A 57671-nucleotide genomic window follows, 5' to 3' on the forward strand; every position below is an offset into this window, starting at 1 on the left:
GCGGCGGGGCCCCCCCCCCCCCCGGCCCCCGGCCCCCCGGGGGCCGCCCCCGGGGGGGGCCCGCCCCCGTCCGCTCGTAGGTCGACCCTATGCGGTCAGGACGGGCCGGACCTGCACAAAGATCCGGACTCTGGGCTCAGGCGTCCCGCGAGGGGGTGCCGTCGATGTCCTGGGGTGCACCGGGGATGCGGTCCCCGGCCGTGGCCGTCGCCGTGGCAGCGCCACCGGCGACATGCGAACCGCCCTCCTCCGCGCCGACCGGGAACTGGCCGGTCTCCGGGATCGGCTCGGCCGGCGCCCCCATCGGGGAGGTCAGGTCCTCGCCGTGATGATCGGCGCGCACCGGGAACTCCGGATCGTCGGAGAGGGTGCGGCGCACCTCGGTGATGCGCTGCTGCTCCTCACGCTCGGCGAGCTCGGCCTGGGCGACCTGCTCCTCGGTGGGCTCGTGGTCGCGCATACCCACCTGCAGGTCCTCGTCCACCTCGCCCAGGGCGCCGGTGGTGACACGGTACTTGTGGCGCAGGATCTCCAGGCGCAGCACCTTGGACAGGAAGTAGATGCCCAGCAGGTTGGGGATCGCCATCAGGAAGAACATGGCATCGGAGAACGCGATCACCGAGTCCAGGGAGATGGCGGCACCGACCACGACGGCAACGACCCAGACCACGCGGAAGACGGTCTGCACGGACTTCTTGGAGCCGAACAGGTACATGGCGTTCAGCTCACCGTAGTAGGCGTAGGCCAGCACGGTGGAGAAGCCGAACAGGGCCACCGCCACCAGCAGCAGCATCGGGAACCACGGGGCCACGGTGCCGAAGGCCTGCGCGGTCAGCTGCACGCCGTCCGCACCACCGGTGGTGTACACGCCGGTCACCACGATCGCGATCGCGGTGAGCATGCAGACCACCACGGAGTCGATCAGCGGCTCCCACATGGCGGTGAAGCCCTCGGTGGCGGGCTCCTTGGTCTTGGAGGCGCTGTGCGCCATGGCGGCCGAGCCCACGCCGGCGGCGTTGGAGAACAGGGCACGCTGGATGCCGATGACGGCCACGCCGATGACGCCGCCGGTGACGCCCTCGGCCGTGAACGCGCCGGCGATGATCAAACCGATGGCCTGCGGGACGGCGCTGACGTTCGAGACCACGATCAGCAGCACGCACAGCACATAGACCACGGCCATCGCGGGGGTCAGGGCGGAGGTCCAGCGGGCGATGGACTTCACGCCGCCCAGGACCACCACGGCCACCATGATTGCCATGACCAGGCCGATCAGCCACTGGTTGGACTGCAGGAACTCGCTGCCGGTGCCGGAGGAGATGATGGCGGCGACCTGGTTGGCCTGGAAGAGGTTGCCGGCGCCGAACACGCCCACCAGTGCGAAGATCGCGTACATGGTGGCGAGGACCCCGCCCAGCTTGCGCTTCCCGATGGAGGCCAGGCCGTCGCGCAGGAAGTACATGGGACCGCCCTCGGTGGTGCCGTCGGCGTTCACCTTGCGGAACATGACGCCCAGGGTGGCCTCGGCCATCTTCACGCTCATGCCGAAGATGCCGAAGATCGCGATCCACAGGGCCGCGCCGGGGCCGCCGGCCACGATGGCCACGGCCACGCCGGCGATGTTGCCCAGGCCCACGGTTCCGGAGAGCTCGGTGGCCAGGGCCTGGAAGCTGGAGACCTCACCGGGGTCCGTCTTGGCGGTGTACTTGCCGCGGATCACCTGGATGGAGTGCTTCAGACCGGTGATGGGCTGGAAACGCAGCCACACGGTGAGGAACACCGCGGCGGCCATCAGCCACACCACGATGATGGGGATGCCCCCGGCGACCGGTATCGCGTAGAACACGATGGCGCTCAGCGCCTCGGCGAAAGGCCCGAAGATCCTCTCGATCAGGGCATCGATTCCGTTCATGGGCAGGCTGCTCCTCTGGCGGGTTCTCCGCCGCTTGGTCTCGTCTGCACGCCGGGTTCGGGATCGCTCCCCGACCCGCTGCGGCCGGGCCCGGCTCGGGCTCGGCCCGGGCCGTCGGCACGGGGCCGAGGACGCGCCGCAGCGACCGCCGACCCACTGATCGACGGCTGCTGCGTTCTGGGCTCCTTCACTGTAGGGAGGCCCTGTGTCCGCTGGGCAACCGCTGTGCGGGGACCCTCGCGCTCCCGTCCTACCAGGTCAGATACTGTTCCCGGTCGTTTCGCCCCGTCCCTGCTGTGATGTGGTCGTGACCCCTTCTTCACAGGTCGTTCACAATGGGGGTGACCGAGGGCACACGAATGGCCCGGCCCCCGAGGGGACCGGGCCGTTCACGAGGGCCGATCCGGCCCGCGCCTGGTCACATCAGCTCACGCCGAGGCGCTCCATGATGATCTCCCGCACGCGGCCGGCATCGGCCTGGCCGCGGGTGGCCTTCATGATGGGGCCGATCAGGGCGCCGATGGCCTGCACCTTGCCGCCCTTGATCTTCTCGACCACGTCGGGGTTCTCGGCGATGGCCTGGTCCACCGCGCCGGTGAGGACCGAGTCGTCCGAGACCACGGCCAGGCCCTCCTGCTCGACGATCGCGGCCGGATCGCCCTTGCCCTCGAGCACCTTGCCGAGGACCTGCTTGGCGATCTTGTCGTTGATTTTCCTGCCGTCCACCAGGCCCTGCAGCTCGGCGATCTGGGCCGGGGTGACGGCCAGCTGCTCGAGCTCGGTCTCCTGCTCCTTGGCGGTGCGGGCCAGCTCGCCCATCCACCACTTGCGGGCGGCCTGGGGGCTGGCACCGGCCGCCACGGTGGACTCGATGAGGTCCAGCGCACCGGCGTTGATGACGTCGCGCATCTCCAGATCGGAGTAGCCCCACTCCCCCAGCAGCCGGCGGCGGCGGGCAGCGGGCAGCTCAGGGAGGGCAGCGCGGAGCTCCTCGACCCATGCGCGGCTGGGAGCCACGGGGACCAGGTCCGGCTCGGGGAAGTAGCGGTAGTCCTCCGCATCGGACTTCACCCGCCCGGAGGAGGTCTCGCCGGTGTCCTCGTGGAAGTGGCGGGTCTCCTGGACCACGGTGCCGCCGGCGTCGAGGATCCCCGCCTGGCGGGAGATCTCGAAGCGCACGGAGCGCTCGATCGAGCGGAAGGAGTTGACGTTCTTGGTCTCGGTGCGGGTGCCCAGCGGCGACTCGGGAGAAGGCCGCAGCGAGACGTTGACGTCGGCGCGCACGTTGCCGCGCTCCATGCGGGCCTCGGAGACCTGCAGGGTGCGGAAGATGTCCCGCAGGGTGCGCACGTACGCGGCGGCGACCTCGGGGGCGCGCTCGCCCACGCCCTCGATGGGACGGGTGACGATCTCCACCAGCGGCACGCCCGCGCGGTTGTAGTCCACCAGGGAGCGGGTGGCGCCCTGGATGCGCCCGGTGGCGCCGCCGAGGTGGGTGTTCTTCCCGGCGTCCTCTTCCATGTGGGCGCGCTCGATCTCCACCCGCACCGTCTCGCCGTCCTCCAGCTCCACGTCGATCCAGCCGTCGAAGGCGATCGGCTCGTCGTACTGGGAGGTCTGGAAGTTCTTGGTGAGGTCCGGGTAGAAGTACTGCTTGCGAGCGAAGCGGCAGTGCTCGGCGATCTGGCAGTTCAGGGCCAGACCGATCTTGATCGCGTACTCGATGGCCTTCCCGTTGACCACCGGCAGCGTGCCGGGCAGGCCCAGGGAGACCGGGGTGATCGCGGTGTTGGGATCGGCGGCGAACACGTTGGGGGCGCCATCGAACATCTTGGTGTCGGTGCCCAGCTCGACGTGCACCTCGATGCCGAGCACGGGGTCGTAGCGGTCCACCGCCTCGTCGTAGTCCACCAGGGGATCGGTACGCATCAGTTCACTCCTCCAGCGAGCTCGGGGGCCTTGTCCAGCAGCGGGCCGCCCCAGGCGTCCTCGAGCAGGGCCTCGAGGGCCCCGCCCACGCGGTACAGGCGCTCGTCGGCCCGCGCGGGTGCCAGGAACTGAATGCCCGCGGGCAGGCCGTCCTCGGCCAGGCCGCTGGGCACGGAGATGCCCGGGGTGCCGGCGAGGTTGGCGGGGATGGTGGCGATGTCGTTGAGGTACATGGCCATCGGGTCGTCGAGCTTCTCGCCCAGGCGGAAGGCGACCGTGGGTGCCGTGGGCGAGGCCAGCACGTCGACCTTCTCGAAGGCGGCGGAGAAGTCGCGCTGCACCAGGGTGCGGACCTTCTGGGCGCTGCCGTAGTAGGCGTCGTAGTAGCCGGCCGAGAGCGCGTAGGTGCCCAGCAGGATGCGGCGCTTGACCTCGGCGCCGAAGCCGGCACCGCGGGTGGCTGCCATGACCTGCTCGGCGGTGGCGCCGCCCTCAGGGACGACCCGCAGCCCGAAGCGCATTCCGTCGAACTTGGCGAGGTTCGAGGATGCCTCAGACGGCATGATCAGGTAGTACGCGCCGAGCGCGTAGCGGAAGTTGGGGCAGGAGACCCGCACGATCTCGGCGCCGGCCTGCTCCAGCTGCTCCAGGGACTCCTGGAATCGGGCCCGCACCTCGGCAGCGAAGCCCTCGCCCTCGAGCTCCTCGATCACGCCGATGCGCAGTCCCTTCACATCCCGCCGGCGGGCGGCCTCGACGTAGGGGCCGACGGGGTCCGGCAGTGAGGTGGAGTCGCGCGGGTCGTGCCCGGCGATCAGCTCGTGCAGCAGGGCGGAGTCCTCGACGGTGCGGGTCACGGGGCCGGCCTGGTCCAGGGAACTGGCCATGGCGATCAGGCCGTAGCGGGAGACGGAGCCGTAGGTGGGCTTGACGCCCACGGTGCCGGTGACGGCACCGGGCTGGCGGATGGAGCCACCGGTGTCGGTGCCGATCGCCAGCGGCGCCTCGTATGCGGCGACCGCGGCGGAGCTGCCGCCGCCGGAGCCGCCGGGGATGCGGTCGCGGTCCCAGGGGTTGCGGGTGGGGCCGTAGGCGCTGGTCTCGGTGGAGGAGCCCATCGCGAACTCGTCCATGTTGGTCTTGCCGAGGATCGGCAGGCCCGCGGCGCGCAGGCGCTCCACCAGGGTGGCGTCGTACGGCGGCACCCAGCCCTCGAGGATCTTGGAGCCCGCGGTGGTGGGCATGCCCTCGGTGACCACGATGTCCTTGACGGCGATCGGCACGCCGGCCAGCTCGTGCAGTTCCTCACCGGCGGCGCGGCGGGAGTCGATGTCACGGGCGGTGGCCAGGGCGTCGTCCTGGTTCAGGTGCAGGAAGGCGTTCAGGTCGCCGTCCACGGCGGCGATGCGGTCCAGGTGGGCGCGGGTGAGCTCCTCGGAGGAGACCTCCCCGGCCTTCAGCGCAGCGGCCTGGGCGGCGGCGCTGCGGCGGATGATGTCAGTGTTCATGGGTGTGCTCACGCTCCTCACTCCTCGCCCAGGATCTGCGGGACGGCGAAGCGTCCGTCCTCGGCCTCGGGAGCACCGGCGAGCGCCTGCTCCTGGGTGAGGGTGCCGGTGACGACATCCTTGCGGAACACGTTCGTCATGGGGATGGGATGGGAGGTTGCGGGGACGTCGGCCGTGGCGACCTCGGAGACGGAGGCGACAGCGTCCATGATGGCGTCGAACTCGCCGGGAAGGCGGTCGATCTCCTCATCGGTGAGCTGGATCCGTGCGAGGTCGGCGAGGCGTGCGACGTCGTCTCGTCCGATAGAAGGCATGGGAACAGTCTAGGTCGCCTCGCCGGGAGCGGCTCGCACCCGGTAGTGGTACCCGGTGATCCGCTGGAATCCCAGGCCGGTGTACAGGGCGTGGGCGGCGGGGTTGGTGATCTCCACCTCCAGCAGGGCGCGCGTGGCACCCTGCTGGGCAGCGGAATCGAGCAGGGTGCGTGAGAGCGCCTTGGCGATGCCCTGTCTGCGGTGCTCGGGGTGCACGGCGATCATGTTCAGCACGGCGATCCGCTCGCGGCCCGCCTCGACCAGCGCGGCGCGGCCCACCCCGATGGGCTCCTGCTCCTTCGCTGCTGCCGGGGCGGGCACCATCACCTGAACGGCGGGGGTGCCGGCGAGGATGTCGTGCAGGGTGCTGCGGGCGTGATCGCCGTCGCGCGGCGCCAGGTGCCAGGCGGCGTCGAACCAGGTCTCGTCCAGCGCGCCGACGACGGTTTCGTGCGGGGGTGCCTGGCCGGCTCCTGCACGTGGTGCGGGGGCCAGGGCCAGTTCGAGCACATGACTGGCGCCTGCGGTGCCATAGCCGCGGGTGGCCAGCAGATCGTCGAGGGCGGTGGGTTCGTGCCCCTCGAACACCCGGAACGTCGGGGGTTCCTGCACTGCTTCCCACATTCCTTCGAGGCGTGTGACCGCGTCCTCCAGGGCGTCGGTGTGGGCGCGCGGATCGATGGGCACCGCACTGTTGGCACGCCGGGTGATGCCCCGTGAGCGCAGCAGGGCGAACCCGTCGATGTCCAGGCGCGCGAGTGGCCGCCACCCACCGATGAGTGTCTCCAGCAGATATCCACGCGAGAGTGGATCGGTCTTTGCTGGGTCACGGTGACGGGGGGCAGATCGTCTGGGGCGTCGGGGGGACATCTGGATGAGAGTAGGCAGTTCTGCCCCCGGTAGGCTGTGCGCGACGCCCTGCGAGACACCGCCAGAGAAGAGGATCGCCGCCATGTCCGTCGACCCGAACATCGACTACTCCTCCCACGATCCCGAGGACAAGGAGGAGCTCTCCGACGATCCCCGGATCCGCGAGGCCCAGGAGTACGAGGCGAAGATGCGCCGCGCCCTGGCCACCAAGGAGGATCCGCTGCGGGACTCGGAGACCACCTCGGAGCGGTTGAAGCGCCTGGCTCGCGAGGACCAGGAGAAGAAGGCTGCCGGGGGCCCCGACCAGGCCTGATCCGCACACCCGCGATCGACCGGTGACGCCGACACTCCCCGCCGGGGGTGTCGGCGTCATCGTGCATCCAGCTGACTCCCCGGGCGCGCCCTTGGACGATCCTCCCCAGCGATCGATCGTCCACAGGCAGGCATGGACCGAACCGTCTGTCAGGCCCCCTTGTCACACTGGGTCCATGTCACAGACCTCAGACCCGTCCGGCCCCAATCCGCCTGCCGATCCAGGCGCGCCGGAATCAGCCCTGCACGAGGAGGCGCTCGAGGCCCTCCGCGCGCTCACGGGTCGTGAGGATGCGCAGTTCCACGACGGCCAGTTCGAGGCGATCCAGGCGCTGGTGGAGCAGCGGCGACGGGTGCTGGTGGTGCAGCGCACCGGTTGGGGGAAGTCGGCCGTGTACTTCCTGGCGGCGCTGCTGCAGCGCCGTCGCGGCATGGGCCCGGCGCTCATCATCTCCCCGCTGATCGCCCTGATGCGTGACCAGGTGGCGGCGGCGCAGCGGGCCGGGGTACGGGCTGCGGCGATCAGCTCCGCGAACCCCACCGAGTGGGGGGACATCGAACAGGGCCTCGCAGCAGATTCCCTCGACGTGCTGCTGGTCTCCCCGGAACGCCTGGTGAACCCGCGGTTCCGTGAGGAGCAGCTGCCGCGTCTGGTGGAGCGGTGCGGCCTGCTGGTGATCGACGAGGCGCACTGCATCTCCGACTGGGGCCATGACTTCCGTCCGGACTACCGGCGGCTGCGTGATCTGGTGGCCGAACTGGACCCGGCCGTGCCCGTGCTGGCCACCACTGCGACCGCGAACTCGCGGGTGGTGGCGGATGTGGAGGAGCAGCTCGGTGTCACCGCGACCACCGATGCCACCCTCGAGGGTGATCCCGCCCAGAGCAACGGTCCCCAGGGCTCGCCTGCTCCGGACTCGGCGGTGCTGACCCTGCGCGGGCCTCTCACGCGGGAGTCCCTGCGTCTGGGCTGCCTGACCCTGCCCGATGATCGGGCACGCCTGGAGTACCTGGTGGAGCACCTCGATCAGCTGCCGGGGTCAGGCATCATCTACACCCTCACCGTCTCGGCCGCGGAAGATCTGGCCGACCTGCTGGACCGGCCGGGCCGCCGGGTGCGGGCCTACACCGGCCGCACCGACGCGGAGGAGAGGGCCGCGCTCGAGCAGGCGCTGAAGGACAACCAGGTCAAGGCGCTCGCAGCCACCAGTGCCCTGGGCATGGGGTTCGACAAGCCGGACCTGGGGTTCGTGGTGCACCTGGGCGCCCCCAGCTCCCCTGTGGCGTACTACCAGCAGGTGGGCCGCGCCGGTCGCGCCACCGACTCTGCTGACGTGCTGCTGCTGCCGGGCCGGGAGGACCGCGCGATCTGGGAGTACTTCGCCACCGCCTCGATGCCCTCCCAGGAATCCGCCGACGCCGTCCTCGCCGAGCTGGCGCGCGCCGGTACACCGCTGTCCACGCCGGCGCTGGAGGCCCGCGTGGACATCAAGCGCAGCCCGCTGGAGCTGCTGCTGAAGGTTCTCGCCGTGGAAGGCGCGGTCCAGAACGTCAAGGGCGGATGGGTGACCACCGGCCTGCCGTGGACCTACGACGCGCCCCGCTACGAGAACGTGGCCCGCGCCCGCCGTGCCGAGCAGCAGGCGATGCTCGACTACGAGCGCCTCCAGCCCGGTGAGCCGCAGCAGTGCCGGATGGTGTTCCTGGCCCATCAGCTGGACGATGCGACCGCACAGCCCTGCGGCCGCTGCGACGTGTGCGCCGGGCCCTGGTACCCGGCGCCCGGCAGCAGCGGCGTGACCGCTGCCGACGCCCGATCCGGTTCCGCCGAGCAGGCGCCCGGCGCCGGGCAGTCCCCCGCCGACGACTCACGTCAGGCCGTCTCCCGCCTGCTGGATCGCGTGGGCGTCCCCGTCGATCCGCGCAAGCAGTGGCCACAGGGCCTGGACCGCCTGGATGTTCGCACCGAGTCCGGGACGGCCCCGCGGGGGAACATCCCGCCCGCAGAACGGGTGGAGGAGGGCCGCGTGCTGGCCCGGATGTCGGACCTGGGATGGGCGGTGCCCCTGCGGGAGCTGCTGACGGTGGACGAGCAGGGCCACGCGATCGATGCGGAGGTCACCCCGCGCATCGCCCAGAGGGTGGTGGAGGTGCTCACCGACTGGGACTGGGAGCAACGGCCGGCCGCCGTGCTCGCCGTCCCCTCACTCTCCCGGCCCCGCCTGGTGCGTTCCTTGGCCGACGGCATCTCCCGGGTGGGCCGCCTGCAGGATCTGGGGGACCTGGGACTGTCCCCCACCGCGCAGCCCCTCCACGGGGCACGCAACAGTGCGTTCCGAGTGGCCGCACTATGGGACCGCTTCGCGGTGCCGCCGGCCCTGGCCCAGGCGATCAGCGAGCTTGACGGTGCCCCGATCCTGCTGGTGGACGACGCGATCGACACTCGCTGGACCATGACCATCGCCGGGCGTCTGCTGCGTCGCGCTGGTTCCGGCCCGGTCCTGCCCCTGGCTCTCGCCCAACAGGCCTGAATCCGCCGTTGGCCCTCGCCGGCACTCCTCAGTCCTCGTCCGTGGAAGAAGCCTCCTCCTCCGTCACCGTGTCGCCGACGCCGGCAGGACCGTCCGCCAGCAGGGCCACGAACCCGGCCTCGTCGAGGATCCGCAGGCCCAGCTCCTCGGCCTTGGTGGCCTTGGAGCCGGCGTTCTCCCCGACCACCACGTAGTCGGTCTTCTTGGAGACCGAGCCGGAGGCCTTCCCGCCGCGCGAGATGATCGCCTCTTTGGCACCGTCGCGCGTGAAGCCCTCCAAGCCACCGGTGACCACCACCGTGAGCCCCTCCAAGGTCTTCACGAAACCCTCCTCGACGTCGTCGGCCATGCGCACGCCGCTTGCCTCCCATGCCTTCACCAGGGCCTCGTGCCAGTCCACCGCGAACCAGTCCCGCACGGACTCGGCGATCACCGGGCCCACGCCGTCGGTGCCGGAGAGGTCCTCCAGGCTCGCCTCGCGGATCGCCTGCATCGAGCCGTAGGCGGTGGCCAGGGAACGGGCGGCCGTCGGCCCCACGTGGCGGATCGACAGCGCCACCAGCACCCGCCACAGTGGCTGGGCCTTCGCCTTCTCCAGCTCTTCTATCAGCTTCAGGGTGTTCGCGGCAGGACGCTCCTGGCCCACCTGGCGCCACTCGGCATCGCGCTTGTAGTACCGCCAGGTGGGGCGGGACCAGAAGGCCGGGGCGATGCGCCAGTCCCCGGTAGGCTCCCCGTCGCGTCGCTCCGGCTGCCACACCACCACCTCGTGGAGGTCCTCGGCGGTGAGGTCGAAGAGGTTCTCGCCGATGCGCACCACGGGCTGCTGGGGGGCGGGCAGGGCCGGATCGTCCTCGCGGGTGATGCGCAGCAGCGGCACCCCGTCGGTGCCATCGGTGACCTCTCCGTTGCGGATCACCGCGAAGGGCTCCGAGTCCAGGGCCTCGGCGGTGCGGATCGGCACGTGGACCGCGTGGCCCGCCCGCAGGGCAGCGAGGGCCTGCTCACGGCGCTTGTCCGGGTCGGTCAGGGCGATCGCGGACTCCTCGCCCAGGGACTCGATGTCGAAGGCTCCGCGGGAGGCGGCATGCTCGATGCGTCCGGTGACTTGGGCGGGGCAGTCCTTGGCGTTGGGGCAGCGCCAGTCCTTGTCGCCCTCCTTCTCCGGCTTGATGGGGGTGCCGCAGGAGGGGCAGTCCGTGGGCATCACGAAGGGGCGTTCGGTGCCGTCGCGCAGTGCCTCGACCGCGCCGATGATCTCCGGGATCACGTCCCCGGCCTTGCGCAGCACGATGGTATCGCCGATCAGCACGCCCTTGCGCTCCACGTCGTACTGGTTGTGCAGGGTGGCCATCTCCACGGTGGAGCCGGCCACCTTCACCGGCTCCATCACGCCGTAGGGGGTGACCCGGCCCGTGCGGCCCACGTTGACCTGGATATCCAGGAGCTTGGTGGTGACCTCCTCGGGCGGGTACTTGAAGGCGATCGCCCATCGTGGAGCGCGGGAGGTGGAGCCCAGCGCGCGCTGCTGGGCGAAGGAGTCGATCTTGATGACCACGCCGTCGATCTCGTGCTCCACGTCATGGCGGTGCTCGCCGGTCTCGGCGATGAACTCGCGCACCTCCTCCAGTGTCGCCAGCACGCGGGTATGGGGCGAGGTGGGCAGGCCCCAGGAGGCCAGCAGCTCGTACACCTCGGACTGCGAGCTCAGGGTGACGCCCTCGTGGGCGCCGATGCCGTGCACATAGACGGCGAGCGCCCTGGAAGCGGTGACCGCGGTGTCCTTCTGCCGCAGGGAGCCGGCGGCGGTGTTGCGGGGATTGGCGAACTCGGCGAGCCCGGCCTCGCGACGCTGCTCGTTGAGCTTCTCGAACTCGGCGGTCGGGTAGAACACCTCGCCGCGCACCTCCAGCAGGGCGGGCGGGTCCTCGACGTCCAGCCGGTCAGGGACGGTGTCGATGGTGCGCACGTTGGCGGTGACGTCCTCGCCCTCGCGCCCGTCGCCGCGGGTCACGCCGCGCACCAGTTCGCCGTTCTCGTAGACCAGGGAGATGGCCAGGCCGTCGATCTTCAGCTCGGTCAGGTAACGCACGTCCGCGGCACCGGCGCCGAGCCCCTCCGCGGCGCGGTGCGCCCAGGCGTCGATCTCCTCGAGGTCGAAGGCGTTGTCCAGGCTCATCATGCGTTCGATGTGCTTCACCGCCGCGAAGCCCGCGGCGACCGCGCCGCCCACGCTCTGGGTGGGGGAATCAGCCGCGGCGAGCTGAGGGTTGGCCTGCTCGAGCTTCCGGAGCTCGCGTTCGAGCCGGTCGTACTCGGCGTCCGACAGGGTGGGCGCGTCGTTCTCGAAGTACTCCACGCGCGCCTGCTCGATCCGGGCGGTGAGCTCGGCGATGCGCTCCTGCACCGGACGGGCGTCGCTGTGCTCGGCAGGGTTCTCTGTCTGGTCCTTCTGGGTTCCGCTCACGGGGCACATTCTCGCCCATGACGGGCCGGAGGTGTCAGCGCTGCTGGTCGACGAGGGCCTGGAGTGCGCCGTCGAGCCGCGCGGGCCAGGGCCCGTCCCACACCACCCGCAGGGAGCGACGCAGGTCCACCCCTCGTACGGGGACGTGCACCAGCCGGCCCTCGCGGATGTCGGCGGTGACCACCAGCTCGCTCAGCAGAGCGCAGCCCGCTCCCCCGGCCACGGCGGTGCGCACCGCGGCGTTGGAGTGCAGCACCAGGGCCGGTGGGGCGATGGCTCGCGGTGCCAGTGCTCTGGCCAGCACATCGCGGGTGCCGGAGCCCTCCTCCCGCACGATCAGTGCGGTGGCGGCCAGCTCCTCGGCCTCGATACCCTCCCTGTGGGCCCATGGGTGGGTAGGAGCAACCACCGCGATCAGGCGGTCGTGGCCGATCACACGGCTGTGCAGCCCACTGGGGTCATCGGCCCCTTCCACGAATCCGAGGTCTGCTCGGCCGCGCCGCACGGCCGAGAGCACCCCGGCGGTGTTCTCCACCTCGAAGGTGGCGGGTACACCGGGCAGGTCGGCCGCCAGTGCGGCGAGGAAGCTGGGCATCAGGTGCTCGGCGATGGTCTGGGAGGCGACGATCCGCACCCGACCGCTGCCGGCCGCGCCCCGCACCTGCTCGACCAGACCATCGGCCGCATCGAGCACCCGCCGTGCATGCTCGACGGCGACCTGTCCCGCCGCCGTCGGGTCGGTGCCGCGGGCGCCGCGGTCGAACAGGCGCACGCCCAGGCGGCGTTCGAGGCGCGAGAGCTGACGGGAGGCGTTGGGCTGGGCGATGTCCAGGGCGGCAGCGGCGGCGGAGAGGCTGCCTCGCTCGGCGATCGTCACCAGCAGTTCGAGAGAGGCGATGTCGGGCCGGGCAGGGGTGCGGCCCGAACGAGGCGTGCCCCCGCTGCTCGAGCGTCCGGAGGGAACTGCAGAGCCTGTCATATCCCTGATGATATGGGGCCCAGCGGATTCAGGGGTTCTGCGACGGGCGGGTTCGGCGGAGGCTGTGCGGGTGTCCCGAAGCATCACCACTGCCCCCACCCACCCTGTGACTCCCGAGAAGGACGGGACTCCCCATCACCGGGGCGTGGCTCCCGGCCGGCGACCGAGCGCACTGCCGCGCTGGCTGACCGACCTGCTGCCCGGCCTGCTGCTGAGCCTTGTGATCGGCGTGGTCACCGTGGCCCTGGGCCGGATGATCCCGGAGGCGTCCCCGGCGCTGGTGGCGATCCTGCTCGGTGCGGTCCTCGCGAACTCGGGCCGGGTGCACCCCGCGCTGAATCCGGGCCTGCAGTTCACCGCACGCACCGTGCTGCGCGCCGGCATCGTGCTGCTGGGGCTCCAGCTCGCCCTCGGGGACGTCCTGGCACTGGGACCGGTGGTCATCGCCGCGATCGTGGCCGTGGTGGGGATCGGTATCGGCAGCGGGCTGCTGCTGGGGCGGATGCTGCGGCTGCCCTCGGATCTGACCGTGCTGATCGCCTGCGGCTTCTCGATCTGCGGTGCCGCGGCGGTAGCAGGTGTCAGCGGGGTGCTCTCCTCCGCGGACCGTCCGCAGGATCCCGAGCGGACAGCGCAGAGGGAGACCCGCACCGCGACAGCGGTGGCCCTGGTGGTCGTGTTCGGCACGCTGATGATCCCCCTGCTGCCGCTGCTCGCCCGGCTCCTGGAGCTCCCCGCGTCGACTTCAGGGATCTGGACCGGGCTGTCCGTGCTGGAGGTGGCGCAGGTCGTCGCGGCGGGCAGTCTGATCGGGGACCCTGCGCTCAGCGCGGCTGTGGTGGTCAAGCTCGGCCGCGTACTGATGCTCGCCCCTGTGGTGGCACTGCTCTCCATCGCCCTGCGTCGCACCGCCGCTCACGCGGGGCAGGGGGCAGATGCGCAGGCGCGCGGGCGCGGCGCGAGGGTGCCACTGGTGCCGGGCTTCGTGGCCGGGTTCCTGGTCGCCGTGGCGATCCGCTCCACGGGCCTGGTTCCGGCCACCGGCCTGGACGTGGCGCAGCTGGTGCAGGCAGTGCTGCTGGCGGCCGCCATGTTCGCCCTGGGCACCGGCGTGCGCGTGGCGCTGCTGCGCACCGTGGGCGCGCGGCCGGTGGTCCTGGCCTCGCTGCTGCTGATCGTGGTGACCGCCGTGGGCCTGGCCGGGTCGATGCTGGCCGGCTGATCCCCGCGTACCCGGGGCACGCGTACGGCGAGGGGCAGTCGCTGCCCCCGGGTGGCGGACCGGTAGCGGGAGGGCTGGTCGTGGGTGGGCGTCAGCGCTCGACGCGCTCGGCCCACGCGGGAGCGGCGCGCAGCAGGGCCTCGATGGTGGCCTCGTCCAGCAGTGTCGACGCGGCGGGCTGCTGGGACGGGTCGGGCTTCCCGCTGCGCACCGCATGCGAGGCGCCGGTATGGGCGATCAGGGTGAATCCGGCCGCATCCCTGACCGCGTATCCCAGCTTCTGCCAGGACTCCAGAACCCCGTCCAGGACCGCGGTCATACCTCCGCCGGGCCGAGGGTCCACCGCCAGCTCCAGGTGGCAGCCACTGTCATGGGCGGCGGCCAGCTCCTCCCACAGCACGCGTCCGGCAGGGGTCTCCAGCGACGGCAGGCGCGCCGGCGAGACCGCCAGGCGCCGCACCCCGATCTCCCGGGCAGTGCGCAGCACCGTCACGTCGGTGCCGATCCCCAGGGTGATCGACTCCGGATCGAGCACGCTGACCGTGCGCAGCCCGGCCATGAGGCACTGCCACAGGGTGCCGGCCTCCGGTGCGGGGAACGCGGGGTAGGTGCGCCTCCCGGACGGGGTGGGGATTCGACCCTCGACCACGGCGTTGACCGCGTCCTCGCGCAGCAGCAGGTGAGGCCGGGCACCGGGCACCCGCTCGCGCAGCAGTGCCAGGTGCTCGCCTAGCCCTTCAGCCAGCAGCATCGGCAGGTCCCGCACCGCACCGCGGTCCGCAAGGGTGCGCTCCCCCGACGGCAGGAAGGTCGCGGCCGCGAGGGTCACCGGGCCCATGGCAGTGACAGCCAGGGGGCCCTCATAGCCCAGCAGTGCGATGCGGGCGGCATCGAGGGTGCGGTCGCGCACGTCCTGCGCCCGCTGCCATGCCCGCCCGATGCCGGGGCCCAGGCGCCAGCCGTAGCTGGCCAGATCCCCGCTGGTGCCGGCCAGCAGGGCCAAGGTGGCGGGGAGCAGGTGGTCGGTGTCGTCCAGGCCGAGGGCCGAGGGGAGGTACAGGCGGGTGGCGATCTGCTCCTCGGGCGGGTCGCCCAGCAGGGACCGCAGCCGCATCAGGGCCAGCAGGAACGGGTCCTCGGCCACATCGTTGCCGATCGCCCCGGTGCCGAGCCGGAAGGTGCCGTCACCGGTGATCGTGACCAGGGGGCTCATGCGCGTCGCTCCAGGGTGGCGGCGGCGAGCACCCGGTCGCCGTCGTACAGGACCAGGGTCTGGCCGGGTGCCACTCCCCGCACCGGGGTGTCCAGGCGCACCTGCAGCAGCGAGCCAGGTGCATCGGGAGCGGGCACCTGCTGGATCACTGCGGGCACGGCCTCGCCGTGGGCCCGGATCTGGGCATGCACCGGACGACCTTCGGTGAGCTCCTCGAAGGAGATCACGTCGGTGGCGTGCAGCTCCCTGGTGGAGAGCAGTTCGGAGGCGCCCACGACCACCTGTCGCCGGGCAGGGTCGATGTCCACCACGTACCGGGGGCGACCGTTGGGCGCGGGGTGCTGGATGCCCAGGCCCTTGCGCTGCCCGATGGTGTAGCCGTGGGTGCCGGTGTGGGTGGCGAGCACGGTGCCGTCGGGGTCCACGACCTCCCCGGGGGCCTCCCCCAGGCTGCGCTCGAGGAAGCCGCGGGTGTCGCCGTCGGCGATGAAGCAGATGTCGTAGCTGTCAGGTTTGGTGGAGACTCCCAGGCCACGGGCCCGGGCCTCCGCGCGCACAGCCTGCTTGTCCTCGAAGTCGCCGAGGGGGAACAGGGAGCGCCCCACTGCCTCCGGTCCCATCACCGCCAGGACGTAGCTCTGGTCCTTCGCATCGTTGCGGGAGCGGTGCAGGGAGGGGGCCCCGCCCGGCCCCTCGGATCGGATACTGGCGTAGTGGCCGGTGCACACGGCGTCGAAGCCCAGCAGGGTGGCGCGCTCCAGCAGGGAGGCGAACTTGATCCGCTCGTTGCAGCGCACGCAGGGATTCGGGGTCCGGCCGGCCGCGTACTCGGTGAGGAAGTCCTCGACCACCAGGTCGTGGAAGTCGTCGGAGAGGTCCCACACGTAGTACGGGATGCCGATCCGGTCCGCTGCGCGGCGAGCATCGGAGGCGTCCTCCACGGTGCAGCAGCCACGGGATCCGGTGCGCCGCTGATCGCGGTTCTTCGACAGTGCCATGTGCACCCCCACCACCTCGTGACCGGCCTCGGCGGCGCGGGCGGCGGCCACGGCGGAATCGACGCCGCCACTCATCGCCGCCAGTACCTTCACGTGCTCGTCTCCTTCGATCAGCTCGGTCGTATCCGGGCCCCGGTCTCGGCCGGTCCCGGTTGCCGAGTCTACGGAGAGGCAGCCCCGCAGGACGGTGGCGCGCACGTGAGATGCATCAGACTCAGGTGCGACACGACACGTGCCGCCCTCAGCCGAACAGCGATCCCACGGCCCGGGCCTTCTGCAGCGCCTCGGGGAGGGCGGCAAGGAACAGGTCCACGTCGCGCTCCGTACTGCTCCAGCCGAACGACAGCCGCAGCGCTCCGCGCGCTTCAGCGTCACTGATCCCCATCGCCGCCAGCACCGGACTGGCCTGGGTGACCCCCGCGGAGCACGCGGATCCGGCCGAGCAGTCCACTCCCCGCTCGTCCAGCAGGAACAGCAGGGAGTCGGTGTCGGCCCCGGGGAACCGGACGTGGACGACGTGCCCGGCCTGCGGGGAGGACTCCGGGAGGGTGAACCGCGCTTCGGGGTCCACCGCGGCGATGCCTGCGCGGAGGCGGCCGGCGAGCGCACGGTAGCGGGCGTTCTCCTCCTCGCGGTGATCCATCAGCTCCGCGAAGGCGGCGGCGAAGGCGGCCGCGTGAGCGGCGTCCAGCGTGCCGGAGCGCACCCCGCGCTGCTGCCCGCCGCCGGTGCTAGTCACCGCCAGCGGCACCTCGGGCTTCGCCACCAGGACACCCACCCCCACCGGGGCTCCGAGCTTGTGCCCCGACAGCGACATCAGGTCCACGTCGTCCCACGACGGGGTGGGGACATGACCGATGCCCTGGACGGCATCGGTGTGCACCCAGGTGCCGTGCTGACGAGCCACGGAGGCCAGAGCGCCGATGTCCTGCACCGCGCCGGTCTCGTTGTTGGCCAGGGCCGCGCTGAGGACGCCCACGGCGCCGTCGGCGAGTGCCGCGGCCACCGCATCGAGCTCCAGGATCCCTGCGCCGTCCACCGGGAGGATCCGCGCCTCGATACCGGGGGGCGTCTCACCGCGGGCCGCCTGGGGGGACTCCAGGGAGCGGGCGGTGGCCAGGACGGCGGGATGGTCCGTCGCCGCGACAGCGACAGCGCGGCGCCGGGCATCAGCGGCCTGCGCCCCCAGGGCCACCGCCCGGATCGCGAGGTTGTCGGCCTCGGTGCCACCGGAGGTGAGGATCAGCCAACTGCGCGGTACGCCCAGCCGTTCGGCGATCGAGGCGAGGGCCTCGTCGAGCACGGCTCGTGCCCGCCTGCCGGAGGTGTGCACGGAGGAGGGGTTGCCCTGCACCAGCGATGCCTCCAGATAGGCGTCCCGTGCCGCAGGCCGTATCACCGTGGTGGCGGCATGATCGAGGTAGGCCCGTTCGGGGCGGGCATCTGACGTGGTCACCATGGCTTGGGCTGCTCCTCGCTGCCACCGTTGGGGTCGTCCTCGCCCTCGCCGCCCTGGGCGCCGCGGTTGCGCTCCTCCAGCTCGTCCTGCTTCTTCTGCTCCTCGCTGCCGCCGTCGGTGGGGGCCTCCTCCTCGGGGCCGTCCCCCTCAGGGTCCTCGCGCTTGGGGTCGCCGACCGGGGGCGGGGAGTCCCCGCCGGGCTGGTCGCCTTGCCCGCCCTGCTTGGTGTCGCGGTCGTCGGGGTCGTTGCCGGCCTCCTCATCGGCCTCGCGGCGCTTCTCGCGGATGCGCTCGCCGTTCTCCTCGGTGGTCTCGGAGTCCTCGTTGCCGGAGCCTTCCTGGCCCTCGCCCTCGCCGCCGGCGCCCTGCCCCTCACCTTCGCCACCGCCGCCTCCGCCGCCGCACACGGCCATCAGCTCCTCGGCCTCGTACAGCCGGTCGGCGCGCTGGGCGGGGTCCTCGATCTGCTCGGCCTGGCGCTCGATCGCGATGGCGAGGTTGTTGATGATCTTGCACTGGGCGTGCAGCGGCTGGTTGAGGTCCTTGCCGTTGTTCCACTTCTCCAGGGCCTGGCGCAGCTCCTCCTCGGCGGCGGCGTTCTCGCCCTGCTGCAGCAGGTCCGTGCCGCGGGTCAGGTGCGGGAGGTACGGCTCGAACCAGTTGGCCACCCACACCGGCTGCAGGCGCTCGATCGCCGTGGGGTAGGCACCGTCCTCGTAGGCCGACTGATGCCATGCCTGGGTGATCGGCATCGACACGAACTTCACCATCAGCAGTCCCAGTGCCAGGATCGGCAGGGCCAGGATCGCGAACACGATGGCCCGGGTGCGCCGCAGGCGCGTGACGTCCAGGCCGAAGTTCTCCGGGCGCCCCTTGGGGCGGGAGGCCCGCTCCAGCGGGGCATCCCCCTGCTCTGCATGCTGCTCGGCGCGCGGGGCATCGGTCGAGGTGCTCATCGCTGGGCTCCTGAGATGTCGTAGCGGTCCAGCCGTCGCGGCAGCCGGTAGGTCATCTCCCCCAGCTCCCAGATGAACAGGGCCGCCAGGGGGATCGCGGCGATCCAGTACCAGTCCTCGAAGCTGGCGACGCTGCGCGAGGACTCCATCGGCACCGGCCGCAGGGTGATCCCCTCCATGGTGCCCTCGATGGGTGCCTCCGGATCGGTGCGGTGCAGGTAGGGCACACCCAGGTCCGCGGCGATCTTCTCCAGCTGGGCCTGGTCGATCGAGGAGATGCCCTGGCCGCCGTCGCCATCGGGGATGTACTCCCCGTCGTTCTCCCCGCCGCGCGCCTTCATCGGCCCGCCCTCGGCCGTGCCGTAGCCGAGCACCGCTCCGCCGTCGACCATGGGGTTGGCCTGCCCGAAGGACTCCGACTCCCGCTCATCGGTGTTCTCCCCGTCGGAGAGGAAGTACACCAGGATGTGCGAGTCAGGGTCCTGCTGCCGGGTCTCCGAGAGGGCCGTGAGCAGCGAGTTCAGTGGACGATCGACATTGGAGCCCTGGGAGTAGGCGGTGGGCTCGGTGGTCAGGGTGTCGATCCACGCCCGCGCCGCGCCGGCGTCGGTGGTCAGCGGCAGCTGCTCGGTGGCGGTGGAGTCGAAGGCGATGATCCCGTAGCGGGCCCCTTCGGTCATGCCCATGATGCGGTCCATGTCGGCCTTGACGCCCTCCATGCGGGGCCGGCCCTCCGCATAGTCCTCGGCGTTCATCGAGCCGGTGCGGTCCACCACGAAGAACACGTTGGCGTTCATGCGCTGGGTCTGCTCGCCCTCCAGGGGGGTGACCGGTCGCAGCGCCACCACCAGCAGCAGCATCACCATCAGGGCGCGGCGCAGCCACGCCACCCGCTGGCGGGGCCGCAGCACCAGCAGTGTCACGCACGCGATCAGCAGCAGACCGAACAGCGGGATCGAGGCCCACAGCGGCATCAGCGGCTCGAGGCGGATCATCGGGCCCTCCATCCGATGGCGATGACCCCGATCAGGGACAGGAACGTCAGCACGAAGCCCAGCCCCGGATGGTCGGTGCGCACCACCGTGGGAGTGGCCCCCATGGCAGCGGCCTGGGTGCGCTGGATGTCCTGGATGATCGACGGGATCGCGTCCGGGTCCGTGGACTGGTACAGCACGCCGTCGTTGTCCTCGGTGGCCGTCCTCAGCTCCGCGAGGCACTCCTCACCGCACTCGTAGGCACCGGGGTAGAAGGTGTACAGGGTGATGTCACGGCGTGCGACCGAGTCGGCGGCCTCCTCGAGCGTGAAGATCGGGGAGCCGTTGACCTCGTTGTCGGTGGCGAAGATGATCGAGCGGGAGCGGTCCTCCTCGGCCCGGTCGAAGAGCATCCCGCAGGAGGCCAGGCCGTCCGGGACGATCGAGGCTTCATCGGCGATGCCCCGCGTGCCCTCCACGAAGTCGACGTACTTGCGCACCTTCTCGTCGTCATAGTCGCGGGTGCCCAGTCGGTATCCGAACTCGTCGAAGTCGATCGCCTCCGCACCTTCGGTGAGCTCGCGGTGGATCAGGTCGTAGTCGTTGGTCAGCGGGAACACCGTGCGGCTGGTGGAGTTGAAGATCGACAGTGCGACCCGCTCTCCTTCGAAGCCGTCCACCATCTCGGCGAAGGTCTGCAGGATCTCGGTGTCGTACTCGTACATCGATCCGGACACGTCCAGGCACAGCACGATGTCGCGGGAGGCGAAGTCAGGGGTCTCGATCCGCTCACTGGCGATCCGCCCGGAGAGCAGGGATGCGGCGACCACGCCGATCACCGCGATCGCGACCTGGAGCACCCGCACCACGCGGGCGGTGCGCTGGGCGCGCACGAAGCTCGGGATGCGGTCCATGTACGAGGAGTTCGCCACCAGCACGGGCGACTTCCGCATCGCCCGACGGTTCCAGAAGGTGATCGCCCAGACGGCCAGGGCGGCCAGCAGCAGCAGGGCGGTGACCCACCAGAAGATCATGACCATCGCCGGATCACCTCCCGGGCGCGGCGCACGGAGTCGTGCAGCTGGGCGTCCGGGGCCGGAGCGAAGTCCGGCTCGTACAGCGCTGCGATCAGCTCACCCACCGGCCGGGTGCGCGGCTCCGCCAGCAGGGTGGAGACGTCCTGGCTGGTCACGTCGTGCCCGGTGGTGCGGCGCACGAACCGCCGCATCACACCGGTGAGCTCGAGGTGCCCGGCCCGTGCCTCCAGCTGCCCGGCCTCGTGACGGTCGGCGATGTCGTTGACCGAGCGCAGGAACTCGGCCTTGAGGTTCTCCACGTCGCTGGGCCGGCGGCGATAGGCGGCACGCTTCTCGATCCCCCGGGTGATCCGCAGCGTGCCCCACACCAGTGCCGTGATGGTCAGGGCGCACAGGATCGCGAGGATCGCCCAGGCCACCGAGTACTGGGGCGGGTCGATGATCTCCGGCGGAGCGGCGAGGATCCGTTCAGGCACGAGCATGGCGGAACTCCCTCGACCTCAGCATCGTCACCATGTCGTCGATCACGGTGGTCTCCCCCGTGGACAGCACGTGGGACAGGTGCAGCCGATCCAGCATCTCGTCGATGCCCTGCCGACGTGCCTGGCGGTACGCCTGGACGTCCTGCGCCACCCGCTTGGAGGTGCGGGCAATGGAGGCGATCTCCCGGGGGGAGTCCACATCCACCACGTCGAAGTCGAGGGAGGCGGGCTGCAGGGGGTCGGCATCGGCGATGCGCACCACCATCACGTCGTGGCGGGTGGTCAGGCGGCGCAGCAGCGAGAAGTCCTCGACGTCGGGCCCGGCCTCGTCAGTGATGATCGTCATCAGGGTGGAGCGGCTGGTGACGCGGAAGGCCCGCTCGAGCAGCCAGGCCGTGTCCTTCGGGGGTGAGGCGGTGGTGGTGGCCTGCTGGATGGTCCGCAGCAGCAGCTCGAGGTGGCCGTCGCTGGAGCGGGCCGGAAGCTGGATCGGGTGGGAGTCGTCCCCGGCGACCAGGCCCACCAGGTCCCCGCTCTTCTGGGCCAGGTAGCAGATCATCCCGGCGGCCATCACCATCGTGTCGCGCTTGGAGCTGCCGTCGGCGGCGGTCGCGGCCATCGCCGAGGAGGTGTCGGCCACGATCGAGAGGTGCCGCACCCGCTCCTCGTTGAACTGACGGATCAGCGGCTCGCCCGAGCGCGCCGTGGCCTTCCAGTCGATGTCGGAGATCTTGTCGCCGGGCTGGTAGTACTTCAGGTCGTCGAAGTCCTCGCCGCTGCCCTTGAACAGTGACCGGCCGCGGCCCTGGATCAGGCCGCGCGCCCGGTTCGAGGTGTGCAGGTCCACCCGGGCCTTGACCCGGGTGAGCAGCGAGGTCGCCATCGGTGCGCTCCGCGCCCGCGTCAGGGCATCGGCACGGCGTGGAACACCGCGTCGATGATCTGCTCGGGCTTGATCCCGCTGGCCAGGGCGTCGAAGGTGAGCACCAGGCGGTGTCGCAGCACGCCGTAGCGCATGGCGCGGACGTCGTCCGGGGTGACGTAGTCCCGCCCGTGCAGGAGGGCATGGGCCTGCCCCACCCGCATCAGGGCGAGGGAGCCTCGGGGGCTGGCGCCCACCCGCACCGACTGGGTGAGGTTGGGCACCGGTCGGGGCCCGGAGCCGCGGGTGGTGAAGACCACGTCGATGATGTACCGCTTGACCGCGGGGTCCACGTAGACGGCGTCCACCATCTCCTGGAGGAAGCGGATGTCCTCGAGGCTCACCGCCTTCACCGCCTTGCGGGGCCCCGTGAGACTGCCCGCGGTGGAGCGGTCCAGGATCTCGTGCTCCTCGGCGGGGCGCGGGTAGGTGAGCACCTCCTTCATCAGGAAGCGGTCCATCTGGGCCTCGGGCAGCACGTAGGTGCCCTCCTCCTCGATGGGGTTCTGGGTGGCCAGCACCATGAACGGCTCGGGCAGCCTGTGGATCTCGCCGCCGATGGAGGTCTGGCGTTCCTGCATCGCCTCGAGCATCGCCGACTGGGTCTTGGCCGAGGAGCGGTTGATCTCGTCCAGCAGCACCACGTTGGCGTGCACCGGCCCCAGCTGGGTGGTGAACGTGCCGGAGCCGTAGTTGAAGATCTGCGTGCCGATGATGTCGTTCGGCATCAGGTCCGGGGTGCACTGGATACGGGAGAAGGAGCCGGTGATCGCGGAGGCCAGCGCGCTGGCGGCCGTGGTCTTGGCCAGACCGGGCACGGACTCCAGCAGCACGTGGCCACCGGCGGCGAGCGAGGTGAGCAGGCTCAGCCGCAGGTTCTCCTGCCCCACCACGCGGGACTGGAACACCTCGGTGATGGTGCGCACGATTTCGGCGGAGCGCTCCATGTCGGCCGGGGCGATCGAGGCGGTGGACGGTGCGAAGGAGCCGGCGCCGCGCTGGGGCCCGCCGCTGTGGCCCCGACCGGGCTGATCGGAGGGCGCGCCAGGCGCACCGGGGCGGGCGGGCTGCTGGTTCGGTGGCTGGCTCATCTGCTGCGGCTCCCCCGTCGGCGGACTGTTCGGTGAACGGTGCCCGTTCCTCCCCCGAGGACGGTCGGCGTCCGGCACCGGGACGGAGCACGGGGCACCGAGGCGATACTAGCCGCTGTCGCACCACGGGGCGGGCAGGATGCGGTCTGTACCTGGCGACGACGATGAAACAATGCCGAGGTGCATGCCGATCGTTTCGACCGCCCCACCCCGCCGGTGGCTCCCACCGCCCCCGGTCTCAGCGTAGACGAGCTCGGTCGTGGGACCTTCGCGGTGGCCGCACCTCGGGCCGGCCACGTGGACCTCTGCATCCAGAGCGGGAGCACCGAGGTGCGCCGACGCCTGCGCCACTACGACGGCGGTCTGCGCTGGGACCACGTCACCGGGATGACGCCCGGCACCCGCTACGGCCTGCGGGTGCACGGGCCGTGGAACCCCGAGGCCGGGCTCTACGGGAACCCTCGCAAGCTGCTGGTGGATCCCTACGCCCGCGGCATCTCCCACGCCTCTCCCCTGCTGAGCTCCTTCTTCGCCCATGAGGTCGACGCGATGCTCGACCCGGTGGGCGAGCAGCTGGTCCCCAGCGGCCAGGACGACGCGGAGACGGCGGTGTGGTCGGTGGTCACCAGCGACCGCTTCGACTGGCAGGGCGATCTGCGCCCCCTGGTGGACTGGGCCGAGACCGTGCTGTACGAGCTGCACGTCAAGGGCTTCACCCGGCTGCATCCGGACGTCCCGGCCGAGCAGCGCGGCACCTACGCCGGGCTGGGCCATCCCGCCGTGACCGGCTACCTGCGGGACCTGGGTGTGACCACCGTCGAACTGCTGCCGATCCACGCGGCGATGGACGAGCCGCACCTGACCCGGCTGGGCCTGACCAACTACTGGGGCTACTCGAGCCTGTCGTTCCTGGCGCCGGAGCCGGGCCTGGCCACGGCGGCCGCCCAGCGTGCGGGCGCCCAGGCCGTGCTGGACGAGGTCAAGACCATGGTGCGCAGCCTCCACGCGGCAGGCCTGGAGGTGGTGCTGGACGTGGTGTATAACCACACCGCCGAGGGCGGGGCGGGCGGGCCGTCCCTGTCCCTGCGGGGGCTGGACAACCGCGAGTACTACTGGATGGACCACGGATCCTTCCTGGACGTCACCGGGACCGGCGGCACCCTCGACCCGCGCTCGGTGCACGTGATGGACCTGATCCTCAGCTCCCTGCGGTACTGGGTGGAGGAGGTCCACGTCGACGGGTTCCGCTTCGACCTGGCCGCCACCCTGGGCCGCGACGAGCGCGGCTTCCGTCCCGACCACCCGCTGCTGCGCGCCATCGCCACCGATCCCGTGCTGCGACGGGTCAAGCTGATCGCCGAGCCGTGGGACGTGGGCACCGGCGGCTGGCAGACCGGCAGCTTCCCCGCCCCGTTCGCGGAGTGGAACGACTCCTTCCGGGACGACATCCGTGCCTTCTGGCTGTCCGACCGTGCGGTGCGACGGCGCCACGGCACCGATGCCGTCGGCGGGGTGCGCGATCTGGCCACCCGCCTGACCGCCTCCAGCGACCTGTTCACAGCGCGCGATCCCGAGAACCTGCCGGCCGGCCGCTCCCTGCGCTCCCCGTGGGCCTCGGTCAACTTCGTCACCGCCCACGACGGTTTCACCCTCCACGACCTCACCACCTACGAGGTCAAGCGCAACGAGGCCAACGGCGAGGACAACCGCGACGGCACCGATGACAACCGCTCCTGGAACCACGGATTCGAAGGGGAGCCGGAGGGCCACGACGACGAGGCCGGCGCCCTGCGGGCGGCCCGCCGGCGCACGGCCCGCGGGATGCTGGCCACCCTGCTGCTGGCCTCGGGCACCCCGATGCTCACCGCGGGCGACGAGTTCGGCCGCAGCCAGCGCGGCAACAACAACGCCTACTGCCAGGACAACGAGATCTCGTGGGTCCACTGGGACCTGCGCCCGGAGGACCGCGCCCTGCGGGACTCGGTCAAGGCACTGCTGCGGCTGCGTGCCGAGCACCCGCAGCTGCGCAGCCCCCACTTCCTGCGCCCGGCCGATCCCCACGCCCTGGATGCGGGGCAGGTGGCCTGGTTCGGGGCCGACGGCATCGGCATGGAGCACGCCGACTGGATGGACCCCTCCCAGCACCTGCTGGCGATGCTCCGCCCCGGGGTCCCGGGCCCGGGCGGCACCGAGCACCTGCTGATCGTGATCTCCACCGAGGCCCAGCGGGTGGAGCTCACGCTGCCGTCGGCGCCCTGGCCCGAGGGCCCCACGCGCGTGCTGTTCGACAGCGCGCTGGAGGACCAGGGGGACCTGCCCACCGGGCCGGTCCAGGGCGGGCGCGTGCCGATCGGTCCCGGAAGCGTGATCGTGCTCGGGATCACCCCGGTCGAGCGGCTATCGTGAGAACCGCCAGGACGACCTCACCGCAGGCAGGAGCAGACATGCCCGAGCCCATCGCCCCCGGACGCCGGCCCGTCCCCTCCCGGACGCCGCAGCAGCGCGCCACGCCATCCCGGCCCGAGACTTCCCGACCCGAGACTTCCCGACCCGAGACCTCCCGGCCCGCGGGACTCGACGCCGGCATCGGCCGCATCCCGATCATGGATGTCTCCCCGGTCGTGGACGGCGGGCGCTTCCCCGCCTCCTGCGTCGAGGGCGAGACGGTCCCCGTCCGCGTCAACGCCTTCCGCGAGGGACACGACGCGATGGGCGTGCAGGTGGTGCTCACCGCTCCTGACGGCAGCGAGCAGGTGCGCCGCCTGGAGAGCGTGAACCCGGGCCTGGACCTGTGGGAGACCACCGTGCGGCCGGGGGCCACCGGCCACTGGTCCTTCCGCGTGGAGGCGTTCTCCTCCCCCTACGACACCTGGGTGCACACCGCCGAGGTGAAGATCCCCGCCGGTATCGACACCGCGCTGGTGGCCGCGGAGGGCGTCCAGGTGCTGGAGCGCGCCCTGGCGGAGATCACCGAGGGCACCCGCCCCGAGGCCGACGGTCCCCGCCTGCGAGCCGCGATCGGCAGCCTGCGCGACACCTCGCTGTCACCCTCCGGCCGTGTGAGTCCGGCCCTGGCGGCGGATCTGCGCGGCGTCATGCATGAGCGACCGCTGCGGGAGGGAGTCACCGTCGCGGGCCCGTACCCGCTGGTCGTGCACCGGAAGCTGGCCCTGTTCGGCTCCTGGTACGAGTTCTTCCCCCGCTCCGAGGGTGCCCGTTTCGACCCCGAGCAGGGCGGGTGGGTCTCCGGCACGCTGGCCACGGCCGCGGAGTCCCTGGACCGCATCGCCGACATGGGCTTCGACGTGGCCTACCTGACCCCGATCCATCCGATCGGCACCACCTTCCGCAAGGGCCGCAACAACACGCTGGACCCGCGCGAGGGCGATCCCGGCTCGCCCTATGCGATCGGCTCCCCCGACGGCGGGCACGACGCGATCCATCCCGACCTGGGCACCATGGAGGACTTCGATGCCTTCGTGGCCCGCGCCAAGGAGCTCGGGCTCGAGGTGGCGATGGACATCGCCCTGCAGTGCTCCCCGGACCACCCGTGGGTCACCGAGCACCCCGAGTGGTTCGTGATCCGTCCCGACGGCACCATCGCCTACGCCGAGAACCCCCCGAAGAAGTACCAGGACATCTACCCGCTGAGCTTCGAGGCCGACTACGAGGGCCTGTACACCGCCATCCGGGACATGCTCGAGCTGTGGGTGGAGCACGGGGTGACCCTGTTCCGGGTGGACAACCCGCACACCAAGCCCGTGCGCTTCTGGCAGGAGCTGCTCGAGGAGTTCGACCGCACCCACCCCGAGGTGATCTTCCTGGCCGAGGCCTTCACCCGGCCCACCATGATGCACACCCTCGGCAAGGTCGGCTTCCACCAGTCCTACACGTACTTCACCTGGCGCCACTCCCCCGTCGAGCTGAGGGAGTACCTCGAGGAGCTCGCCGCCTCGGCGCACTACATGCGCCCGAGCTTCTGGCCCACCACCCACGACATCCTCACCCCGTTCATGACCGGGGGCGGGCGCCACGCCTTCGTGCTGCGGGCGATCCTGGCGGCCACCCTGGTGCCCACCTGGGGCATCTACTCCGGCTACGAGCTGGTGGAGGACGTGCCGCGGCCCGGCGCCCAGGAGCAGATCGACAACGAGAAGTACGAGTACAAGCCGCGCGACTACGCCGGGGCCCTGGCTCGGGGTGAGAGCCTCGAACCGCTGCTGCGGGACCTGAACCGGATCCGCCGCGAGCACCCCGCCCTGCAGTCCCTCACCTCCATCCGCTTCCACACCGCGGACGACCCGCAGGTGCTGGTGTTCTCCAAGCACCTGGAGGCGGAGGAGACCGGCACCGGCACGGCGGACACCGTGCTGGTGGTCTCGCTGACTGAGCACGACCGCGACGCATGGACCACCCTCCACCTGAATCCTGCGGCGCTGGGCGTCGGCGAGGAGTTCGAGGTCGAGGATCTGCTCACCGGTGAGCGCTTCACCTGGAACCGCGACCCGTATGTGATCCTGAGCGCCGCCGACCGGCCCGCCCATGTCCTGCGCGTCATCCATCCCGAGGAGGAACGAGATGCCTGAGACCCCCGACCCCACCACCCCGAGGGGCCCGCAGCGTCCCTCCGCACCCGCGGGCCCGGTTCAGTCCGCCCTCCAGGCGCACTCCGCACCCCAGGCACCGTCGGTCGACGAGCCCGCCGGTTCCATCAGCGGTCCCCGGGTGATGCCGCTCGGCGAGCACGAACTGGGCTCGGCCGCCACCGGCAGCTACCACGACCCCCACTCGGTGCTGGGCGCCCACCAGTACGAGGGAGGCGTCACCGTGCGCACCCTCAAGCCCTTCGCCCATGCCGTTGAGGTGCTCACGGCCGACGGCGCCGCGCACCCGATGCAGCACGAGTACGACGGGGTGTGGGTGGCCGCGATCGACGTCGCCGCCCTGACCTCCTACCAGCTGCGCGTCGTGTGGGAGGAGGGCGCGGACCCGGTCGTCCTCGAGGAGCCGTACCGCTTCTGGCCCACCCTGGGCGAGCTGGACCTCCATCTGATCCGTGAGGGTCGCCACGAGGAGCTGTGGCGCGCCCTGGGCGCCCACGTGCGCACGGTGGAGGACGTCGAGGGCACCAGCTTCGCGGTGTGGGCCCCGAGCGCCCGCGCCGTGCAGGTGGTGGGCTCCTTCAACGGCTGGGAGGGGCGCAGCCACTCCCTGCGCTCCCTTGGCGGCTCCGGCGTGTGGGAGCTGTTCGTCCCCGGCATCGGAGACGGCGAGGTGTACAAGTTCCGCATCCTGGGCTCCGACGGCGTGTGGCGCGACAAGGCCGATCCGATGGCCCGTCTGGCCGAAGTGCCCCCGGCCACCGGCTCCGTCGTCACCACCAGCGACTACGAATGGAAGGACGACGCCTGGCTGGCCGCCCGCGCCGAGAGCGACGCGGTCGCCTCGCGGATGTCGATCTACGAGGTGCACCTGGCCAGCTGGCGCCCGGGGCTCGGCTACCGGGAGCTGGCCACCGAGCTGGTGGACTACGTGACCGACATGGGCTTCACCCACGTGGAGTTCATGCCGCTGGCGGAGCACCCCTTCGGCGGCTCCTGGGGCTACCAGGTCACCGGCTACTACGCACCCACCTCGCGCCTGGGCTCGCCGGATGAGCTGCGGCACCTCATCGACACCCTTCACGCCGCCGGCATCGGCGTGATCATGGACTGGGTGCCCGCGCACTTCCCGAAGGACGAATGGGCACTGGCGCGATTCGACGGCGGCCCGCTGTACGAGCACGCCGATCCGCGCAAGGGTGAGCACCCCGACTGGGGCACCTACATCTTCGACCTGGGCCGCGAGGAGGTGCGCAACTTCCTGGTCGCCAACGCCTGCTACTGGCTGGAGGAGTTCCACGTGGACGGCCTGCGGGTCGACGCGGTGGCCTCCATGCTGTACCTGGACTACTCCCGCAAGGAGGGCGAGTGGATCCCCAACCGCCACGGCGGGAGGGAGAACCTCGAGGCGATCGACTTCCTGCAGGAGGCCAACGCCACCGCCTACAAGCGCGCCCCCGGCATCGTGATGATCGCCGAGGAGTCCACCTCCTTCCCCGGCGTCACCCGTCCCACGGACGTGGGCGGGCTGGGCTTCGGCTTCAAGTGGAACATGGGTTGGATGCACGACTCCCTGGTGTATCTGGGCGAGGACCCGATCAACCGCCAGTACCACCACGGCGAGCTCACCTTCTCGATGGTCTACCAGTACTCCGAGAACTTCGTGCTGCCCATCAGCCATGACGAGGTGGTCCACGGCAAGGGCTCCCTGCTGCGCAAGGCCCCCGGGGACGACTGGCAGCAGGCGGCCTCGCTGCGCACCTTCCTGGCCTACCAGTGGACCCATCCGGGCAAGCAGCTGCTGTTCATGGGCTCCGAGTTCGGCCAGGGCACCGAATGGTCCGAGCAGGCGGGCCTGCCCTGGTGGCTGCTGGAGTACCCGCTGCACCGCGGTGCCCAGCAGCTGGTCAAGGACCTCAACGCCCTCCAGGCGGAGTTCGATGCCCTGCACCAGCTGGACCAGGACCCGCAGGGCTTCGAGTGGCTGATCGGGGACGACGCCGGCCACAACACGCTCTGCTTCGTTCGCCGCAACCGCGCCGGGGACCCGGTGGTGGTGGTGCTGAACTTCTCCACCGAGCCGTGGCACGACTACCGCGTGCCGATGCCGGAGGGCGGGGCCTGGCTCGAGGTGCTCAACTCCGATGCCCCCGTCTACGGCGGCAGCGGCGTGGGCAACCTCGGCAAGGTGCACGTCGAGCAGGTGCCGATGCACGGCCGGGAGCATTCGGTGCGGCTCACCGTTCCGCCGCTGGGTGCGGTGGTGCTGGCACCGGAGCGCCTGCGCCGCGGCTGAGGGCGCACTCACGGAACCGAGCAGAACGGCCCGGATCCCCTCGCGGGGTCCGGGCCGTTGCCTGTGCTGCGCAGTCCGCCGCGTGGCGGGGAAGGCGCGTCAGTACAGCAGGTTCGCCAGGCGCTTGCGGGCGGCGGCCACGCGAGGATCGCCCGAGCCGGCGATCTCGAACAGCTCCAGCAGGCGGGCGCGCACCGCGTCCTTGGTCTCCTGATCGGCGCCGCGCAGCAGGTCCAGCAGGCGCCCGAACGCGTCGTCGACGTGACCGCCCAGCATGTCGACATCGGCGGCCAGCAGCTGCGCCTGGAGGTCCCGCGGGGAGTTCGCGGCGTCCGTGCGCACGCTCTCGAGGTCCACGCCCTGGGTGCGCCGCATCAGCTGCACGGTGGCCAGCCCGGCCTTCGCCTCCGCATCGGCCGGGGTCTGGTCGAGCTGCTTCTCGAAGGCGGTGACGGCCGCATCGAAGTTCCCGGCCTCGATGGCCTCGTAGGCCTCGGCCACCAGGGGCGGCAGCGGCTCCTCGGCGGGCGTCTGCGCGGCGTCCTGCCCCTCGGCCTCGGGCAGCTCCATCCCCTGCTGACGGGCCACGTCGAGGATCTGGGTGAGCAGCGGCTCGATCTCGCTCAGGGGGAGCACGGCCTCGGCGATCGGCTGCACCTGCCCCATCAGCAGCAGCATCAGGGTGGGCAGCTGCTGCACGCGCAGTGCTGCGGCGACCCGCTGCTGGGTGTCGGCGTCCACCGTGGCCAGGCGCAGGGCACCGCCCTTGGCGTCCACCGCGCGGCGCATCGCGTCCAGGTACGCCTGGCCTTCCGGCACGCGGGAGCTGGTCACCAGCAGCAGGGTGGGGATGCGCTGGGAGTCTGCCACCAGCTGCTCGAGGCCCTGCTCGGTGACCGCCACCTCATGGGTACCGGGCGCCGAGCTGCCCGCGGCGCCACCGCTGCCGGCGGCCGCCCCGGTGGGCTTCTTGAGGTAGGCGAGGTCGATGATGCCGTAGGGATCGGTCACGTGTGTGCTCCTTGAACGGTCGGTGATGGCACCAGTCTAGGGAGAAGCGGGCTCAGCTCCCGCTCGCACCGAGCGCGGACTGGGTGCCTCCGATGGGCTGGATCTGGGTGCCCGCATCCGCCGGCGGGATGTACATCGCCACCGTGGTGCCGTACTGACGCACGTAGGTGTCGGTGAACTCCTTCTTCCCGATCAGCTTGGTGTACTTGTTGTCCTCGTCGTAGCTCATGGTGGCGCCGTCCTTCACGTTCACCTTGCGGTTGGACATCAGGGTTGCCATCACGATGGCGCCGCCGTCGTCGGTGCGCAGGCCGGCGAACTCTCCGTCCTTGACCGTGTACACCTCCTTGATGGTGGCGGCCTCGTCCCACTCCACGCCGGCGTTGAGCTCGGCACGCTCGGCCTGGATGCGCTCATGGGTGGCGGTCTGGAAGGGGTTGGGGGCCAGCAGGTCGTCGGGATCGGCGTCGTCGCCGTCGCTGAGCACCTTGGCGTACAGCGCGAGGGCCTCGGCCGGGGTCCTCAGCAGCCCCGACTCGTCCGCGGCCACGGGCTCTGCGCCCACTCGCTGGTCGGGGACCATCGGCATGTCGACGCCCACGGCCTGCTGTGCCCATCCCCAGGTGGTGTACGGGGACCGGGCGTCGTTCTGCTGCAGCACCATGAAGTAGGGCACGCCCTCCTCGACCGAGTCGGCGACCAACGCGATCGCCACCCGCGGGAACGCCTCGCCCACAGAGGTCATGGGGACGATCAGCTCCTTGCCGGGGTGCTTGAGATCCGCGGCCCACTCCTCGGCCTTGGCGATCATGCCGTAGGCCGCGGTGCGGAACTCCGCCGCGGAGCCGGTCACGCGCGGCGCCAGCAGTGCCGCATCACGGGCCTCGTCGGCCGCTGCCACAGCGTCATGGATCTCGGTCACGAAGGTCTCGAACTGCCCCTCCCCCGTCACCGGGGTGGGCTCGGCCAGGGTGGGGCCCGTGGGCGGAGCCGCGGGGGGCTCCGGCTCGGATGCGCAGGCGGCCAGCACGGCACCGGCCACCAGGGTGCCGGTGCCGAGCAGCAGGCCTCGGCGGCCCAGCGGCGATGGCGCCGCCTCGGGAGCGGGGGACACGGGCGGCTCGGCAGCGTGCATGGGGCAGTCCTTGCTCGGTGAGTGGTCAGCGGTCGGGGTCATCAGCGCACCTCCGCCGGGTGCGAGCCGCCCTCGTCGGTCCCGTCGGTGCCGCCGTCCTCAGAGGCGGCCTGCGGGTCGATGCGCTCGGTCTGCGGCTCGGTGCGCTCCGTCCTCGGGAACCGGGGCGGGTCCGCACCGGCGGCAGCAGCGGGTGCCACCGCGGCCGCAGGCTCGTCGGCCTCCTCGATCGGCTCGTCCTCGTCCTCACGGCGACGGGTGCCGGCGGAGACCACCAGCAGGACCAGTCCGATCACGGCGAGGGTCGCACCGCCCGCGTACGCGTAGGGGACCCACTCGTTCTTGGCGTCCACCGGCCAGGTGATCGAGATGGACTCCGCACCGGGGGCGGTGCCGTCGGTCACCACCAGGATCGCGCGGTACATCTGCTCGTTGGGCGCGTGCTCCTGTGCGGCGAACTCGGCCACGTCGAGGGTCGCCGGGCTGGGGGAGGTGTCCACGGTGCGCCACAGGTCGGACTCGGTGGGGGCGGGCAACTCGGCCGACCCCTCGGGGTTCACCTCTTCGGTGGTGATGGTCTGCCAGTCGGACAGGCCCGTCACCCGCGTGTAGCGAGAGTCGCCCAGCCAGGCCTCGATGTCGCCGTTCGGAGCGGTGATCAGGGAGACCTCGGAGGCACCGGTGATGGTGACCTCGCCCTCCCGCCCTCCGACGTACAGCACACCGGGGTCGATCAGCACAGCGGGACCGGGATCGCTCAGCTCGACGGTGGCGGTGCGCTCCGTGGCGGGAGCCCAGACGGTCTCCCCCAGCCTGCCGAGCACCAGTCCCGCCACGCCGAGCAGCACCAGCAGGACGGCAAGGACGCGTTGCACGATGGTTCTTCTCCTTGGGAGCGTGCCGGGTTCCTTCCCCGACGGCGGACCTTCCCACGATACGATCGGCCCCCGCGACCGAACAGGGGGACGTGAGCAGGTGCACCCGCCCACGGATGCCGTACTCTGGCCGGGTGCGTCTCGTGGTTGCCCGTTGCTCCGTCGACTACACCGGTCGGCTCACCGCTCATCTGCCCCTGGCACCGCGACTGCTGATCCTCAAGGCCGACGGCAGCGTCCTGGTCCACTCCGACGGCGGCAGTTACAAGCCGCTGAACTGGATGACCCCGCCGTGCACGCTCACCACCACCCGCCGCAGCGACGACGAGATCGCCGATGATCCCGAGGGTGAGTGGATCGAGCAGTGGGACGTGGTGCACGACAAGAGCGGCGATCGGCTGCGGGTGCGCCTGCACGAGGTCTTCGAGGACTCCAGTCATGAGCTGGGCGTGGACCCGGGGCTGCGCAAGGACGGCGTCGAGGCGCACCTGCAGGCCCTGCTGGCCGAGAACATCGACACCCTGGGCGCCGGCTGGACCCTGGTGCGACGCGAGTACGCGACCGCCATCGGCCCGGTGGACATCCTTGCCCGTGATCCGGAGGGACGGGCGGTGGCCATCGAGATCAAGCGGCGCGGCGAGATCGACGGCGTCGAGCAGCTGACCCGCTACCTCGACCTGCTCAACCGCGATCCCCTGCTCGCGCCCGTGCGCGGCGTGTTCGCGGCGCAGGCGATCAAGCCCCAGGCGAAGGTCCTGGCCGGCGACCGCGGCATCGACTGCGTGACCCTCGACTACGACGCCCTGCGGGGCATCGACGACGTGGAGTCCCGCCTGTTCTGACCACCTCACAACCCCCGCAGCACCGTCACAGGAGAGCCATGGCCCCCGCTGAGCCCGCTGACGCCGACCACTCCGTGCCCGAGCCCGGCCCGGAGAGCGCCTCCCTGCAGGCGGAGCTGGCACTGCACGGCACCGCCGTCCTGGAACGGGGCGTGGTGCCGGGAGCACTGGTGCTGCTGGGCGACGGCGAGATCCTCTGGTCGGGACCTGCGGTCCAGGCGCCGCAGCACAGCGCCCGGCGCACCGTCCGGCACGACGGGCTGATCCTGCCGGGTCTGGTGGACATCCACTGCCACGGCGGCGGTGGGGCGTCCTTCCCGGACGCCTCCGGGCCCGAGCAGATGATGGACGCCGTGCGCGAGCACCGCCGCCACGGCACCACCTCCCTGGTCGCCTCCTTGGTCACCGCCTCTCCCGACACGCTGCGGCAGCGGGTGGCGGACCTGGCGCAGCTCGCGGCCGACGGGGAGATCGCGGCCATCCACCTGGAGGGTCCGTTCATCTCCGAGGCCCGCAAGGGCGCCCAGAACCCCGAGCACATCACCGGCGGCGACGCCGAGCTGGTGCGTGAGCTGGCGGCCATCGCCGGCGGTGCTCTGGCCACCACGACCATCGCGCCCGAGGCGGAGGACGCGGGTGCGGTGATCACGGCGCTGGCGGAGTGCGGGGCGATCCCGTCGCTCGGCCACACCGACTGCACCAGCGCCGAGATGACCCAGGGCGTCGAGCTCTCGCTGCAGGCCCTGCAGCGCGCACGCGGCCGCTCCGCGCTGCCCACCGCCACTCACCTGTTCAACGGCATGCGCCCCATCCACCACCGTGACCCCGGCCCCGCGCTGGCCTGCCTGGACGCCGCCGCGCGCGGGCAGATGGTGGTCGAGCTGGTGGCCGATGGCGTGCACCTGGACCACCGCACCGTCGCGCACGTGTTCGCGGTGGCCGCGGAGGACCACGTGATGCTGGTGACCGACGCGATGGCCGCCGCCGGGATGGCGGACGGTCAGTACAGCCTGGGCGCGCAGGACGTCACGGTGGCGGGCGGTGTCGCCACCCTCACCCACGGCGGCTCGATCGCGGGCGGAACCGCTCACCTGCTGGACGTGCTGCGCCACACGGTGCTGGGCTCGGGAGTGGACCTGGTGCCGGCCGTCCGTGCCGCCACCGCGGTCCCCGCCCGGGTGCTGGGGCTGCAGGAGCGCATCGGGTCCCTCACCTCGGGGTGCCGTGCGGATGTGCTGCTGGTGGACGCGGAGTTCCACCCGGTGACGGTGCTGCGCGCCGGCGAGGAGATCTGAGCCGCGGCTCAGTCCGCGTCCCCGATGACCATCCCGGTCGGTGCCGCTTCCAGCCAGGAGTTCAGAGCCGCCCCGGCAGGGAGGTCCACGATCGCCTGGAGCTCCTGCCCGTTGCGCAGGTGGAACACCACCAGGCAGGCGTCCTCGTCACCATCGACCTGCGCCGGCAGGCGCCTGCGGGTCATCTCCGCGATGTCGGCCCGGCGGATCACCGCCGAGGGCGACAGCCGCATCGAGAAGGCCCGGAACCACCGCACCCGATCCGTGCCGAAGCGCATCAGGCCGCGCTGCCAGCTCTCGGGTCCGGTCAGTCCGCGCCTGCGCAGCGTGCAGTCGAAGGCGCCGCGCTGACGGGAGACGAACAGCTGCCGCCCGATCACTGCCGCCGCCAGCACGACGAAGAGCACCCCGATCCCCACCAGGAGGACCGGGATGCTCAGCTCGGGCATGGATGCGCGGTACGGGTCAGCGCCCGGAGCCGCCGACGCGCTCCGCGTCGTCCACGGCGATGGTGACCACATCGCTGTCGACGGAGACGAAACCGCCGACCACGTCGCGCTCGGTGACCTCACCGCTGTCGGCGATGATGCGCACCAGACCGCGGTCCAGCACCGCCAGCGTGGGCTGCATCTGCGGCAGGATGCCCATCGAGCCGTCGGCCGCGGGCACCACCACCTGGGCGGCGCGACCGGACCACACGGTGCGGTCGGCCGTCACGAAGGTGACCTCGAGGGTGCTCACTGACCGAGCTCCTTCTGGATCCGGTGGTGGGCCTCCATCACCATGTCGATGCCGCCCACGTTGAAGAACGCCTGCTCGGGGATGTGGTCGAACTCGCCGTCGCAGATCCCCTTGAAGCCCTCGATGGTGTCGCGCAGCGGCACGTCGGAGCCGTCCACACCGGTGAACTGCTTGGCGATGTGGGTGTTCTGGGACAGGAACTGCTGGATGCGGCGGGCCCGCGAGACGGTGACCTTGTCCTCCTCGGACAGCTCGTCCACGCCCAGCATCGCGATGATGTCCTGCAGCTCCTTGTTGCGCTGGAGGACCTGCTTGACGCGCACCGCGGTGTCGTAGTGGTCCTGCCCGATGTACCGGGGGTCCAGGATCCGCGAGGTCGAGGACAGCGGGTCGATGGCCGGGTACAGGCCGCGCGAGGCGATCTCACGGGAGAGCTCGGTGGTGGCGTCGAGGTGGGCGAACGTGGTGGCCGGGGCCGGGTCGGTGTAGTCGTCGGCCGGCACGTAGATCGCCTGCATCGAGGTGATGGAGTGGCCGCGGGTGGAGGTGATCCGCTCCTGCAGCACGCCCATCTCGTCGGCCAGGTTGGGCTGGTAGCCCACCGCGGAGGGCATGCGGCCCAGCAGGGTGGAGACCTCGGAGCCCGCCTGGGTGAAGCGGAAGATGTTGTCGATGAACAGCAGCACGTCCTGGCTCTGCACGTCGCGGAAGTACTCCGCCATGGTCAGGGCCGAGAGCGCCACGCGCAGGCGGGTGCCCGGCGGCTCGTCCATCTGGCCGAAGACCAGGGCGGTCTTCTCGATCACGCCGGACTCGGTCATCTCCTCGATGAGGTCCCAGCCCTCGCGGGTGCGCTCGCCCACGCCGGCGAACACGGAGACGCCGTCGTGGTTGTTGGCCACGCGGTAGATCATCTCCTGGATCAGCACCGTCTTGCCCACGCCGGCGCCGCCGAACAGGCCGATCTTGCCGCCCTGCACGTACGGGGTGAGCAGGTCGATCGACTTGATGCCGGTCTCGAACATCTGGGTCTTGGACTCGAGGTCGTCGAAGTTCGGGGCCTTGCGGTGGATCGGCCAGCGCTCCTCCACCTGGAAGGTGGCGGCGTCCCTGTTCAGGGGCGTGCCGGTCACGTCGAACACGGTGCCCAGGGTCACGTCACCCACGGGCACGGAGATCGGGGCGCCGGTGTCGTTCACGGACTGACCGCGCACCAGGCCGTCGGTGGGCTTGAGCGCGATCGCGCGCACCATGCCGTCACCCAGGTGCTGCGCGGTCTCGAGCCACAGGGTGCGCGTGCCCTCGCCCTCACCGCTGAAGCCGATCTCGGTGTTCAGCGCGTTGTAGAGGTCGGGGATCTGCCCCGGGGGGAACTCGATGTCGACGACGGCACCGGTGACGCGGGCGACGCGGCCGGTGCCACCGGGCGTGGTGGTCTCGGTGGTGGCGGGGGCGGTGGTGGTCATGTCCGTACTCTCCGTGGGTATGGCGGGCGAGAGGGCTCGCGGCGGGATCTCGGGTGGTCCGTGGTTCTCAGCGTTCGCTGCGTCCGGAGCCCGACAATGCGTCGGCACCGCCGACGATCTCGGTGATCTCCTGGGTGATCTCCGCCTGACGGGCGGAGTTCGCCAGTCGGGTGAACTTGTTGATCTGGGTCTCGGCGTTGTCCGTGGCGGTCTTCATGGCTCGCTGGCGGGAGGCGTGCTCGGAGGCCATCGACTGCAGCAGGATGTTGATGATCCGCGACTCGACGTAGCGCGGGATCAGCTGCTCCATCACGGTGTCCGGATCCGGTGTGAAGGCGTACAGCGGGTAGCTGGGCCGCGCCTGGCCCGGGTCCGCGTCGACCACGCCCATGGGCACCAGGCGCACGGACTTGGTGCGCTGCTGGAAGCGGCTCTCGAACTGCGTGCCCACCACGTACAGCTCGTCGATGTGCTGCTCGAGGTCCTCGCTCAGCAGGTCCTCGGTGACGACCTTGGCGATCTCGCGCCCCAGCTCCGGCAGCTCGGACTCCTTGTAGGGCGTCCAGGAGCGGTGCGGCTCGCGGTTGCGGAAGCGGTAGTAGCTGTCGCCCTTGCGCCCCACCACGTACATCACCGGGGTCTTGCCCTGGTCGCGCAGCAGGTTGGCGAGCTGCTCGGCTCCGCGGATGGCGTTGGGCGAGTAGGCCCCGGCCATGCCGCGGTCCGAGGTGATCAGCAGGATCCCCACGCGGCCATTGACATCGCGCTCGGACTGCAGGAAGGGGTGGTCGATCTCATCGGAGTGCGTGGCGACCGATCCGATGGCCGCGGTGATCGCCTCGGCGTACGGGGTGGTGGCCCGCACACGGGCATGGGCCTTGGAGATGCGCGCGGCCGCGATCATCTCCTGGGCCTTGAAGATCTTCTTCATGCCCTGCGCGGACCTGATCCGCTGCTTGTAGACCCTCTGCTGGGCTCCCATGTCTCTCCTCGTGCGCCCTGGATGCATCCGTGGCCCGTGCGCCGCCCGCCGGAGCGGGCGGCGGCGACGGATCAGCCGCGGACGATCTGCTCCTGCTCGATGTCCTCAGCGGACATGCGCCTGCTCTCGTCGGCCCGCTGGACACGGTCCTGCTCGTCCTTGCCGGCGAGGTAGTCGCGCTTGACGTCCTCGAGGATGCGGGTGAGCTCCTCCTCCGTGTCCTTCTCGAACTTGGAGGTCTCCCGGATGCTCGAGAGCACTGAGCCGTTGTGCCGCAGGTGCTCCAGCAGATGCGCCTCGAACTCGCGGACGTCCTCCACCTCGATGTCGTCGAACTTGCCGGTGGTGCCGGCCCAGATCGAGACGACCTGCTCCTCGACGGGGAACGGCGAGTACTGCGCCTGCTTGAGCAGCTCCATCAGACGCGCACCGCGGCCCAGCTGCTGCTTGGAAGCGGCGTCCAGATCCGAGGCGAACATGGCGAAGGACTCCAGGTCCCGGTACTGCGCCAGGGAGATCTTCAGCGTGCCCGAGACGGACTTCATCGCCTTGATCTGGGCTGAGCCACCCACGCGGGAGACCGAGATGCCCACGTCGACCGCGGGGCGCTGGTTCGCGTTGAACAGGTCCGACTGCAGGAAGCACTGGCCGTCGGTGATGGAGATGACGTTGGTGGGGATGTACGCCGAGACGTCGTTGGCCTTGGTCTCGATGATCGGCAGGCCGGTCATCGAGCCGCCGCCCATCTCGTCGGAGAGCTTCGCGCAGCGCTCCAGCAGACGGGAGTGCAGGTAGAAGACGTCGCCGGGGTACGCCTCACGGCCCGGGGGACGACGCAGCAGCAGGGACACGGCGCGGTAGGCCTCGGCCTGCTTGGAGAGGTCGTCGAAGACGATCAGGACGTGCTTGCCCTCGTACATCCAGTGCTGACCGATGGCCGAGCCGGTGTAGGGGGCCAGGTACTTGAAGCCGGCCGGGTCCGATGCCGGGGCCGCCACGATGGTGGTGTACTCCAGTGCACCGTTCTCCTCGAGCGCGGCGCGCACCGAGGCGATGGTGGAGCCCTTCTGGCCGACCGCCACGTAGATGCAGCGCACCTGCTTGGCCGGGTCGCCGGACTCCCAATTGGCCTTCTGGTTCAGGATGGTGTCGATCGCGATGGCGGTCTTGCCGGTCTGACGATCGCCGATGATCAGCTGACGCTGGCCGCGGCCGATCGGGGTCATCGCGTCGATGGCCTTCAGGCCCGTCTGCATGGGCTCCTTGACGGCCTTGCGCTGCATCACCGTGGGTGCCTGCAGCTCGAGCGCGCGGCGGCCCACGGAGTCGATCGCGCCCAGACCGTCGATGGGATTGCCGACCGGGTCGACCACGCGGCCGAGGTAGCCCTCGCCGACGGGCACGGAGAGCACCTCACCGGTGCGACGGACCTCCTGGCCCTCCTCGATGCCGGTGAACTCGCCCAGCACCACCACGCCGACCTCGCGCAGATCGAGGTTCAGGGCCAGGCCCTGGGTGCCGTCCTCGAAGACCACGAGCTCGTTGGCCATGACGTCGGGCAGGCCCTCGACGCGGGCGATGCCGTCGGCGGCCTCGGTGACGCGGCCGATCTCCTCGCGCTCGGTGGCGCCGGTCTGGTAGGTGGACACCGCGGTGTCCAGTGCGTTCCGGATCTCCTCCGGGCTGATCGTGAGCTCGGCCATCGCTGTGCTTCGCTTCCTCTCGGTCTCCCCGTGTGCGGGGAATGTGCTGGTGATGCTGCGACGCCTGGGCGTCTGAGCGGGGTCGGGGCTGGTCAGGACACCAGCTGTCGCTTGGCGCGGGCGAGCCGTGCCAGGACGGTGGCGTCGTAGAGGTCGTCTCCGACCTGGATCCGCAGGCCGCCCACGACCTCAGGGTCGACCTGGACGTTCATGTGGATGTCACGGCCGTAGATGCCGGTGAGGATCGCGCCGAGCCGGGCCTTCTGGGCCTCGCTCAGCTCGATCGCACTGGTGACGCTGGCGAAGCTGCGCCGACGCCGGTCGGAGGCGAAGCGTGCGAACTCCGAGATCCGCCGGGCGGGCTTGACGTCGCTGCGGCGGGTCACGGCCCGGGTCACCAGCTGGAGGGTGATCTGATGCACCCGGCCCTGCAGGACGGCCTGGACGATGCGGGCGCGCTGCTCGGGGCGCTCGCGGGCGTCGTCCAGAGCTGCGTGCAGCTCGCCGTTGCGGTCGATCATCCGCGACACCTGGAACATCTCGTCCTCCACCGCGCCCAGGACGTCCTCCCGCTCGGCCTGACCGAGCAGGACGGACACGCCTGCCAGCTCGAGCGCATCGAGGATGTCCTCCTGCTCGGACCAGCGTCGGCGCACGACCTCGTGGGTGACCTCGAGGGCCTGCGGGCTGACCTTGTCGGCGAACAGGGAGCTGACCGCGGACTCCTTGACCTCGGCCGGGCGGCCGGCGTCGGAGAGCAGCCTGACGAGCTGGTTGCTGGAGTCGATGGCATCGGCCACCGAGAACAGTTGCTCGGCACCGGACTCCAACGAATCCGTCGGGACCGCCTGGGCGGACTCGACGTGTCGGAGCACCTCACCGAGGGAGGTGGAGGACGTTCCTCGCATCACTGGTCCTTATCGGGTGGCGGCCTGGGACGACTCCAGGTCGTCCAGGAAGCGGTCGATCACGCGGCGGGAGCGCTCGTCGTCAGTGAGGGACTCGCCGACGATCTTCGAGGCGAGATCGCTCGCGAGCGTCCCGACCTCGCCGCGCAGCTCGTGCGAGGCGGCGATCCGCTCCGCGGTGAGCTGCTGGCGTCCCGAGGCGAGCACGCGCTCGTTCTCGGCCTCGGCGCGGGCCTTGGCCTCCTCGACGATGCGCTGTCCATCCTGGCGTGCCTTCTCGCGGATGGCAGCGGCCTCCTGGCGGGCGGCGGCGAGCTCGGACTCCTGGTCGGCCTTGAGCTGGTCGGCCTGCTCCTGGACCTCTTCGGCCCGGCGGATGCCGCCCTCGATCTTCTCGGCGCGCTCATCGAGCACCGCATTGAGGCGGGGCAGGACGAAGCGCATGAAGACCACGGCGAAGATCGCGATGAAGATCGCCGACCAGATGATCTCCGGCACGTACGGGATGAACAGACGCCAGCCCGGGGTGGGGGAATCTCCTGCGCTGAGGATCATGGGGTGATCCTCAGATGAACGCGAGGACGAAGCCGAAGACGATCGCCAGCAGGGCCAGGAACTCGACGAAGCCGGCGCCGATCAGCATGGTGGTCTGCAGCTGCGAGCGCATCTCGGGCTGGCGGGCCTGCGCCTCGGCGGTCTTGCCGACGAGGATGCCCAGGCCGATGCCGGGGCCGAGGGCTGCGAGACCGAAGCCGACGGAGGCGATGTTGCCCTCGATGGCGGACAGGAGCATCGGATCCACGGGGGTTTCCTTTCGTTGGGCCGTCCGGGCGGACGGCAGATCAGGGGTTCCAGCACGCTGGAAGGTTGGGGGGTACTGCGGTCAGTGCTCGTCGGTGACAGCCATCTGGATGTACACCGCCGAGAGAATGGTGAAGATGAAGGCCTGCAGGGCGGCGACGAAGATCTTGAAGGCGAAGACGCCCAGGCTGAGGGCACCGGCGAAAGGTGCTGCCGCGGTGAGCCAGCTCAGGGAGACCACCAGGCCGTGGGTGAGGCCGATGAGCACCACGATGATCATGTGACCGCCCACCATGTTGGCCAGCAGACGGATGGTGAGCGAGGCCCAGCGGACCACGAACACCTGGATCAGCTCGATCGGGACCAGCAGGAGGTACACCACGCCCGGCACACCAGGGGGCATGGTGGCGTGCTTGAGGTAGCCGCCCACGCCGTGCGCCTTGATGCCCGAGGCGACGTAGATCACGAAGGTGGCCAGGGCCAGCAGTAGCGGGATGCCGATGACGGCGGTGCCGGACATGTTCAGCCCCGGCACCATGAACCCGAGGTTCAGCGCCAGGATCAGCACGAACACGGTGACCAGCCAGGGGCCGAAGCGCCGACCGTCCTTCTCGCCGAGCACATTGACCACGATGTTCTTGTGCACGAACTCGACCAGCAGCTCGACGATGCTCTGGACGCGGCCGGGCACCAGCTTGGAGCGGGAGGCCACCACGCACATGAAGATCAGCACCGCGGCCAGGATGATCAGCCGCACCAGCTGGATGCGGTTGAACTCGAAGGGGGTTCCCGCGAACAGGATGGGGTCGGGGAAGAACTCCTCCAGCGAGGGGATGTGGAGGATGGAGTCACCCTCCGCGAGGAGAGGGGGCGCAACGTCGGCGGTGTTCAGCTCGATCTCCCGTGGTCGTGCAGCCCGCCTCTGCGGCGGACCTGATGTTCACTTCGTGCAGCCCGGCTCCGCTGGATGCGCTGCTGGGGGGTGGCGTCGGTGCCGTCCGGTTCACCTGCCCGGAAGCCTCCGCGCTGTCCGGTCAAGCCCGTGATCAGCGGTGGGACGCCTCTGGGAGCATAACAGAGCATCACTGCTCCTCGGCACGGACGTCAGTCCTTCGGGACGAGGTCACATCGAGGGGCTGGCGCACCTTGAGCAGAAGGATCATCTCGGCGGCGATCGCGCACAGCGCTCCCACCAGCAGTGCGATCCCGACCCAGGCGATGGAGACCTGTGCGGTGTCCCGCAGCAGGATCAGCACCACGATCACGATCACCATCTTCGCGCCCCAGGATGCGAGAACCGTCACGGCCATGGCGATCGCCCCCAGCTTCGGGGCGAGATAGGCCGTGACGACAGTGGGCACCACGACCACCAGCGTCAGCGCCGTGCCCACCAGGGCCCCCAGCACGGCGGGGGTGTCGAAGGCGACGGCGGCCACCGCGATCACCACGGCGTCGAGCGCGACGCCGACGGCCAGGGCGACCAGGGTTGCGCGCAGCATGCCGCGGTCACCGCTGGTGCGTACGGGCTGCTCAGGTGACGTGGACATCGTTCTCCTTCCGCCGGCGCGCACGGCGCCAGTCGAGGGGGTCGAAGGTGAGGACCACGGCGATCAGCACGCCCACGGCCCAGAACAGGAGGACGGACTGCGCATCCAGCACCAGCGGCAGCAGCATCCCGATGGAGATCACCACGGTCCACGTGTACATGATCAGCACGGCCGTGGTCTTGGAGTGCCCCAGGCTCAGCAGGCGGTGGTGCAGGTGCGCCTTGTCGGCATGGAACGGGGAGCGGCCCGAGCCGATGCGCCGCACCACGGCCAGCGCGAAGTCCAGGAAGGGAACCACCATCACCGCGATCGGCAGCAGGATCGGCAGGAACTGCCCGAACAGGTCGGCCCCGGTCAGTCGGGCGGGGTCCACCTGGCCGGTGACGGTGATCGTGCTCGCGGCCAGCAGCAGGCCCAGCAGCATCGAGCCGGAGTCCCCCATGAATATTCGTGCCCGCGCCATGTTGTGCGGCAGGAAGCCCAGGCACGCTCCGATCATGGTGGCCGTGATCAGGGCCGCGAGGGAGGAGTAGTCGGTGGTGGAGGCACTGCGCGTGAGCAGGTAGGCGTAGAGGAAGAACGCGGTGCCGCCGATCGCCATCACGCCCGCGGCGAGCCCGTCCAGGCCGTCCACGAAGTTCACGGCATTCATGCTCACCACCACCACCAGCACGGTGAGGATCAGCGAGGTGCGTCCGGACAGCAGCGTGACCCCGCCGATCGGCAGCGAGACCAGCTGCACGCCCTGCCAGGCCAGCAGCAGCGCGGCGAGCACCTGCCCGGCGAGCTTGGTCACCCAGTCCAGATCCCACTTGTCGTCGGCTGCGCCGAGCAGGCACACCATGCCTGCGGCGGCCAGGATCCCCCAGGGCTGGGCGGAATCCGCGTACAGCCCCTGCAGGAACGGGACGCGGCTGGCCAGCACCAGCGCGGCGGTGACGCCCGCGAACATGGCCAGGCCTCCCAGTCGTGGGGTCACGGCGTCATGGACGTCGCGCGCCCTCACCGCCGTCATCGCTCCTACCCGGCGGGCGAGCAGTCGTGCCGCCGGTGTGGTCAGGAAGGAGACGGCCGCGGCGACCAGGAGCAGGAAGAGGTAGATCCTCACCCGGGCGCGCTCTGCGTCCGCTCGCCGTCGGCGGTGTCCTCACCGGCGGAGGTGTCCAGCGGGGTCTCGTTCCCCGCTGCGGACTCCGTCGCGGGCTGCTCGCCCGAGGAGATGTCCTCCATGTCGGGCTCGGAGGGGAGCGCGATCGCATCGGCCGCAGCTGCCGGGTCGGCCGGGTCGGTCGTCCCGGCCGTGGAGACGGCCGGGTCGGAGTCGTCCTGATCGGGCTGGGTGCGGATGTCGGTGTCGCTGTCGTCGGAGGAGTTCTCCGCCGGGCCGGTCGCACCCTCGGCGTGACTGTCGTCGACGTCCGCAGTGGCGTCGTCCTGGGTGGGCTCCGGCTCGGGGGCGGTGAAGATGTCGCCCAGGACCTCCACGATCTGCTCCCGGGACAGCGCGCCCTCGCGCACGATCTCGGGCGGCTCGACCGTGGTGTCGATGATGGTGGAGCTGGTGCCGATGCGCGCGGTGCCCCCGTCCAGGTACACCTCGACCGCGTCCCCGAGCTGGGTGGCGGCATCCAGCACGCTGAGGGCGGCGGGGCGGCCGTGCCGGTTGGCGCTGGAGACCGCGAGCGGTCCGGTGCGGCGCAGCAGCTCCAGCGCGACCTCGTCATCCGGCATGCGCAGGGCCACGGTGCCGCGGGTCTCGCCGAGGTCCCAGGTCAGGGAGGGCTGGGCGGTGAGGATCAGGGTGAGCGGGCCGGGCCAGAACTCCTCGGCCAAGCGCTCGGCGTACTCGGGGACGTCCACCGCCAGCGCCAGCAGCACCGACGGATCGCCCACCAGCACCGGGGGCGGGGTGTCGCGGCCGCGGCCCTTGGCCTCCAGCAGTGCGTCGACGGCGTCGGCGGAGAACGCATCGGCTCCGATGCCGTACACCGTGTCGGTGGGCAGGACGATCAAGCGGCCTTCGCTCACGGCGTCGACGGCGGTCTGCAGGGCGTCCTCGCGGGACTCGGGGTTCTGGGTGTCGTGCACGCTCACCGGGTCAGTCTCTCACTTCCGTGGTCCATCGGGCTCTGGCTGCGCCGCATCGCCCCCGGGCCGCGTCGCATCGACCGCCCGGCGCGCGACCAGGAACCGGTCGCGGCCGGTGAGGTCAGGCAGGGTGGCCACGTCCTCGAACCCGCCGATGCGTTCGGCGGCGGCGCGGGTGGCGGCTCCTTGGACGTCGGCGTGCTCCATGATCAGCAGTCCGCCGGGCCGCAGCAGCCTGTGGGCCCAGCTGATCACGGTGCGCGGCAGATTCAGGCCGTCCGCCCCTCCCCCGTACAGGGCGCGGGCGGGGTCGTACCGCTGCACCTCGATCTCCTGGGGAACGGCATCCGGCGGCACGTACGGAGGGTTGGAGACGACCGCATCCAGCTGCGGCGCATGGGCGAGGGAGCCGGGTGAGGTCAGGTCGGCGCGGCGCACCTCGATGCGCTCCTGCCAGGCGGCCGTGTTGCGCCGGGTGAGGGCCACGGCCTGCTGGTCGATGTCGACGGCGAGCACGCGCACTTCGGGCAGCTCGTCCAGCAGGGCAGCGGCCAGGGCCCCGCTGCCGGTGCACAGGTCCGCCATCTGCTGAAGGGGGCCGTGGTGGTGCTGCTGCAGCAGGTCCAGCACGAGCTCGGTCTCCGGGCGGGGGATGAACACCCCGGGCTCCGTCGTGAGGCGCAGGCGGCGGAAGGCTGCATGCCCTTCGATCAGCTGCAGCGGCTCACGGGCCTCGCGGCGCGCCACCAGGGCGTCCAGTCGGGGCTCGAAGTCGTCCGGGAGCGAGTCCAGCAGCACCAGGGGGCCATCGCTGCCCGCGGCCAGGGCGAGCAGGGCACGGGCGTCGGCGCTGGGCGAGGGGACGCCGGCTGCGCCCAGGCGGGCGGTGGTGCTCGCCAGGGCCTCGCGCAGCCGCGCGCGGGTGTCGGCGCTCGCGCGGGTGTCGGTGCTCGCGCGGGCGGTCTCGGCCGGCTCCGTGCTCACTGCGGCGTGCCCTGCTGGGCCTCGGCCAGGCGGGCCTCCCGCTCGGCGGCGCGGGCGGAGCCGATCAGCTCCTCGAGATCGCCGGAGAGCACCTGCTGGAGATTGCCGGCCTTGTACCCGGTGCGGTGATCGGCCACGCGCGACTCGGGGAAGTTGTAGGTGCGGATCCGCTCGGAGCGGTCCACGGTGCGCACCTGGGAACGGCGCGCGGAGGCGGCCTGGGCGTCCTGGGCGGCGCGGTGCTGGTCCAGCAGGCGCGTGCGCAGGATCCTCATCGCCTGCTCCCGGTTCTGCAGCTGGCTCTTCTCGTCCTGGCAGGAGACCACGATGCCGCTGGGTAGGTGGGTGATGCGCACGGCCGAATCGGTGGTGTTGACGCTCTGGCCTCCCGGCCCGGAGGAGCGGAACACGTCGATGCGCAGGTTGGCGGGGGCCAGCGCCTCGGCGAGCAGCTCGCTCTCGTCGGTCTCGTCCGCCTCCGGCAGCACCAGCACGCCCACGGCCGAGGTATGGATCCGCCCGGCGGACTCGGTGATGGGGACCCGCTGCACGCGGTGCACACCGGCTTCGTGCTTGAGATGAGCGTAGACACCGTCGGCGGGGGTCGTGGCCCCTCGTGAGGCGATCGAGACGGTGACGTCCCGCAGCCCGCCCAGCTCGGAGGGGGCGGAGCTGAGCACCTCGACACGCCAGCCGCGGTGCTCGGCGAAGGAGCGGTACATGCGCAGCATCTCCGCGGCGAAAAGGGCCGATTCCTCTCCCCCGGCACCCGCCTTGATCTCCAGGATCACGTCCCGCGCATCGTCGGGGTCGCGGGGCGCCAGCAGGTCCTCGAGATGCTCGCGCTCGGCGGCCAGGCGTGCGGCGATCTGCTCGGCCTCGGCCGCGAGCTCCGGATCCTCCGCGCCCAGCTCTCGGGCGGCGGCGAGGTCGTCCTCGCAGGCGCCGACGACGGCGGCCGCGCGCAGCACCGCTTCGACCTCCGCCCAGCGGCGGGCGACGCGGCGGGCCCGGGAGGCGTCATCGTGCAGGGTGGGATCGGCCATCTGGTCCTGCAGCTGCGCGTGCTCAGCGCGCAGCGGCGCGAGCCTGTCCGCTCCCGGGTCGGTGCTCAACTCTGCTCCCCCGTGACGTCCGACGGACACGGGTGCCCGTCACATACGACGACGCCGACGCGCACCGTGGGGAGCGCGCCGGCGTCTGCGAGAGGTCTCAGGCCTTCTTCTTGCCGTAGCGGGCCTGGAAGCGGGCGACGCGGCCGCCGGTGTCCAGGATCTTCTGCTTGCCGGTGTAGAACGGGTGGCACGCGGAGCAGACCTCGGTGTTGATCTTGCCGTCGGTCTTGGTGCTGCGGGTGGTGAACGTGTTGCCGCAGGTGCAGGTGACCTGGGTGGTGACGTACTCGGGGTGGATCTCGGCCTTCATCGCTTCTCTCCTTCTCGGGTCGCTGGGTCGGCGCCCGGCGGGCGCCGTGAACCAGAACCGACGCACCAGTGTGCCACGCCGAACGGGTATCCGACAGGTCACCGGGGTGCGGCGTTCGCCATATCGCGCACCGGCGGCGCGGTCATGCGGAGTCGCGCACCAGCAGGTGGAACGGCACCGTGCGGTGGGCCTGCTCACCGCGCAGCGGCACGCGGCCCTCGAGCATCCCGGCCACCAGGTCCACAGTCTGCTCGGCGATCTCGCCGATGTCGATCGCGAGAGTGGTCAGCTCCGGGGTGACGAGGGAGGACATCTCCAGGCCGTCCACGCCGACCAGCCGCACCCGGTTCGGCACCTCCACGCCCATCCCGCGCAGTGTGCGCAGCAGTCGCACGGCCAGTTCGTCGTTGAAGGCGATGAGCGCGTCGGCGCCGTCGGCCAGGGCCGCTTCGAGCACCTCACGGTGCCCGTCCGTGGCGTGGACCGCGCGCACGGGGGTCGTGCCGTCGGTGCGGATCGCATCCAATGCCCGCACCAGGTCGTGCGCACGACTGCTGGGCTCCCGCGCACCGGCGGGCGCTGTGGCAGCGCGGGCGATGTCGAGGTCGAGCACCAGCGGGCGGCGTGCCCCGACGGACTGCAGATGCGCGGCCAGATCGTCCATCGCCTGCTGGGAGCCGAACTGCACCACGCCCGCAGCGGCCGACTGCTCCGCGGTGCCGTCCAGATGGACCACGGGCATGCCGATCGCGCCGCGGATCCCCTCGGTGCGCACGCCGTAGCCGACGATCGCATCGACCCGTCGGGACAGCTCCGCGGCGGCGGCCTCCGGTTCGGGGGCGTTGTCCGTCTCCGCCAGCACCACGTTCCAGCCGTGGCGGGCGCTGCGACGGACCACGGCGGTACCGAGCTCGGCGAAGAAGGAGTTGGACAGGTCCTTGATCAGGACCCCGAGGGTGGTGGGGCCCTGCTCGACCAGGCCGCGCCCGAAGCGCGAGGGGCGGTAGTTCAGCTCCTGTGCGGCGCGCAGCACCCGTTCCCGCGTGGCAGCGCTGATGCCGGGCATGTCGTTGACCGCGCGCGTGACCGTCTGCCGGGAGACCCCGGCCCGCTGGGCCACGTCGATGATGGTGGACCGGCGCACCGTCCCGTTCATCGCTGCCGCGCCCTCAGGTCGAGCCATGCGATGTCGCCGTCGGTGAGCTGCACCTCCAGGCCCTGGGAGGAGGAGCGAATCTCGGCGATGGTGCGGGGCGGGAACTCCTGCGCGAGGGCCCGGGCCCTCTCGGGCGAGGAGCTGCCCACGGCGACCGGCACACCGCTGTCGGAGTGCGGGAGCTGGCCGGCGAAGCGCCGGGCGATGGCTCCGGGACCGCGGACGGCCCATCGGGTGCGAGGGACGATGCTGCTCATGGGGACGGCCTTTCGTGAACGTTCCCGGACCCCGGCAGGCTACCGGCGCGCCCGGCCAGGGGCAATCACAGCACGCACGAAGCCGCCGGCGCCGCCCCCTGCGGGGCGACACCGGCGGCCGACACTGCACGAGGGCGCCGCAGCCCCCGCAGCTCAGTCTCCGGAGCGGGAGCCCACGCTCGGGGTGTTCTTCTGCACCGTCATCAGGAACTCGGAGTTGGACTGGGTCTTCTTCACGCGCTCCAGGAGCAGCTCGAGCGCCTGCTGCTGCTCGAGGGAGCCCAGCACCCGACGTAGCTTCCACATGATGGCCAGCTCCTCCTTGCCCATCAGCTCCTCCTCGCGGCGGGTGCTGGAGGCGTTGACGTCCACGGCCGGGAAGATCCGCTTGTCGGCGAGGTTGCGCGAGAGGCGCAGCTCCATGTTGCCGGTGCCCTTGAACTCCTCGAAGATCACCTCGTCCATCTTGGAGCCGGTCTCCACCAGCGCCGAGGCGAGAATGGTCAGCGAGCCGCCGTTCTCGATGTTGCGGGCGGCGCCGAAGAACCTCTTGGGCGGGTACAGCGCGGAGGCGTCCACACCGCCGGAGAGGATGCGGCCCGAGGCAGGGGCGGCCAGGTTGTAGGCGCGGCCCAGACGGGTGATGGAGTCCAGCAGCACCACCACGTCGCGGCCCATCTCCACCAAGCGCTTGGCGCGCTCGATGGCCAGCTCCGCCACGATGGTGTGATCCGAGGCGGGGCGGTCGAAGGTCGAGGCGATGACCTCTCCCTTGACCGTGCGCTGCATGTCGGTGACCTCCTCGGGACGCTCGTCCACGAGCACCACCATCAGGTGCACCTCAGGGTTGTTGGTGGTGATGGCGTTGGCGATCTGCTGCATGATGATCGTCTTGCCGGCCTTGGGCGGGGAGACGATGAGACCGCGCTGGCCCTTGCCGATCGGCGAGACCAGGTCGATCACGCGCGGCGAGATGATGTGGGAGGCCGTCTCCAGGCGCAGTCGCTCGTCCGGGTACAGCGGGGTGAGCTTGCCGAAGTCCACCCGAGCACGGGCCCGCTCGGGGGTCATGCCGTTGATGGTGTCCACCTGGACCAGGGCGGCGTACTTGCCCTGGTTCTGGTTCCCACGGCCGCGCCGGTTGCGGCCACCGCCGCCACCGTGGTGCTGCTGCTCGACGTGCTGCTCCTCGCCCTCGCGCGGGGCCTTGACCTGGCCGGTGAGCGCATCGCCCTTGCGCAGGCCGTACTTGCGCACCTGGTTCATGCTCACGTACACGTCGCTGGGACCGGGAAGGTACCCGGTGGTGCGCACGTAGGCATTGTTGTCGCGGATGTCGAGGATGCCGGCGACGGTGACGAGCTCGTCGCCCTCGCGCACATCGTGGTCGTCCTGGGAGCGGCCCTGCTGGCCTCCCTGCTGGTTCGAACCGCCGTCGTCCTGGCCGCGGCCGCGGCGCTTGCGGTCACGGGAGCGGTTGCGGCTGCGCGAACGGCCGCGGCGGTCGTCGTTGTCATCCCGGTTTTCCTGGGAGCGGCTGTCCTGGGCGCGGTTGTCCTCCCCGGAGCGATCGGGCAGCTCGATGTCCTCGATGCGGCGGGGCCGCTGCTGACCACGGCCGTCGCGATCGCTGCGGTCCCCGCGATCACCGCGGTTCTCGCGCTCGCTGCGGTTCTCGCGATCGCCGCGGTCCGGTCGCTGCCGATCGCCGTCCTCGCGCTGGGGGCCGTCCCCCTGCTGCTGGCGGTCCTCGCGGCGATCGCCGCGGGCGTTCCTCTCGCGGGTGGGCAGCTCGATCTCAAGTGCGGGATCCGCCGCGCGCTGGGGAGCGGCCTGCTCCCGAGCGGCCTGCTCCCGCGAGGGCTGGTCCTGGGCGGGCCCGTCCTGCGAACGCCGATCCTGCGAAGGCCGGTCCTGCGCGGACCCGCCGCCGCTGCGCTGCTGCGCATCACCGTCGCCGCGCTGCTGCGCATCGCCGTTGCCGCGCTGCTGTGCATCGCCGGTGGCGGCCTGCCGGTCGGAGCCGGGGGCGCCGCCGCTGCGGATGGCCTCGATCAGCTCGCCCTTGCGCAGGCGGCGGACGTTCTTGATGCCGAGCGAGGAGGCGATGGCCTGCAGCTCGGGGAGTTTCTTCGCGGCGAGATCTGCGCTGCCGGTGGAGGGGGTGGTGTCGTTCACCCGGGTTCCTTCCTGTCGAACCGGGCTGGCCGGTCCAGGTGCTGGGTCAGGTGCTCACGGTCGCCCGCGGTGATGAGCCGTCACGGGCTGCGTGGCTCGTCCGAGCAGGGCGGGGTGCGGGGAGGCACCGGCATTGCGCCTGCCGGGATGCTTCGGGATGCGTCGCGCCGGGTGGCCGAGCCCGCTCGTCACCGCGGTGCGGAGGAGTGGGTCGCCCGGAACCGATGGCGGGGGGTCGTCGCCTGAGGGGCACCGGCGGTCATGCCGCACACGGTGGCTCCCACACGGAGTCGACACCGCCTGGACGCGGGCTCAACCTACCACAGCACGGCTGGGGTGTCGGCGCAGGGGCACCTGAGCCAGTCGCCACGCCGAGGGATCGTCGACGATGCGGCGCACCAGCCCCGCCACCCGTGCGCGGTCACCGGCCAGCACCAGCACGGCCGGGCCCGCCCCGGAGATCACCGCGGGCACTCCCTCCTGGCGCAGCACCCGCATCAGCTCCACGCTCTGGGGCATGCCGGGGGCCCTGTGCTCCTGGTGGAGGCGGTCCTCCGTGGCCTCCAGCAGCAGGTCGCTGTCCCCCGTGGAAAGAGCATGGGTGAGCAGCGCGGTGCGGGAGGCGTTGTGCACGGCATCGCCGTACGGCACCGTCTCGGGCAGCAGGGAGCGCGCCACGTGGGTGGACAGGGTGGCGCGCGGCAGCAGCACCAGGGGCCGCAGCACGTCCTCGGCGACGGTCAGGGCGACGGCGCGGGCGTGACCGCCTCGCATCCACGAGAGCACGACGCCCCCCATCAGAGCGGGGGCCGCATTGTCCGGATGCCCCTCGAACTCGCAGGCCAGCTGCAGCACGGTCCGGTCGTCCAGCGCCTCCGGCTCGCCGACCAGTGCCCGGGCCAGCAGCAGGCCCGCCACCGTCGCGGCAGCGCTGGAGCCCATTCCCCGACCGTGGGGGATGCGGTTGGTGCAGTGCAGGCGCACCCCCACCTGCGGGGCGCCCGCCTCGTCGAGACCCCGACGCAGGGCCCGCACCACCAGGTGCTCCTCCCCGGTGGGGACGGAGCCGGCTCCCTCCCCTCGGGCGGTGATCTCCACTCCGCCGGTGGTGGCCTCCAGCTCGAGGTCATCGCACAGGTCGACCGCCAGGCCCAGAGCATCGAAGCCGGGCCCCAGATTCGCGCTGGTGGCGGGGACCCTGACGGAGGCGCGCGTGTGCTGGATCCTCACAGGCCGATGGCCTCCACCACCGCCGCCAGATCCACGGGAAGCACCGTGGGCGTCAGGTCCCGGCGCGACAGCGCCGTCTCCACGTCCTTGAGCCCGTTGCCGGTGACGGTCACCGCGATCGTGGCCCCGGCGGGCACCAGTCCTCGCTCGGCCTGCTGCAGCAGACCCGCCACGCTCGCCGCGGAGGCGGGCTCGACGAAGATCCCGACGTCCTCGGCCAGGCGCTGCTGGGCATCGAGGATCTGCTCGTCGGTGACGGCGTCGATCAGCCCGCCGGAGTCGTCGCGGGCGGCCACGGCGAGGTTCCACGAGGCCGGGGCGCCGATGCGGATGGCGGTGGCCACGGTCTCCGGTGCGGTGATCGGGTGCCCGGCCACGAAGGGAGCGGCGCCGGCGGCCTGGAAGCCCCACATGGCCGGGGTGGCCTCGGTGATGCCGGCCTCGTGGTACTCGCGGTAGCCCATCCAGTAGGCGGAGATGTTGCCGGCGTTGCCCACGGGGAGCACGTGGACGTCCGGTGCGCGGCCCAGGGCGTCGCACACCTCGAAGGCGGCGGTCTTCTGCCCCTGCAGGCGGAAGGGATTGACGGAGTTGACCAGCTCCACGGGGTGCTCGGCGTGCAGCTTGCGCGCGATCTCCAGGCAGTCGTCGAAGTTGCCGTTCACCTGCACCAGCTGAGCTCCGTGCACGACGGCCTGGGCCAGCTTCCCGGCGGCGATCTTGCCCTGCGGCAGCAGCACCACGCAGGTCATGCCGGCGCGCGCCGCATAGGCGGCCGCCGAGGCGCTGGTGTTGCCGGTGGAAGCGCACACCACGGTGGTGGCTCCGTCGTTGAGGGCGCGGGTCATCGCCGAGACCATCCCGCGGTCCTTGAACGAGCCGGTGGGGTTCTGGCCCTCGACCTTGATGTGCACCTCGGCGCCGACGGCCTCGGAGATCGCGGGCGCGGGCACCAGGGGGGTGCCGCCCTCACCGAGGGTCAGCAGGGTGTCCTGCGCGGTGAACGGGAGGTGGTCGCGGTATTCGGCGAGGACGCCCTGCCACTGGTGTGCCATCGGGTCATTCTCCCTCGATGCGCAGCACGGAATCGACCCCCAGCACGGTGGAGGTGGAGGAGAACACGTCCAGCACGGCGGTCATCGACGATTCCAGGGCACGGTGGGTGGTGATGCCGATGTGGGCGCTGCCCTGTCCGCTCGCCGAGCCGTCGTCGTCCTCCTCGATCAGCTGCTGGTGGATGGTGGAGATGGAGATCCCGTGGCTGGACAGGGTCCCGGCGATCTCGGCCAGCACGCCGGGACGGTCCTGCACCCGCAGGGAGACGTAGAAGGCGCTGCGCAGCTGCTCCAACGGGATCTGCTCCAGGGCGGCGTAGTGGGACTCGCGCAGGCCCGCTCCCCCGCGCAGCCGCTGGCGGGCCGCGGAGACCACGTCACCCAGCACGGCCGAGGCGGTGGGGGCGCCGCCGGCGCCCTGCCCGTAGAACATCAGGGATCCGGCTGCGTCGGCCTCGATGAACACGGCGTTGAACGCCTCGGAGACCGAGGCCAGGGGGTGCTCGGAGGAGATCAGCGCCGGGTACACGCGCGCGGAGATCCTCTCCCCGTCCTGCCCGGGGACGCGCTCCACGATCGACAGCAGCTTGATGGTGCGTCCCATGCGCTCCGCGGCGGCGATGTCCTGGGAGGACACGGAGGTGATGCCCTCGCAGTGCACATCGGCCAGGCTCACCCGGGAGTGGAAGGCCAGGGAGGCGAGGATGGCGGCTTTCGCGGCGGCGTCGTGGCCCTCCACGTCGGCCGTGGGATCGGCCTCCGCATAGCCGAGCTGCTGGGCGGTGGCCAGGGCGTCGTCGAAGCTCGCACCGGTGCGGGCCATCGCGTCCAGCACGTAGTTGGTGGTGCCGTTGACGATGCCCATCACCCGGTCGATGCGGTCACCGGCGAGGGACTCGCGCACGGGGCGCACCAGCGGGATGGCCCCGGCCACGGCGGCCTCGAAGGACAGGTCCACGCCGTGACGGTCGGCCGCCTCGTAGAGGGTCGCGCCTTCCTGGGCCAGCAGTGCCTTGTTGGCGGTGACCACGGCGGCGCCGTGCTCCATCGCCTCCAGGATCAGGGAGCGGGCCGGCTCGATCCCGCCCATCAGCTCGATCACCAGGTCCGCCTCCCGCACCAGGGCGGAGGGGTCATCGGTCAGCAGCGATGGATCGACGTGGGAGCCGCGGTCGCGCGCCATGTCGCGCACCGCGACCCCGATCACCTCGAGCCGACCGCCGATGCGGTGCGCGAGGTCGTCACCCTGCTCGGTGATCAGGCGCAGCACCTCGGTGCCGACGGTCCCGGCACCCAGCACCGCCACCTTCAGGGTGGGCAGGTCCTGGGCGGAGTTCTCGGGAGCGGGTGCAGGCTGGGTGTTCGTCATGGTGCGGCGGTCCTTCCATGCGGTCCGTCGGTGGGTTCCGGGCGGCATCGGCACTGTATCGGAGCACCGAGCGCCCCTGTGTCGTCGTATGAACGTATGGGTCAAAGAGTGCGGTGCAGCAGAGGCCTCAGCCGACGTCCAGGGCCATCAGGTCGTCCTCGGTCTCGCGCCGCAGGAGCGTGCGGATCTCGCCGTCGCGCACGGCGACCACTGCCGGCCGGGGCACGTGGTTGTAGTTGGAGGACAGCGAGTAGCAGTACGCGCCGGTGACCGGGACGGAGATCAGGTCGCCGCGACGCAGGTCCGCAGGCAGGTACTCGTCCTTGACCACGATGTCGCCGCTCTCGCAGTGCTTGCCGACCACGCGCGCCACGGTGGGCTCGGCGTTGGAGACACGGCCGGCCAGCAGCGCCGAGTAGTCCGCGTCGTACAGGGCGGTGCGCACGTTGTCGCTCATGCCGCCGTCCACCGAGACGTACACGCGATGGTGGGGGCCGCCCAGGTGCACGTCCTTGATGGTGCCGACCGTGTAGAGGGTCTGGGTGGAGGGTCCGGCGATGGCCCGTCCCGGCTCGAAGGCCAGGTGGGGCACTTCCAGTCCCAGGTCCCGGCATTCCATGGCTACGATCTGCGCGATCCCCTGCGCGAGCGCCTCCGGGGAGGACGGCGTGTGCTGGGTGTTGTACATGACGCCGAAGCCGCCGCCCAGGTCCAGGGAGTCGATGGTGTGCCCGAAGCGCTCTCGCACCTCCGCCACCAGGCGCAGCACCCGGCGGGCGGCGATCTCGAAGCCGCTCACGTCGAAGATCTGGGAGCCGATGTGGGAGTGCAGGCCCACCAGGTTCAGGGTGGCCGGCCGCTCGAGGACTCTGCGCACCGCCTCCAGGGCATCGCCCGTGGGGAGGGAGATCCCGAACTTCTGGTCCTCGTGGGCAGTGGCGATGAACTCGTGGGTGTGGGCCTCCACCCCGGTGGTGACGCGCAGCATCACCGGGGCCACCACGCCCAGCTGCTCGGCGATCTGCGAGACGCGCTCGATCTCCTCGAGGGAGTCGACCACCAGCCTGGCGATCCCGGCCTTGAGGCCGCGGCGGATCTCCGCATCGGACTTGTTGTTGCCGTGCATGGCGATGCGGTCGGCGGGGAATCCTGCCCGCAGGGCGACGGCGAGCTCGCCCCCGGTGCACACGTCCATCCCCAGGCCCTCCTGGTCCACCCAGCGCGCCACCTCGGTGCACAGGAACGCCTTGCCCGCGTAGAACACGTGCGCACCGCGATAGGGCGCGAAGGCGGCGGCGAACGCGTCCCGGAAGCGTGCGGCGCGGGCGCGGAAGTCCAGCTCGTCCACCACCAGCACGGCGGTGCCCACCTCCTCGGCGATGCGGTGCACGCTCACCCCGCCCACCTCCAGGGCACCGTCGACTCCCCGCACGGTGGTGCGCGACCACAGTCCGTCGAGCAGTGCGTTGACGTCGGCGGGATAGGGCAGCCAGGTGGGCGCGGCATCGTTGCCGTGGAGGGCTCCGGCTTCGTGGGCGCGCATGGCGGCTCCTTCGGGTGGGGAGAATGCAGGACAGGGCCCGGGCACAGGGCTGCGACGGGCCGAGGAGAACCCTAGACGGCCGGGCGCTCCGCGTGCTCGACCGTCCGTTCCGCGATCAGCAGGTGAGCGAGCCCCCTTGATAGCGTGGCGCCGTCGAGCCGTACAGCGCTCCGGCCCATCCCCTGCGCCCACGAGGAGTAGCCGTGCCCACCACCGAGCCCCAGTCCGGATCCGGCCATGAACTGGTCGTCGTCGCGAACCGCCTGCCCGTGGACGCCCGCACCCTGCCCGACGGCGCCACGGAGTGGGTGACCAGCCCGGGCGGCCTGGTGACCGCGATGGAATCGGTGATGCGCACCGTGGACTCCGGTGCCTGGGTGGGGTGGGCCGGCAACCCGGGCGAGGCCCCCGAGCCCTTCGAGGCTGACGGCATGCACCTGTACCCCGTGGCACTCGAGCAGGATGACGTGGAGAAGTACTACGAAGGCTTCTCGAATGCGACCCTGTGGCCGCTCTACCACGACGTGATCGTGGACCCCGTGTTCCACCGCACCTGGTGGGACTCCTACGTCTCCACCAACCGCCGCTTCGCCCAGGCCGCCGCACCGGTGACGTCCCGCGGAGGGGTGGTGTGGGTGCACGACTACCAGCTGCAGCTGGTACCGGAGATGATCCGCGCCGCCCGCCCCGATGTGCGCATCGGCTTCTTCAACCACATCCCCTTCCCCCCGGTGGAGCTGTTCTCCCAGCTGCCCAAGCGCAACCAGATCCTGCGCGGCCTGCTGGGCTCGGACGTGGTGGGCTTCCAGCGCGAGAGCGACTCGCTGAACTTCCTGGCGTCGGTGCGCAAGCTGCTGGGGTACCACGTGGAGGGGCACGTGATCACCGTGCCCGGCATCGGCTCGGCCCCGGCCCGGGAGGTGGTCGCCAAGACCTTCCCCATCTCGATCGACTCGGCGGCCGTCTCCGCACTGACGGAGGACCAGGACGTCATCGAGCGCACGGCG

Annotated in this window: 50 protein-coding genes (1 of these 50 running past the window's edge); 9 read left to right on the forward strand and 41 right to left on the reverse strand. The window is 71.1% G+C overall.

Features of this window, described 5'->3' with window-relative positions; all coding sequences use genetic code 11:
- Positions 1 to 136: 136 nt before the first annotated feature.
- The 5 genes from M3B01_RS00405 to M3B01_RS00425 form a co-directional block, all read right to left on the reverse strand.
- Complete coding sequence (locus M3B01_RS00405; protein WP_259788867.1) at positions 137 to 1912, reverse strand: sodium:alanine symporter family protein; 1776 nt, start codon at positions 1910 to 1912, stop codon at positions 137 to 139.
- A gap of 423 nt (positions 1913 to 2335) precedes the next feature.
- Complete coding sequence (gene gatB / locus M3B01_RS00410; protein ID WP_259788869.1) at positions 2336 to 3841, reverse strand: Asp-tRNA(Asn)/Glu-tRNA(Gln) amidotransferase subunit GatB; 1506 nt, start codon at positions 3839 to 3841, stop codon at positions 2336 to 2338.
- Entirely contained in the window at positions 3841 to 5349 is a 1509-nt protein-coding gene (gene gatA, locus M3B01_RS00415; RefSeq protein WP_259788871.1) for an Asp-tRNA(Asn)/Glu-tRNA(Gln) amidotransferase subunit GatA, read from the reverse strand. The genes gatB and gatA overlap by 1 nt, the downstream gene beginning before the upstream one ends.
- 17 nt (positions 5350 to 5366) lie before the next feature.
- A complete protein-coding gene (gatC, locus tag M3B01_RS00420) occupies positions 5367 to 5663 on the reverse strand; it encodes an Asp-tRNA(Asn)/Glu-tRNA(Gln) amidotransferase subunit GatC (RefSeq protein WP_017823933.1) in 297 nt (98 codons plus the stop codon).
- A 9-nt stretch (positions 5664 to 5672) separates the two neighbouring features.
- Positions 5673 to 6350: a GNAT family N-acetyltransferase gene (locus M3B01_RS00425; RefSeq protein ID WP_259788872.1), complete on the reverse strand. Its 678-nt coding sequence runs from the start codon at positions 6348 to 6350 to the stop codon at positions 5673 to 5675.
- A gap of 265 nt (positions 6351 to 6615) precedes the next feature.
- Between M3B01_RS00425 and M3B01_RS00430 the strand changes: the two genes are divergently transcribed.
- Positions 6616 to 6846, forward strand: a complete 231-nt coding sequence (locus M3B01_RS00430; RefSeq protein WP_259788873.1) for a hypothetical protein — start codon at positions 6616 to 6618, stop codon at positions 6844 to 6846.
- Positions 6847 to 7021: 175 nt separating this feature from the next.
- Positions 7022 to 9376, forward strand: a complete 2355-nt coding sequence (locus tag M3B01_RS00435; protein WP_259788875.1) for an ATP-dependent DNA helicase RecQ — start codon at positions 7022 to 7024, stop codon at positions 9374 to 9376.
- Positions 9377 to 9404: 28 nt separating this feature from the next.
- Here the strand turns inward: M3B01_RS00435 and ligA are convergent, their stop codons facing one another.
- Complete coding sequence (gene ligA, locus M3B01_RS00440) at positions 9405 to 11852, reverse strand: NAD-dependent DNA ligase LigA (protein WP_259788877.1); 2448 nt, start codon at positions 11850 to 11852, stop codon at positions 9405 to 9407.
- 25 nt (positions 11853 to 11877) lie between these two features.
- Complete coding sequence (locus M3B01_RS00445) at positions 11878 to 12822, reverse strand: LysR family transcriptional regulator (protein ID WP_259788878.1); 945 nt, start codon at positions 12820 to 12822, stop codon at positions 11878 to 11880.
- Between the two features lie 70 nt (positions 12823 to 12892).
- Here M3B01_RS00445 and M3B01_RS00450 point away from each other — a divergent pair, with 70 nt between their 5' ends.
- On the forward strand, positions 12893 to 14044 hold the full coding sequence (locus M3B01_RS00450; RefSeq protein WP_259788879.1) for a YeiH family protein: 1152 nt from the start codon (positions 12893 to 12895) through the stop codon (positions 14042 to 14044).
- Positions 14045 to 14135: 91 nt separating this feature from the next.
- Here the strand turns inward: M3B01_RS00450 and M3B01_RS00455 are convergent, their stop codons facing one another.
- The 9 genes from M3B01_RS00455 to M3B01_RS00495 form a co-directional block, all read right to left on the reverse strand.
- The gene (locus M3B01_RS00455; protein WP_259788880.1) at positions 14136 to 15257 is read right to left on the reverse strand and encodes a hypothetical protein; all 1122 of its coding nucleotides are present in this window, start codon (positions 15255 to 15257) and stop codon (positions 14136 to 14138) included.
- Complete coding sequence (gene mnmA / locus M3B01_RS00460; protein ID WP_259788881.1) at positions 15254 to 16348, reverse strand: tRNA 2-thiouridine(34) synthase MnmA; 1095 nt, start codon at positions 16346 to 16348, stop codon at positions 15254 to 15256. The genes M3B01_RS00455 and mnmA overlap by 4 nt, the downstream gene beginning before the upstream one ends.
- A 148-nt stretch (positions 16349 to 16496) precedes the next feature.
- A complete protein-coding gene (locus M3B01_RS00465; protein WP_259788882.1) occupies positions 16497 to 17714 on the reverse strand; it encodes a cysteine desulfurase family protein in 1218 nt (405 codons plus the stop codon).
- Positions 17708 to 18670 (reverse strand): hypothetical protein, encoded by a 963-nt coding sequence (locus tag M3B01_RS00470; protein ID WP_259788884.1) that lies wholly within the window; start codon positions 18668 to 18670, stop codon positions 17708 to 17710. The genes M3B01_RS00465 and M3B01_RS00470 overlap by 7 nt, the downstream gene beginning before the upstream one ends.
- Entirely contained in the window at positions 18667 to 19665 is a 999-nt protein-coding gene (locus M3B01_RS00475; protein WP_193864818.1) for a VWA domain-containing protein, read from the reverse strand. Before M3B01_RS00475 ends, M3B01_RS00470 begins: the two co-directional genes overlap by 4 nt.
- Entirely contained in the window at positions 19662 to 20684 is a 1023-nt protein-coding gene (locus M3B01_RS00480; protein ID WP_259788885.1) for a vWA domain-containing protein, read from the reverse strand. The genes M3B01_RS00475 and M3B01_RS00480 overlap by 4 nt, the downstream gene beginning before the upstream one ends.
- A complete protein-coding gene (locus M3B01_RS00485) occupies positions 20675 to 21163 on the reverse strand; it encodes a hypothetical protein (RefSeq protein ID WP_259788886.1) in 489 nt (162 codons plus the stop codon). The genes M3B01_RS00480 and M3B01_RS00485 overlap by 10 nt, the downstream gene beginning before the upstream one ends.
- On the reverse strand, positions 21150 to 22046 hold the full coding sequence (locus tag M3B01_RS00490) for a DUF58 domain-containing protein (RefSeq protein WP_193864815.1): 897 nt from the start codon (positions 22044 to 22046) through the stop codon (positions 21150 to 21152). Before M3B01_RS00490 ends, M3B01_RS00485 begins: the two co-directional genes overlap by 14 nt.
- Before the next feature lie 20 nt (positions 22047 to 22066).
- Positions 22067 to 23176 carry an AAA family ATPase gene (locus tag M3B01_RS00495; protein ID WP_396123318.1) on the reverse strand — a complete coding sequence of 370 codons (1110 nt, stop codon included), beginning with the start codon at positions 23174 to 23176 and terminating at the stop codon, positions 22067 to 22069.
- 180 nt (positions 23177 to 23356) lie between these two features.
- Here M3B01_RS00495 and glgX point away from each other — a divergent pair, with 180 nt between their 5' ends.
- From glgX to glgB, 3 genes are all read left to right on the forward strand, one after another.
- Complete coding sequence (gene glgX / locus M3B01_RS00500; RefSeq protein ID WP_259788887.1) at positions 23357 to 25582, forward strand: glycogen debranching protein GlgX; 2226 nt, start codon at positions 23357 to 23359, stop codon at positions 25580 to 25582.
- A gap of 197 nt (positions 25583 to 25779) precedes the next feature.
- Positions 25780 to 27762, forward strand: coding sequence for an alpha-1,4-glucan--maltose-1-phosphate maltosyltransferase (locus M3B01_RS00505; protein ID WP_396123320.1), 1983 nt, complete (start codon positions 25780 to 25782; stop codon positions 27760 to 27762).
- The gene (gene glgB / locus M3B01_RS00510; RefSeq protein ID WP_259788889.1) at positions 27755 to 30073 is read left to right on the forward strand and encodes a 1,4-alpha-glucan branching protein GlgB; all 2319 of its coding nucleotides are present in this window, start codon (positions 27755 to 27757) and stop codon (positions 30071 to 30073) included. The genes M3B01_RS00505 and glgB overlap by 8 nt, the downstream gene beginning before the upstream one ends.
- Before the next feature lie 99 nt (positions 30074 to 30172).
- Here the strand turns inward: glgB and M3B01_RS00515 are convergent, their stop codons facing one another.
- The 3 genes from M3B01_RS00515 to M3B01_RS00525 are packed head-to-tail and all read right to left on the reverse strand — an operon-like array spanning position 30173 to position 33094.
- Positions 30173 to 31084 (reverse strand): co-chaperone YbbN, encoded by a 912-nt coding sequence (locus tag M3B01_RS00515; RefSeq protein WP_259788890.1) that lies wholly within the window; start codon positions 31082 to 31084, stop codon positions 30173 to 30175.
- Between the two features lie 52 nt (positions 31085 to 31136).
- Positions 31137 to 32261, reverse strand: coding sequence for a hypothetical protein (locus tag M3B01_RS00520; RefSeq protein ID WP_259788891.1), 1125 nt, complete (start codon positions 32259 to 32261; stop codon positions 31137 to 31139).
- A complete protein-coding gene (locus tag M3B01_RS00525) occupies positions 32261 to 33094 on the reverse strand; it encodes a hypothetical protein (RefSeq protein ID WP_259788892.1) in 834 nt (277 codons plus the stop codon). Before M3B01_RS00525 ends, M3B01_RS00520 begins: the two co-directional genes overlap by 1 nt.
- Before the next feature lie 134 nt (positions 33095 to 33228).
- Between M3B01_RS00525 and nucS the strand changes: the two genes are divergently transcribed.
- Together nucS and M3B01_RS00535 are read left to right on the forward strand one after the other, a co-directional pair.
- Complete coding sequence (gene nucS, locus M3B01_RS00530; RefSeq protein WP_259788893.1) at positions 33229 to 33936, forward strand: endonuclease NucS; 708 nt, start codon at positions 33229 to 33231, stop codon at positions 33934 to 33936.
- Between the two features lie 38 nt (positions 33937 to 33974).
- Positions 33975 to 35231, forward strand: a complete 1257-nt coding sequence (locus tag M3B01_RS00535; RefSeq protein ID WP_259788894.1) for an N-acetylglucosamine-6-phosphate deacetylase — start codon at positions 33975 to 33977, stop codon at positions 35229 to 35231.
- A gap of 8 nt (positions 35232 to 35239) precedes the next feature.
- Here M3B01_RS00535 and M3B01_RS00540 read toward each other — a convergent pair whose 3' ends face one another.
- The 22 genes from M3B01_RS00540 to lysA form a co-directional block, all read right to left on the reverse strand.
- On the reverse strand, positions 35240 to 35680 hold the full coding sequence (locus tag M3B01_RS00540) for a DUF2550 domain-containing protein (protein WP_259788895.1): 441 nt from the start codon (positions 35678 to 35680) through the stop codon (positions 35240 to 35242).
- A 16-nt stretch (positions 35681 to 35696) separates the two neighbouring features.
- On the reverse strand, positions 35697 to 35972 hold the full coding sequence (locus M3B01_RS00545; RefSeq protein WP_259788896.1) for a F0F1 ATP synthase subunit epsilon: 276 nt from the start codon (positions 35970 to 35972) through the stop codon (positions 35697 to 35699).
- Complete coding sequence (gene atpD / locus M3B01_RS00550; protein WP_259788897.1) at positions 35969 to 37438, reverse strand: F0F1 ATP synthase subunit beta; 1470 nt, start codon at positions 37436 to 37438, stop codon at positions 35969 to 35971. The genes M3B01_RS00545 and atpD overlap by 4 nt, the downstream gene beginning before the upstream one ends.
- Positions 37439 to 37505: 67 nt before the next feature.
- Positions 37506 to 38420, reverse strand: a complete 915-nt coding sequence (locus tag M3B01_RS00555) for a F0F1 ATP synthase subunit gamma (RefSeq protein WP_259788899.1) — start codon at positions 38418 to 38420, stop codon at positions 37506 to 37508.
- Between the two features lie 71 nt (positions 38421 to 38491).
- The gene (gene atpA / locus M3B01_RS00560) at positions 38492 to 40123 is read right to left on the reverse strand and encodes a F0F1 ATP synthase subunit alpha (protein ID WP_259788900.1); all 1632 of its coding nucleotides are present in this window, start codon (positions 40121 to 40123) and stop codon (positions 38492 to 38494) included.
- 92 nt (positions 40124 to 40215) lie between these two features.
- Positions 40216 to 41031: a F0F1 ATP synthase subunit delta gene (locus tag M3B01_RS00565; RefSeq protein ID WP_259788901.1), complete on the reverse strand. Its 816-nt coding sequence runs from the start codon at positions 41029 to 41031 to the stop codon at positions 40216 to 40218.
- Between the two features lie 9 nt (positions 41032 to 41040).
- The gene (locus M3B01_RS00570) at positions 41041 to 41586 is read right to left on the reverse strand and encodes a F0F1 ATP synthase subunit B (protein WP_193864802.1); all 546 of its coding nucleotides are present in this window, start codon (positions 41584 to 41586) and stop codon (positions 41041 to 41043) included.
- A 10-nt stretch (positions 41587 to 41596) separates the two neighbouring features.
- On the reverse strand, positions 41597 to 41833 hold the full coding sequence (gene atpE, locus M3B01_RS00575; RefSeq protein ID WP_193864801.1) for an ATP synthase F0 subunit C: 237 nt from the start codon (positions 41831 to 41833) through the stop codon (positions 41597 to 41599).
- An 81-nt stretch (positions 41834 to 41914) separates the two neighbouring features.
- The gene (gene atpB / locus M3B01_RS00580) at positions 41915 to 42730 is read right to left on the reverse strand and encodes a F0F1 ATP synthase subunit A (protein WP_311199656.1); all 816 of its coding nucleotides are present in this window, start codon (positions 42728 to 42730) and stop codon (positions 41915 to 41917) included.
- Between the two features lie 184 nt (positions 42731 to 42914).
- Positions 42915 to 43379 carry a hypothetical protein gene (locus M3B01_RS00585; RefSeq protein ID WP_259788902.1) on the reverse strand — a complete coding sequence of 155 codons (465 nt, stop codon included), beginning with the start codon at positions 43377 to 43379 and terminating at the stop codon, positions 42915 to 42917.
- A complete protein-coding gene (locus M3B01_RS00590) occupies positions 43363 to 44487 on the reverse strand; it encodes an MraY family glycosyltransferase (protein WP_193864799.1) in 1125 nt (374 codons plus the stop codon). The genes M3B01_RS00585 and M3B01_RS00590 overlap by 17 nt, the downstream gene beginning before the upstream one ends.
- Entirely contained in the window at positions 44484 to 45473 is a 990-nt protein-coding gene (locus tag M3B01_RS00595; protein WP_259788904.1) for an L-threonylcarbamoyladenylate synthase, read from the reverse strand. Before M3B01_RS00595 ends, M3B01_RS00590 begins: the two co-directional genes overlap by 4 nt.
- 12 nt (positions 45474 to 45485) lie before the next feature.
- Positions 45486 to 46451 carry a peptide chain release factor N(5)-glutamine methyltransferase gene (prmC, locus tag M3B01_RS00600; protein ID WP_259788905.1) on the reverse strand — a complete coding sequence of 322 codons (966 nt, stop codon included), beginning with the start codon at positions 46449 to 46451 and terminating at the stop codon, positions 45486 to 45488.
- A complete protein-coding gene (gene prfA / locus M3B01_RS00605) occupies positions 46448 to 47566 on the reverse strand; it encodes a peptide chain release factor 1 (protein ID WP_259788906.1) in 1119 nt (372 codons plus the stop codon). The genes prmC and prfA overlap by 4 nt, the downstream gene beginning before the upstream one ends.
- A gap of 97 nt (positions 47567 to 47663) precedes the next feature.
- The gene (rpmE, locus tag M3B01_RS00610; protein WP_193864795.1) at positions 47664 to 47876 is read right to left on the reverse strand and encodes a 50S ribosomal protein L31; all 213 of its coding nucleotides are present in this window, start codon (positions 47874 to 47876) and stop codon (positions 47664 to 47666) included.
- A gap of 142 nt (positions 47877 to 48018) precedes the next feature.
- Positions 48019 to 49059 carry a LacI family DNA-binding transcriptional regulator gene (locus tag M3B01_RS00615; protein WP_259788907.1) on the reverse strand — a complete coding sequence of 347 codons (1041 nt, stop codon included), beginning with the start codon at positions 49057 to 49059 and terminating at the stop codon, positions 48019 to 48021.
- Entirely contained in the window at positions 49029 to 49289 is a 261-nt protein-coding gene (locus M3B01_RS00620) for a hypothetical protein (RefSeq protein ID WP_259788908.1), read from the reverse strand. Before M3B01_RS00620 ends, M3B01_RS00615 begins: the two co-directional genes overlap by 31 nt.
- A gap of 153 nt (positions 49290 to 49442) precedes the next feature.
- A complete protein-coding gene (gene rho, locus M3B01_RS00625; RefSeq protein ID WP_259788909.1) occupies positions 49443 to 51467 on the reverse strand; it encodes a transcription termination factor Rho in 2025 nt (674 codons plus the stop codon).
- Between the two features lie 312 nt (positions 51468 to 51779).
- Entirely contained in the window at positions 51780 to 52697 is a 918-nt protein-coding gene (gene thrB / locus M3B01_RS00630; protein WP_259788910.1) for a homoserine kinase, read from the reverse strand.
- The gene (gene thrC, locus M3B01_RS00635; protein WP_259788911.1) at positions 52694 to 53752 is read right to left on the reverse strand and encodes a threonine synthase; all 1059 of its coding nucleotides are present in this window, start codon (positions 53750 to 53752) and stop codon (positions 52694 to 52696) included. The genes thrB and thrC overlap by 4 nt, the downstream gene beginning before the upstream one ends.
- 4 nt (positions 53753 to 53756) lie before the next feature.
- Positions 53757 to 55121 carry a homoserine dehydrogenase gene (locus M3B01_RS00640; protein ID WP_259788912.1) on the reverse strand — a complete coding sequence of 455 codons (1365 nt, stop codon included), beginning with the start codon at positions 55119 to 55121 and terminating at the stop codon, positions 53757 to 53759.
- 127 nt (positions 55122 to 55248) lie between these two features.
- Positions 55249 to 56664: a diaminopimelate decarboxylase gene (lysA, locus tag M3B01_RS00645; RefSeq protein ID WP_259788913.1), complete on the reverse strand. Its 1416-nt coding sequence runs from the start codon at positions 56662 to 56664 to the stop codon at positions 55249 to 55251.
- Positions 56665 to 56867: 203 nt separating this feature from the next.
- Here lysA and M3B01_RS00650 point away from each other — a divergent pair, with 203 nt between their 5' ends.
- Positions 56868 to 57671, forward strand: the beginning of a protein-coding gene (locus M3B01_RS00650; RefSeq protein ID WP_259788914.1) for a bifunctional alpha,alpha-trehalose-phosphate synthase (UDP-forming)/trehalose-phosphatase. Its footprint extends 1473 nt past the window's final position; only the first 804 of its 2277 coding nucleotides appear in the window; the start codon lies at positions 56868 to 56870; its stop codon lies beyond the right edge, outside the window.

The organism is Brachybacterium sp. p3-SID957 (genome assembly GCF_025144775.1).
Lineage (GTDB): Bacteria > Actinomycetota > Actinomycetes > Actinomycetales > Dermabacteraceae > Brachybacterium > Brachybacterium epidermidis.

Excerpts from the sequence above, each read along its gene's own strand:
- M3B01_RS00405 (WP_259788867.1), bottom strand. The coding sequence starts at position 1,912 with ATGAACGGAATCGATGCCCTGATCGAGAGGATCTTCGGGCCTTTCGCC.
- gatB (WP_259788869.1), bottom strand. The coding sequence starts at position 3,841 with ATGCGTACCGATCCCCTGGTGGACTACGACGAGGCGGTGGACCGCTAC.
- gatA (WP_259788871.1), bottom strand. The coding sequence starts at position 5,349 with ATGAACACTGACATCATCCGCCGCAGCGCCGCCGCCCAGGCCGCTGCG.
- gatC (WP_017823933.1), bottom strand. The coding sequence starts at position 5,663 with ATGCCTTCTATCGGACGAGACGACGTCGCACGCCTCGCCGACCTCGCA.
- M3B01_RS00430 (WP_259788873.1), top strand. The coding sequence starts at position 6,616 with ATGTCCGTCGACCCGAACATCGACTACTCCTCCCACGATCCCGAGGAC.
- M3B01_RS00435 (WP_259788875.1), top strand. The coding sequence starts at position 7,022 with ATGTCACAGACCTCAGACCCGTCCGGCCCCAATCCGCCTGCCGATCCA.
- ligA (WP_259788877.1), bottom strand. The coding sequence starts at position 11,852 with ATGTGCCCCGTGAGCGGAACCCAGAAGGACCAGACAGAGAACCCTGCC.
- M3B01_RS00445 (WP_259788878.1), bottom strand. The coding sequence starts at position 12,822 with ATGACAGGCTCTGCAGTTCCCTCCGGACGCTCGAGCAGCGGGGGCACG.
- M3B01_RS00455 (WP_259788880.1), bottom strand. The coding sequence starts at position 15,257 with ATGAGCCCCCTGGTCACGATCACCGGTGACGGCACCTTCCGGCTCGGC.
- M3B01_RS00465 (WP_259788882.1), bottom strand. The coding sequence starts at position 17,714 with ATGGTGACCACGTCAGATGCCCGCCCCGAACGGGCCTACCTCGATCAT.
- M3B01_RS00470 (WP_259788884.1), bottom strand. The coding sequence starts at position 18,670 with ATGAGCACCTCGACCGATGCCCCGCGCGCCGAGCAGCATGCAGAGCAG.
- M3B01_RS00475 (WP_193864818.1), bottom strand. The coding sequence starts at position 19,665 with ATGATCCGCCTCGAGCCGCTGATGCCGCTGTGGGCCTCGATCCCGCTG.
- M3B01_RS00480 (WP_259788885.1), bottom strand. The coding sequence starts at position 20,684 with ATGGTCATGATCTTCTGGTGGGTCACCGCCCTGCTGCTGCTGGCCGCC.
- M3B01_RS00485 (WP_259788886.1), bottom strand. The coding sequence starts at position 21,163 with ATGCTCGTGCCTGAACGGATCCTCGCCGCTCCGCCGGAGATCATCGAC.
- M3B01_RS00490 (WP_193864815.1), bottom strand. The coding sequence starts at position 22,046 with ATGGCGACCTCGCTGCTCACCCGGGTCAAGGCCCGGGTGGACCTGCAC.
- M3B01_RS00495 (WP_396123318.1), bottom strand. The coding sequence starts at position 23,176 with ATGAGCCAGCCACCGAACCAGCAGCCCGCCCGCCCCGGTGCGCCTGGC.
- M3B01_RS00505 (WP_396123320.1), top strand. The coding sequence starts at position 25,780 with ATGGATGTCTCCCCGGTCGTGGACGGCGGGCGCTTCCCCGCCTCCTGC.
- glgB (WP_259788889.1), top strand. The coding sequence starts at position 27,755 with ATGCCTGAGACCCCCGACCCCACCACCCCGAGGGGCCCGCAGCGTCCC.
- M3B01_RS00520 (WP_259788891.1), bottom strand. The coding sequence starts at position 32,261 with ATGACCCCGACCGCTGACCACTCACCGAGCAAGGACTGCCCCATGCAC.
- M3B01_RS00535 (WP_259788894.1), top strand. The coding sequence starts at position 33,975 with ATGGCCCCCGCTGAGCCCGCTGACGCCGACCACTCCGTGCCCGAGCCC.
- M3B01_RS00540 (WP_259788895.1), bottom strand. The coding sequence starts at position 35,680 with ATGCCCGAGCTGAGCATCCCGGTCCTCCTGGTGGGGATCGGGGTGCTC.
- atpD (WP_259788897.1), bottom strand. The coding sequence starts at position 37,438 with ATGACCACCACCGCCCCCGCCACCACCGAGACCACCACGCCCGGTGGC.
- M3B01_RS00555 (WP_259788899.1), bottom strand. The coding sequence starts at position 38,420 with ATGGGAGCCCAGCAGAGGGTCTACAAGCAGCGGATCAGGTCCGCGCAG.
- atpA (WP_259788900.1), bottom strand. The coding sequence starts at position 40,123 with ATGGCCGAGCTCACGATCAGCCCGGAGGAGATCCGGAACGCACTGGAC.
- M3B01_RS00565 (WP_259788901.1), bottom strand. The coding sequence starts at position 41,031 with ATGCGAGGAACGTCCTCCACCTCCCTCGGTGAGGTGCTCCGACACGTC.
- M3B01_RS00570 (WP_193864802.1), bottom strand. The coding sequence starts at position 41,586 with ATGATCCTCAGCGCAGGAGATTCCCCCACCCCGGGCTGGCGTCTGTTC.
- M3B01_RS00585 (WP_259788902.1), bottom strand. The coding sequence starts at position 43,379 with ATGTCCACGTCACCTGAGCAGCCCGTACGCACCAGCGGTGACCGCGGC.
- rpmE (WP_193864795.1), bottom strand. The coding sequence starts at position 47,876 with ATGAAGGCCGAGATCCACCCCGAGTACGTCACCACCCAGGTCACCTGC.
- M3B01_RS00615 (WP_259788907.1), bottom strand. The coding sequence starts at position 49,059 with ATGGCTCGACCTGAGGGCGCGGCAGCGATGAACGGGACGGTGCGCCGG.
- M3B01_RS00620 (WP_259788908.1), bottom strand. The coding sequence starts at position 49,289 with ATGAGCAGCATCGTCCCTCGCACCCGATGGGCCGTCCGCGGTCCCGGA.
- thrC (WP_259788911.1), bottom strand. The coding sequence starts at position 53,752 with ATGGCACACCAGTGGCAGGGCGTCCTCGCCGAATACCGCGACCACCTC.
- M3B01_RS00640 (WP_259788912.1), bottom strand. The coding sequence starts at position 55,121 with ATGACGAACACCCAGCCTGCACCCGCTCCCGAGAACTCCGCCCAGGAC.
- lysA (WP_259788913.1), bottom strand. The coding sequence starts at position 56,664 with ATGCGCGCCCACGAAGCCGGAGCCCTCCACGGCAACGATGCCGCGCCC.